Source organism: Actinoplanes sp. NPDC049668, from assembly GCF_044465445.1.
In the GTDB taxonomy this organism is placed as follows: Bacteria; Actinomycetota; Actinomycetes; order Mycobacteriales; family Micromonosporaceae; genus Actinoplanes.
This window is the reverse complement of sequence record NZ_JBITLR010000007.1, coordinates 136,579-193,372: the sequence shown is the minus strand read 5'-3', so window position 1 is coordinate 193,372 and position 56,794 is coordinate 136,579. Positions and strand designations below refer to the sequence as shown.

Annotated in this window: 47 protein-coding genes and 1 riboswitch (2 of these 48 running past the window's edge); of the genes, 24 read left to right on the top strand and 23 right to left on the bottom strand. The window is 72.2% G+C overall.

Annotation, left to right across the window (positions count from 1 at the left end; genetic code table 11):
* The 3 genes from ACIBSW_RS29030 to ppdK all read right to left on the bottom strand — a co-directional run.
* Window positions 1-1,651, bottom strand: partial view of a SulP family inorganic anion transporter gene (locus ACIBSW_RS29030; RefSeq protein WP_354729134.1) — the 5' portion only. Its footprint begins 470 nt before the window's first position; 1,651 of the gene's 2,121 nt are visible here — the first part of the coding sequence; it begins with the start codon at window positions 1,649-1,651; the stop codon falls past the left edge of the window.
* A 105-nt stretch (window positions 1,652-1,756) separates the two neighbouring features.
* Window positions 1,757-2,452 carry an SDR family NAD(P)-dependent oxidoreductase gene (locus tag ACIBSW_RS29025; RefSeq protein ID WP_354729132.1) on the bottom strand — a complete coding sequence of 232 codons (696 nt, stop codon included), beginning with the start codon at window positions 2,450-2,452 and terminating at the stop codon, window positions 1,757-1,759.
* A gap of 32 nt (window positions 2,453-2,484) precedes the next feature.
* Window positions 2,485-5,178, bottom strand: a complete 2,694-nt coding sequence (ppdK, locus tag ACIBSW_RS29020) for a pyruvate, phosphate dikinase (protein ID WP_354729130.1) — start codon at window positions 5,176-5,178, stop codon at window positions 2,485-2,487.
* A gap of 314 nt (window positions 5,179-5,492) precedes the next feature.
* Here ppdK and ACIBSW_RS29015 point away from each other — a divergent pair, with 314 nt between their 5' ends.
* The 3 genes from ACIBSW_RS29015 to ACIBSW_RS29005 all read left to right on the top strand — a co-directional run bounded on the left by ACIBSW_RS29015 (window position 5,493) and on the right by ACIBSW_RS29005 (window position 11,755).
* Window positions 5,493-8,087 (top strand): carboxylate--amine ligase/circularly permuted type 2 ATP-grasp protein, encoded by a 2,595-nt coding sequence (locus tag ACIBSW_RS29015; RefSeq protein ID WP_354729128.1) that lies wholly within the window; start codon window positions 5,493-5,495, stop codon window positions 8,085-8,087.
* 94 nt (window positions 8,088-8,181) lie between these two features.
* Window positions 8,182-9,954, top strand: a complete 1,773-nt coding sequence (locus tag ACIBSW_RS29010) for an N-acetylglutaminylglutamine amidotransferase (protein WP_354729126.1) — start codon at window positions 8,182-8,184, stop codon at window positions 9,952-9,954.
* Between the two features lie 19 nt (window positions 9,955-9,973).
* Complete coding sequence (locus ACIBSW_RS29005; protein ID WP_354729124.1) at window positions 9,974-11,755, top strand: S9 family peptidase; 1,782 nt, start codon at window positions 9,974-9,976, stop codon at window positions 11,753-11,755.
* Here ACIBSW_RS29005 and ACIBSW_RS29000 read toward each other — a convergent pair.
* On the bottom strand, window positions 11,745-12,902 hold the full coding sequence (locus ACIBSW_RS29000; RefSeq protein ID WP_354729123.1) for a hypothetical protein: 1,158 nt from the start codon (window positions 12,900-12,902) through the stop codon (window positions 11,745-11,747). The two genes, ACIBSW_RS29005 and ACIBSW_RS29000, sit on opposite strands and share 11 nt — an antisense overlap.
* 183 nt (window positions 12,903-13,085) lie before the next feature.
* Here ACIBSW_RS29000 and ACIBSW_RS28995 point away from each other — a divergent pair, with 183 nt between their 5' ends.
* Genes ACIBSW_RS28995 through ACIBSW_RS28985 form a run of 3 tightly spaced genes read left to right on the top strand, consistent with a single transcriptional unit; the run spans window position 13,086 to window position 15,702 of the window.
* Window positions 13,086-14,411, top strand: a complete 1,326-nt coding sequence (locus ACIBSW_RS28995) for an MFS transporter (protein WP_354729121.1) — start codon at window positions 13,086-13,088, stop codon at window positions 14,409-14,411.
* 39 nt (window positions 14,412-14,450) lie between these two features.
* On the top strand, window positions 14,451-15,167 hold the full coding sequence (locus tag ACIBSW_RS28990) for a hypothetical protein (RefSeq protein ID WP_354729119.1): 717 nt from the start codon (window positions 14,451-14,453) through the stop codon (window positions 15,165-15,167).
* 28 nt (window positions 15,168-15,195) lie between these two features.
* Entirely contained in the window at window positions 15,196-15,702 is a 507-nt protein-coding gene (locus ACIBSW_RS28985; RefSeq protein WP_354729117.1) for a DUF664 domain-containing protein, read from the top strand.
* A 31-nt stretch (window positions 15,703-15,733) separates the two neighbouring features.
* Here ACIBSW_RS28985 and ACIBSW_RS28980 read toward each other — a convergent pair whose 3' ends face one another.
* The 6 genes from ACIBSW_RS28980 to ACIBSW_RS28955 form a co-directional block, all read right to left on the bottom strand.
* Window positions 15,734-17,167: an ATP-binding protein gene (locus tag ACIBSW_RS28980; protein ID WP_404799491.1), complete on the bottom strand. Its 1,434-nt coding sequence runs from the start codon at window positions 17,165-17,167 to the stop codon at window positions 15,734-15,736.
* Window positions 17,167-18,828, bottom strand: a complete 1,662-nt coding sequence (locus tag ACIBSW_RS28975; protein WP_354730484.1) for an FAD-dependent oxidoreductase — start codon at window positions 18,826-18,828, stop codon at window positions 17,167-17,169. The genes ACIBSW_RS28980 and ACIBSW_RS28975 overlap by 1 nt, the downstream gene beginning before the upstream one ends.
* A gap of 11 nt (window positions 18,829-18,839) precedes the next feature.
* On the bottom strand, window positions 18,840-19,136 hold the full coding sequence (locus ACIBSW_RS28970) for a UBP-type zinc finger domain-containing protein (RefSeq protein ID WP_354730486.1): 297 nt from the start codon (window positions 19,134-19,136) through the stop codon (window positions 18,840-18,842).
* On the bottom strand, window positions 19,133-20,296 hold the full coding sequence (locus ACIBSW_RS28965; protein WP_354730488.1) for an NAD(+)/NADH kinase: 1,164 nt from the start codon (window positions 20,294-20,296) through the stop codon (window positions 19,133-19,135). Before ACIBSW_RS28965 ends, ACIBSW_RS28970 begins: the two co-directional genes overlap by 4 nt.
* A gap of 76 nt (window positions 20,297-20,372) precedes the next feature.
* A complete protein-coding gene (locus ACIBSW_RS28960) occupies window positions 20,373-21,107 on the bottom strand; it encodes a 50S ribosomal protein L11 methyltransferase (protein WP_354730490.1) in 735 nt (244 codons plus the stop codon).
* 80 nt (window positions 21,108-21,187) lie between these two features.
* Window positions 21,188-21,391 carry a cold-shock protein gene (locus tag ACIBSW_RS28955; protein WP_184990906.1) on the bottom strand — a complete coding sequence of 68 codons (204 nt, stop codon included), beginning with the start codon at window positions 21,389-21,391 and terminating at the stop codon, window positions 21,188-21,190.
* A gap of 318 nt (window positions 21,392-21,709) precedes the next feature.
* Between ACIBSW_RS28955 and ACIBSW_RS28950 the strand changes: the two genes are divergently transcribed.
* The 3 genes from ACIBSW_RS28950 (at window position 21,710) to ACIBSW_RS28940 (ending at window position 26,146) form a co-directional block, all read left to right on the top strand.
* Window positions 21,710-23,257 carry a ricin-type beta-trefoil lectin domain protein gene (locus tag ACIBSW_RS28950; protein WP_404799490.1) on the top strand — a complete coding sequence of 516 codons (1,548 nt, stop codon included), beginning with the start codon at window positions 21,710-21,712 and terminating at the stop codon, window positions 23,255-23,257.
* A 224-nt stretch (window positions 23,258-23,481) separates the two neighbouring features.
* Window positions 23,482-24,705: a multidrug effflux MFS transporter gene (locus tag ACIBSW_RS28945; RefSeq protein WP_354718710.1), complete on the top strand. Its 1,224-nt coding sequence runs from the start codon at window positions 23,482-23,484 to the stop codon at window positions 24,703-24,705.
* 109 nt (window positions 24,706-24,814) lie between these two features.
* Complete coding sequence (locus tag ACIBSW_RS28940) at window positions 24,815-26,146, top strand: hypothetical protein (protein WP_354718712.1); 1,332 nt, start codon at window positions 24,815-24,817, stop codon at window positions 26,144-26,146.
* 56 nt (window positions 26,147-26,202) lie between these two features.
* Here ACIBSW_RS28940 and ACIBSW_RS28935 read toward each other — a convergent pair whose 3' ends face one another.
* Both ACIBSW_RS28935 and ACIBSW_RS28930 read right to left on the bottom strand, forming a co-directional pair.
* Window positions 26,203-27,084 carry a siderophore-interacting protein gene (locus tag ACIBSW_RS28935; RefSeq protein WP_354718714.1) on the bottom strand — a complete coding sequence of 294 codons (882 nt, stop codon included), beginning with the start codon at window positions 27,082-27,084 and terminating at the stop codon, window positions 26,203-26,205.
* A gap of 44 nt (window positions 27,085-27,128) precedes the next feature.
* Window positions 27,129-28,127 carry a hypothetical protein gene (locus ACIBSW_RS28930; RefSeq protein ID WP_354718716.1) on the bottom strand — a complete coding sequence of 333 codons (999 nt, stop codon included), beginning with the start codon at window positions 28,125-28,127 and terminating at the stop codon, window positions 27,129-27,131.
* A 178-nt stretch (window positions 28,128-28,305) separates the two neighbouring features.
* On the opposite strand from ACIBSW_RS28930, the gene ACIBSW_RS28925 reads away from it, so the two are divergent.
* Window positions 28,306-29,169, top strand: a complete 864-nt coding sequence (locus ACIBSW_RS28925) for an aminoglycoside phosphotransferase family protein (RefSeq protein ID WP_354718718.1) — start codon at window positions 28,306-28,308, stop codon at window positions 29,167-29,169.
* On the opposite strand, the gene ACIBSW_RS28920 is transcribed toward ACIBSW_RS28925, so the two are convergent.
* Window positions 29,156-32,800, bottom strand: coding sequence for a family 78 glycoside hydrolase catalytic domain (locus ACIBSW_RS28920; protein WP_354718720.1), 3,645 nt, complete (start codon window positions 32,798-32,800; stop codon window positions 29,156-29,158). The two genes, ACIBSW_RS28925 and ACIBSW_RS28920, sit on opposite strands and share 14 nt — an antisense overlap.
* A gap of 130 nt (window positions 32,801-32,930) precedes the next feature.
* Here ACIBSW_RS28920 and ACIBSW_RS28915 point away from each other — a divergent pair, with 130 nt between their 5' ends.
* The 6 genes from ACIBSW_RS28915 to ACIBSW_RS28890 all read left to right on the top strand — a co-directional run bounded on the left by ACIBSW_RS28915 (window position 32,931) and on the right by ACIBSW_RS28890 (window position 38,251).
* The gene (locus ACIBSW_RS28915; protein ID WP_354718722.1) at window positions 32,931-33,509 is read left to right on the top strand and encodes a DUF1684 domain-containing protein; all 579 of its coding nucleotides are present in this window, start codon (window positions 32,931-32,933) and stop codon (window positions 33,507-33,509) included.
* A 69-nt stretch (window positions 33,510-33,578) separates the two neighbouring features.
* Complete coding sequence (locus ACIBSW_RS28910) at window positions 33,579-34,481, top strand: hypothetical protein (RefSeq protein ID WP_354718724.1); 903 nt, start codon at window positions 33,579-33,581, stop codon at window positions 34,479-34,481.
* Entirely contained in the window at window positions 34,450-35,475 is a 1,026-nt protein-coding gene (locus ACIBSW_RS28905; protein WP_354718725.1) for a zinc-dependent alcohol dehydrogenase family protein, read from the top strand. Before ACIBSW_RS28910 ends, ACIBSW_RS28905 begins: the two co-directional genes overlap by 32 nt.
* A 106-nt stretch (window positions 35,476-35,581) precedes the next feature.
* On the top strand, window positions 35,582-36,718 hold the full coding sequence (locus ACIBSW_RS28900; RefSeq protein ID WP_354718727.1) for a sensor histidine kinase: 1,137 nt from the start codon (window positions 35,582-35,584) through the stop codon (window positions 36,716-36,718).
* Between the two features lie 55 nt (window positions 36,719-36,773).
* Entirely contained in the window at window positions 36,774-37,427 is a 654-nt protein-coding gene (locus tag ACIBSW_RS28895; RefSeq protein WP_354718729.1) for a response regulator transcription factor, read from the top strand.
* A 101-nt stretch (window positions 37,428-37,528) separates the two neighbouring features.
* On the top strand, window positions 37,529-38,251 hold the full coding sequence (locus ACIBSW_RS28890; protein ID WP_354718730.1) for a DUF2306 domain-containing protein: 723 nt from the start codon (window positions 37,529-37,531) through the stop codon (window positions 38,249-38,251).
* Here the strand turns inward: ACIBSW_RS28890 and ACIBSW_RS28885 are convergent.
* Complete coding sequence (locus ACIBSW_RS28885) at window positions 38,191-38,745, bottom strand: GNAT family protein (RefSeq protein ID WP_354718732.1); 555 nt, start codon at window positions 38,743-38,745, stop codon at window positions 38,191-38,193. The two genes, ACIBSW_RS28890 and ACIBSW_RS28885, sit on opposite strands and share 61 nt — an antisense overlap.
* A gap of 139 nt (window positions 38,746-38,884) precedes the next feature.
* Between ACIBSW_RS28885 and ACIBSW_RS28880 the strand changes: the two genes are divergently transcribed.
* Complete coding sequence (locus ACIBSW_RS28880; RefSeq protein ID WP_354718733.1) at window positions 38,885-39,163, top strand: YggT family protein; 279 nt, start codon at window positions 38,885-38,887, stop codon at window positions 39,161-39,163.
* Between the two features lie 15 nt (window positions 39,164-39,178).
* On the opposite strand, the gene ACIBSW_RS28875 is transcribed toward ACIBSW_RS28880, so the two are convergent.
* From ACIBSW_RS28875 to ACIBSW_RS28850, 6 genes are read right to left on the bottom strand one after another with little or no spacing between them, the layout of a single operon-like run.
* Window positions 39,179-39,349 (bottom strand): hypothetical protein, encoded by a 171-nt coding sequence (locus tag ACIBSW_RS28875; protein WP_354718734.1) that lies wholly within the window; start codon window positions 39,347-39,349, stop codon window positions 39,179-39,181.
* Window positions 39,330-40,169, bottom strand: coding sequence for a hypothetical protein (locus ACIBSW_RS28870; protein ID WP_354718735.1), 840 nt, complete (start codon window positions 40,167-40,169; stop codon window positions 39,330-39,332). The genes ACIBSW_RS28875 and ACIBSW_RS28870 overlap by 20 nt, the downstream gene beginning before the upstream one ends.
* A gap of 25 nt (window positions 40,170-40,194) precedes the next feature.
* Window positions 40,195-40,701, bottom strand: coding sequence for a DinB family protein (locus ACIBSW_RS28865; protein WP_354718737.1), 507 nt, complete (start codon window positions 40,699-40,701; stop codon window positions 40,195-40,197).
* 8 nt (window positions 40,702-40,709) lie between these two features.
* The gene (locus ACIBSW_RS28860; RefSeq protein ID WP_354718739.1) at window positions 40,710-42,920 is read right to left on the bottom strand and encodes an FtsX-like permease family protein; all 2,211 of its coding nucleotides are present in this window, start codon (window positions 42,918-42,920) and stop codon (window positions 40,710-40,712) included.
* Window positions 42,917-43,603: an ABC transporter ATP-binding protein gene (locus ACIBSW_RS28855; RefSeq protein WP_354718741.1), complete on the bottom strand. Its 687-nt coding sequence runs from the start codon at window positions 43,601-43,603 to the stop codon at window positions 42,917-42,919. The genes ACIBSW_RS28860 and ACIBSW_RS28855 overlap by 4 nt, the downstream gene beginning before the upstream one ends.
* Before the next feature lie 55 nt (window positions 43,604-43,658).
* Window positions 43,659-44,183 carry a PadR family transcriptional regulator gene (locus ACIBSW_RS28850; RefSeq protein ID WP_354718743.1) on the bottom strand — a complete coding sequence of 175 codons (525 nt, stop codon included), beginning with the start codon at window positions 44,181-44,183 and terminating at the stop codon, window positions 43,659-43,661.
* 101 nt (window positions 44,184-44,284) lie between these two features.
* Between ACIBSW_RS28850 and ACIBSW_RS28845 the strand changes: the two genes are divergently transcribed.
* The 5 genes from ACIBSW_RS28845 (at window position 44,285) to ACIBSW_RS28825 (ending at window position 50,872) form a co-directional block, all read left to right on the top strand.
* Window positions 44,285-44,929, top strand: coding sequence for a TetR/AcrR family transcriptional regulator (locus tag ACIBSW_RS28845; protein ID WP_354718745.1), 645 nt, complete (start codon window positions 44,285-44,287; stop codon window positions 44,927-44,929).
* A gap of 3 nt (window positions 44,930-44,932) precedes the next feature.
* Window positions 44,933-46,669, top strand: a complete 1,737-nt coding sequence (locus tag ACIBSW_RS28840; protein ID WP_354718747.1) for an ABC transporter ATP-binding protein — start codon at window positions 44,933-44,935, stop codon at window positions 46,667-46,669.
* Between the two features lie 32 nt (window positions 46,670-46,701).
* Entirely contained in the window at window positions 46,702-48,624 is a 1,923-nt protein-coding gene (locus ACIBSW_RS28835) for an ABC transporter ATP-binding protein (RefSeq protein ID WP_404799507.1), read from the top strand.
* Between the two features lie 335 nt (window positions 48,625-48,959).
* Window positions 48,960-49,772: a hypothetical protein gene (locus ACIBSW_RS28830; protein ID WP_354718749.1), complete on the top strand. Its 813-nt coding sequence runs from the start codon at window positions 48,960-48,962 to the stop codon at window positions 49,770-49,772.
* A gap of 98 nt (window positions 49,773-49,870) precedes the next feature.
* Entirely contained in the window at window positions 49,871-50,872 is a 1,002-nt protein-coding gene (locus tag ACIBSW_RS28825; protein ID WP_354718751.1) for an SGNH/GDSL hydrolase family protein, read from the top strand.
* Window positions 50,873-50,927: 55 nt separating this feature from the next.
* Here ACIBSW_RS28825 and ACIBSW_RS28820 read toward each other — a convergent pair whose 3' ends face one another.
* Window positions 50,928-53,807 carry a Calx-beta domain-containing protein gene (locus ACIBSW_RS28820; RefSeq protein ID WP_354718753.1) on the bottom strand — a complete coding sequence of 960 codons (2,880 nt, stop codon included), beginning with the start codon at window positions 53,805-53,807 and terminating at the stop codon, window positions 50,928-50,930.
* A gap of 16 nt (window positions 53,808-53,823) precedes the next feature.
* A riboswitch (cyclic di-GMP riboswitch) is annotated at window positions 53,824-53,903 on the bottom strand.
* Between the two features lie 291 nt (window positions 53,904-54,194).
* Between ACIBSW_RS28820 and ACIBSW_RS28815 the strand changes: the two genes are divergently transcribed.
* Window positions 54,195-54,752, top strand: a complete 558-nt coding sequence (locus ACIBSW_RS28815) for a TetR/AcrR family transcriptional regulator (RefSeq protein ID WP_354718755.1) — start codon at window positions 54,195-54,197, stop codon at window positions 54,750-54,752.
* A 246-nt stretch (window positions 54,753-54,998) separates the two neighbouring features.
* On the opposite strand, the gene ACIBSW_RS28810 is transcribed toward ACIBSW_RS28815, so the two are convergent.
* Both ACIBSW_RS28810 and ACIBSW_RS28805 read right to left on the bottom strand, forming a co-directional pair.
* The gene (locus tag ACIBSW_RS28810; protein WP_404799489.1) at window positions 54,999-55,826 is read right to left on the bottom strand and encodes a hypothetical protein; all 828 of its coding nucleotides are present in this window, start codon (window positions 55,824-55,826) and stop codon (window positions 54,999-55,001) included.
* Entirely contained in the window at window positions 55,787-56,344 is a 558-nt protein-coding gene (locus tag ACIBSW_RS28805; protein WP_354718758.1) for a hypothetical protein, read from the bottom strand. Before ACIBSW_RS28805 ends, ACIBSW_RS28810 begins: the two co-directional genes overlap by 40 nt.
* 95 nt (window positions 56,345-56,439) lie before the next feature.
* Here ACIBSW_RS28805 and ACIBSW_RS28800 point away from each other — a divergent pair, with 95 nt between their 5' ends.
* Window positions 56,440-56,794, top strand: the 5' portion of a protein-coding gene (locus ACIBSW_RS28800; RefSeq protein WP_354718760.1) for a family 16 glycosylhydrolase. It continues 1,031 nt past the right edge of the window; only the first 355 of its 1,386 coding nucleotides appear in the window; its start codon is at window positions 56,440-56,442; its stop codon lies off the right edge, out of view.

The following is a 56,794-nucleotide window of genomic DNA, read 5'->3' as shown; positions in this document are numbered from 1 at the left end:
CGCAGGTGATGAAGAGCTGTTCGGGCCGTTGGCCGTCGCGGGCCAGGCCCGCCAGGTGCGGCCGGACCAGCGGAGCGACGGTGCGCTCGAACTCGTCGATGCCCGCGGCCATCGCGTCGCGGCGCTGGTCGTTCAGGGAGATCCACTGTGACCAGGAGCCGAGGATGCGTGGCACCCGGCCGGGGTGTGAGCGGGCCGAACCGAGGCGCCCGGACGTCGCCCGGTGGAACCAGCTGTCCTGTACCTCCTGGATGTCGACCCGGCCGCCGGCGCGCTGGTACGCCTCGCGCCATTCCTGGATCGTCTCGAACGCGCCGTGGTCGAGGTAGTCGAGGTGCAGTTCGAGCTCGACCGACTCGCCCGCGGGGATGCTCGCCAGCTCCCGGGCCACCCGGCCGGAGCCGACGAAGGCCAGCGTGCCGGTGATGACCACGAGCCAGCGGCCCGGGCCCGGCGAGGAGCGGTGTATCTCGCAGCGGGCCAGCCGGCAGAGCATGAGCAGCACCGCCGTCGCCATGCCGAGCGCCACGCCGGTCAGCAGGTCGGTGAAGATCACCCCGAGCGCGGTGACCAGGTACGTCGGCAGTTCCCGGTGCCGCACGTACGCCTTGATCTGCGCCAGGCTGACCAGCCGCAGGCCGACGACGACCAGCACGGCGGCGAGCGCGGCGAGCGGGATCTGCTCGAGCAGCCCGCCGAAGGCCAGTACGCACACCGCGATCCAGACGCCGTGCAGCACGGCGGAGGCGCGGGTCCGGGCGCCGGCCGCGACGTTGGTGGAGCTGCGCACGATGACGCCGGTGACCGGCAGCCCGCCGAGCGCACCCGACACGGTGTTGGCGGCGCCCTGTGCGAGCAGTTCGCGGTTGAGGTTGGCCCGCGGGCCGTCGTGCAGCCGGTCGACGGCGACCGCGGAGAGCAGCGACTCGACGCTGCCGACCAGGGCGATGGTCAGCACGGCGACGAGGATCTCGCCGGCTCCGGCGTCGGGCCAGCGGGGGAAGGTGAGCTCGCCGAGGGGGTTCGCCGGCAGCACGACGCGGGCTATGTCGAGGTCCGCCAGCGCGGCCACCGTGGTCGCGACGGCCACCGCGATCAGCGCGGCCGGCAGCAGGGAGACCTTCACCAGGCGGGGCCAGATCAGCAGGATCGCGGTGGTGAGGATCCCGATGAGGATCGAGACGCCGTGGTTGCCGGCGATCTGTGCGGGCAGGTCGCGGATGTTCTGCCAGGCCCCGCTCTGCGGTGCGCCGCCGAGCACCACGTGCACCTGGCTGAGCGCGATGACGATGCCGATGCCGGCGAGCATGCCGTGCACGACGGCCGGCGACAGGGAGAGCGCGGCCCGGCCGAGCCGGGAGACGCCGAGCACGATCTGGACCAGGCCGGCCATGGCGAAGAGCGCGGTCGTCTCGGCCCAGCCGAAGTCGGCGACGACGCCGGCGACGACCACCGTCAGGCCGGCGGCCGGGCCGCTGACCTGTAGTGGGGCGCCGCTGAGCGCGCCCGCGACGATGCCGCCGACGACCGCGGCGATCAGGCCGGCGAGCAGCGGCGCGCCCGAGGCGGCGGCGATGCCGAGGGACAGCGGGATCGCGATGAGGAAGACGACAATGGAGGCGGGTACGTCGTGCCGCAACAGGGTGCGCATCGGCGTGGCGGTCCTTCCCGGCTTAACTCACAAGTGGGATATTTCGGACACTGTAGCCACTACGAATGAACAGTCGGTTACATAACGTGGTCCGGGACCGTGTTCTCAGCGCCTTCCCAGCCGGGCCCGGGCCCGGGCGACGGGTCCCAGCGCCGCGGTCAGCAGCGCCATCCGCCGGGGATACGACACCACGGCCGCCCTGGTACGCACGCAGCGCATCAACACGTCGACCGCCCGGTCCACGGTGATCATCATGGGCCGCACGGGTCCCTTGGCCATCTTGGTGTCCACGAATCCGAACCGGACCGTGCTGACCTGCACCCCGCGCGGCCGCAGGGCGGCGCCCAGCGCGATCAGATAGGACGACAGCCCGGCCTTCGACGCCGCGTACCCCGGCGCTTCGGGCGAGATCAGCGTGTCGGCGAGGCTGGACAGCCCGATGAAGTGCCCGCCGCCCGCCGCCAGCATCCGCGGTAGGACGACCTCGACGGCGCGGGCCGCGCCGATCAGGTTCACCTCGAAGACCCGGGTCTGCGCCGCGAGGTCATCCGGGTCGAGCAGGTCACCGACGCCGGCGGCGTAGACGCAGAGGTCGGCGCCGCCGGCCGCGTCCAGGGCCCCGGCCAGCCGGGCCGGGAACTCGGGCGCGGCGACGTCCGCGGCCACGTGCACGTACCGGTCGTGCTCCACGGTGGCCGGCCGCCGGGACATGCCGGTGACCGCCCAGCCGTCCGCCAGCAACCGCCTGGTCAGGGCCAGGCCGATGCCGTCGGTGTTGCCGATGACGAAACCATGTCGCACGGCACGGGAGCCTACCGCGCAGGGCTTGGTGGTCAGCGGCTGTCGGAATCCCCGCCCGTGATCGCGGCCCGGCCGGCCTCCAGGCGCGCGACCGGCACCCGGAACGGCGAGCAGGAGACGTAGTCGAGGCCGACCTCGTGGAAGAAGTGCACCGACTCCGGGTCGCCGCCGTGCTCGCCGCAGACGCCGAGCTTCAGCTCCGGGCGCACCGCGCGCCCCTCCTCCGCGGCGATCCGGATGAGCCGGCCGACGCCCTCGCGGTCGATCGACTCGAACGGCGAGATGCCGAAGATGCCCAGCTCCAGGTAGCGCCAGAAGAACGCGCCCTCGACGTCGTCGCGGGAGAAGCCCCAGCCCATCTGGGTCAGGTCGTTGGTGCCGAACGAGAAGAAGTCGGCGGCCTCGGCGATCTGCCCGGCGGTCAGCGCGGCCCGCGGCACCTCGATCATCGTGCCGATCAGCACGTTGACGCCGCTGTCCGCGACGACCTCGGCGACGATCTGCTCGCACTCCTGCCGGACCATCTCCAGCTCCTGCACGGCGCCGACCAGCGGCACCATGATCTCCGGGTGCGGGTCGAGGCCCTCGCCGGCCAGCTGCACGGCGGCCTCGGTGATCGCCCGGACCTGCATCGCGAACAGGCCGGGAATGACCAGGCCCAGGCGTACGCCGCGCAGGCCGAGCATCGGGTTCTGCTCGTGCATCCGGCGCACGGCGTCCAGCAGCTCGGCGTCCTCCGCGTGGTCCTCGCCGCGCTCGCGGGCGACCGCGACGTTGACCGCCAGCTCCTCCAGCGACGGCAGGAACTCGTGCAGCGGCGGGTCGATCAGCCGGACCGTCACCGGCAGGCCGTCCATGGCCCGGAACAGGTCGACGAAGTCCGCGCGCTGCAGCGGGAGCAGCGCGGCCAGGGCGTCCGAGCGCTCGCCGGGCGTCGCCGCGAGGATCAGCCGCTCGACCAGCTCGCGCCGGTCGCCGAGGAACATGTGCTCGGTGCGGCACAGGCCGATGCCCTCGGCGCCGAAGCGCCGGGCCCGGGCCGCGTCGTCCGCGGTGTCGGCGTTGGTGCGCACGGCCAGGCCGCGGGTGGCGTCGGCGTGCGACATGATCTTGTGTACGGCGTCGACCAGCGGATCCTCGGTCTCGGCCGGGGAGAGCGTGCCCTCGAAGTACTGCACCACCTCGGACGGGCGTACCGGCACGGAGTCGAGGTAGACGCAGCCGGTGGTGCCGTCGATCGAGATCACGTCGCCCTCGGCGACGGTCCGGCCGGCGACGGTGAAGCGGTCGGCCGCGATCTCGAGCTGGTCGGCGCCGCAGACGCAGGTGCGGCCCATGCCGCGGGCGACGACCGCCGCGTGACTGGTCTTGCCGCCCCGGGCGGTGAGGATGCCCTGCGCGGCGATCATGCCGGCCAGGTCCTCGGGGTTGGTCTCCCGGCGCACCAGGATGACCTGCTCGCCCTCGGCGGCCAGCTCGACGGCCCGCGACGCGCTGAACACCACCTTGCCGACGGCCGCGCCCGGCGAGGCGCCGATGCCCTTGGTCAGCGCGACCGGGTCCGCGGCGAGGTCGAAGCGCGGGAACATCAGCTGGGCGAGCTGGGCGCCGGAGACCCGGCGCAGCGCCTCGTCGAGGCTGATCATGTCCTCGCCGACCAGCTGCGCGGCGATCCGGAACGCGGCGCCGGCGGTGCGCTTGCCGACCCGGGTCTGCAGCATCCAGAGCTTGCCGCGCTCGATGGTGAACTCGATGTCGCAGAGGTCGCGGTAGTGCCCCTCGAGCTTCGCCATGATCGCCAGCAGCTCGTCGTACGAGCTGCGGTCCAGGTTTTTGAGCTCCTCGAGCGGGATGGTGTTGCGGATGCCGGCGACGACGTCCTCGCCCTGGGCGTTCTGCAGGTAGTCGCCGTAGATGCCCTGCGCGCCGCTCGCCGGGTCCCGGGTGAACGCGACGCCCGTGCCGGAGTCCGGGCCGAGGTTGCCGAAGACCATCGCGACCACGTTCACCGCGGTGCCGAGATCCGCCGGAATGCGTTCCTGGCGGCGGTAGAGGACGGCGCGTTCCGCATTCCAGGAGCGGAAGACGGCCTCCATCGCCAGGCGCAACTGCTCCTTCGGATCCTGCGGGAAGTCGTGCCCGGTGTGTTTGGCGAAAATGCGCTTGAAGCGATCCACAAGGGCCCGCAGGTCAGCGGCGTCGAGATGCAGATCATCGGTGGTGCCGCGGGCGGTTTTCGCCTCTTCCAGCGCGTTCGAGAATTCCTCGCCCGGCACGTCGCAGACGGTCTTTCCGAACATCTGAATGAGCCGCCGGTAGGAGTCCCAGGCGAAGCGCTCGTTGCCGCCGGCCTGCGCCGCGAGGCCGGCGACGCTCTCGTCGTTGAGCCCGACGTTGAGCACCGTCTCCATCATGCCGGGCATCGAGAAGGCGGCGCCCGAACGCACCGAGACCAGCAGCGGGTCGCCCGCGTCACCCAGCCGGCGGCCCATCGCGGACTCCAGCGCGGCAAGATGGGAATCGATCTCCTCGGCCAGCCCGTCGGGGTTGTGACCGGTCGCCAGGTAGGCCTGGCAGGCGCGGGTGGTGACGGTGAAGCCGGCCGGTACCGGAAGACCCAGGCGGGTCATCTCGGCGAGGTTCGCACCTTTACCGCCGAGCAACTCCTTGAGGTCCCTGTTGCCTTCCGAAAAATCGTAGACGTACTTCTCGCCGGCATTTCCCACGACTGCCTCCCCACAGGTGATGCGTCAGCGATCGAATACCTGAACGCTCTTTCAAGGGTGTCCGGAGAGTAGGTGCCGCGCCAGTCGGAGCCCTAGACCTCGTGAGTAATTGCACAAGCGCAGGCGTGGTTGGGCTCGAAAAGGCATGACTTCGAGCAACCCCGAGCACGAGCGAGCACCGCGGGCGCCGGGGCACCCGAACGGGGGTGTCGGGGTCGTCATGCTTGGTAGACGCCGGAAATGGGCACGTCACAGGTTCGGTACATGGGCTGGTAAGGCTCCGGACGACGGACGACGACATAGGCGGTCTTGGCATGACGGAGTCACTCAAGGTCTCTGAGGACGACGGAACGGAGCAGGCGCGCGGCGCCGTCGGCACCGACCTCACCCTCGGCGTCGAGGAGGAGCTGCACGTGGTCGACCTGCGGACCCGGGAGCTCGTACCCAGGGCGCCGGAGGTGCTCGAGCAGCTCGACGCGGCGAACTTCTCCGCCGAGCTGCACCGCTCGGTGGTCGAGACCAACACCGAGGTCGCGGCCACGCTCGACGACCTGCGCGACGGGATCGTCACGCTGCGCCGGCGGGCCATCGGGGTCGCCGAGTCGCTCGGGCTCGGCCTGGTCGCCGCGGGCACGGTCCCGGTGGTCGACCTGGACTCGCTGCCGGTCACCCCCACCTCGCGGTTCCGCCGGATGCTGGACGAGTACCAGATGCTCGCCCGCGAACAGCTCATCTGCGGCGCACAGGTGCACGTCGGCATCCCCGACCGGGACGAGGCCGTCTCGATCGCCCAGCGGGTCGCCCCGGCCCTGCCGGTGCTGCTCGGCATCTCGGCGAGCTCGCCGTACTGGATGGGCGAGGACAGCGGCTACGCCAGCGTGCGCTCGCTGGTCTGGCTGCGCTGGCCGACGGCGGGCGACAGCGGCCCCGTCACCTCCGCCGAGGACCACGACGCGCTGGTCGCGGACCTGATCGCGTCCGGCACGATCACCGACCCCAAGATGGTCTACTTCGATGTACGCCCGTCCGCGCACGTGCCGACCGTCGAGCTGCGGGTCACCGACTCCAGCCCCGACGCCGACACTGTGGTGCTGCTGGCCGGCCTGTTCCGCGGCCTCGTGCTGCGGGCCCGCCAGGACTACCGCGCGGGCCTGCCGATGGTGCCCACCCGGCCGCCGCTGCACCGGGCCGCCATGTGGCGGGCCGCCCGCTCCGGGCTCGAGGGCGACCTGCTGGACCTGCCCCGCTCGCCGGTGCCGGTACCCGCCGCGGTCGCCGTCGAGCGCCTCGTCGGCGACCTGCGCCCCCAGCTCGAGGAGCTCGGCGACTGGGATCAGGTCTTCGACCTCTCCGTGCAGATGCTCAGCCGGGGCAGCTCTGCGGCCCGGCAGCGCCGGGCCATGGGCCGCCGCGGGCGCATCTCCGACGTGGTCGACCTCCTGGTCGCCGACACCCGGGGCGGCGCCACCGGCATCGGCCCGGACGGCCGGACGGTACCGGCCGGACTCACCCCGTACGCCGCGAGCGGCGACGAGGCGTTCCCGGGCGGCGACGTCCTGCCGGCGTACCAGGGGATCGTCAACGTCCTCAGCGCGCTCGGCCCCGCCGGGCTGCGCCGCCGCGAGGACGCGCGCGACGACGAGCAGCGCGCCCGCGGAATCACGTTCAGCATGGCCGGCGAGGCGGCGACCCGGCTGTTCCCCTTCGACCTGGTGCCCCGCATCGTGCCGGCGACCGACTGGCGGAAGCTGCAGGCCGGGCTGATCCAGCGGGTCCGCGCGCTGGACGCGTTCGTCAACGACGTCTACGGCGAGCGGGCCGTGGTCCACGACGGCGTGGTGCCCGGCTGGGTCATCGACAACTCACCCGAGCTGCGGCCCAGTGGCGCCCTGGTCAACCGGCCCGGCGTGCGCGCGCAGGTCGCCGGTGTCGACCTGGTCCGCGACGCCGACGGCGGCTGGTACGTCCTGGAGGACAACCTGCGGGTGCCGTCCGGCATCGGCTACGCGATGCAGAACCGCCGGCTCACCGAGAGCGTGCTGCCGGAACTGCCCCACCCCGGCGGGCTCAACGACATCGAGGAGGCGCCGCGGCTGCTGCTGCGTGCGCTGATCGAGGCCGCCGGGCCGGCCGCGGGCGACGAGCCGGCCGTGGTCGTGCTCAGCCAGGGTCCCGAAGACTCGGCCTGGTTCGAGCACCGGCTGCTCGCCGAGGAGATGGGCGTCCCGCTGGTGCGCAGCACCGACCTGCTGGTCGAGGACGGCCGCGTCCGGCGCGTCCGGAACGGCCGCCGGTACGCCGTCGACGTGATCTACCTGCGGATGGGCGAGGACAGCCTGGTGCACTCGCCCGGCGCCGACGGGATGCCGCTGGGGCCGAGCCTGGTCGCGGCCCTGCACGCCGACACGATCGTGCTGGCCAACGCGCTCGGCAACGGCATCGGCGACGACAAGGCCGTCTATGCGTACGTGCCCCGGCTGATCGGGTACTACCTGGGCGAGAAGCCGCTGCTGGCGGACGTGCCCACGTACCTGTGCGGCATCCCGGAGCAGAAGGCCGAGGTGCTCGGCCGGCTGGAGGAGCTGGTCTGCAAGCCGGTCGACGGATACGGCGGCGACCGGATCGTCATCGGCCCGCACGCGTCCGCCGAGGACCTGGCCGCGGTACGCCGGCAGATCAACACGGCGCCGCACCGCTGGGTGGCGCAGGAGGTCGTCGCCCTCTCCACCCACCCGGTCTTCGACGGCCACCAGCTGGCGCCCCGCCACGTCGACCTGCGCGCGTTCGTCTTCACCGGCGACACCTCGGTGGTGGCGCCCGCCGCCCTGACCAGAGTCGCGCCGGTCGACAGCATGATCGTCAACTCGTCCCGCGGCGGCGGCTCGAAGGACACCTGGCTGCTCGGCTGAATCCTTTACAGCCATGACACGAGATCGCAACGGGCGGCGCACACCCTGAGGAACCCGGGTGTGCGCCTCCTGACCCCCCAAGGAGGTTCTGGCCATGTGTGGAATCGGCGGCGAACTGCGGTATGACGACCGGGCGGCGGACTGCGACGCCGTCCGGCGCATGCTGCCCTGCCTGGAGTCCCGGGGACCCGACGGCGAGGGCCTCTGGCAGCGCGGCCCGATCGCCTTCGGCCACCGTCGACTCAAGATCATCGACTTGTCGGAGTCCGGCGCCCAGCCGATGACCGACGAACTTCTCGGCCTGACCCTGGTCTTCAACGGCTGCATCTACAACTACCGCCAGCTGCGCGAGGAGCTGCGCGGCCACGGCTACCAGTTCACCTCCACGTCCGACACCGAGGTGATCCTCAAGGCGTACCACCGCTGGGGCGCCGACTGCGTGCGCCGCCTGCTGGGCATGTTCGCGTTCGCCGTCGCCGAGCACGCCACCGGCACGGTGATGCTGGCCCGCGACCGGCTCGGCATCAAGCCGATGTACCTGGCCGAGACGCCCGGGCGGCTGCGCTTCGCGTCCACCCTGCCCGCGCTGCTCGCGGCCGGCGACGTCGACACCTCGATCGACAAGGTGGCGCTGCAGCACTACATGACGTTCCACTCGGTCGTACCGGCACCGCGCACGCTGGTCGCCGGCGTCCGCAAGCTGCCGCCGGCCACGGTCCGGATCATCAAGGCCGACGGCACCTCCACCTCGCACGTGTACTGGGAGGCCTCGCACACCCGCACCGGCACCAGGTCGCGGGCCGAGTGGGCCGAGGCCGTGCACGACGCGCTGCGCACCGCCGTCGAGCGGCGGATGGTCGCCGACGTGCCGGTCGGGGTGCTGCTCTCCGGCGGGCTGGACTCCAGCTACATCGTGGCCCTGCTCGCCGAGCAGGGCCAGCGCGACCTGAGCACCTTCAGCATCGGCTTCGAGTCGGCGGCCGGGGAGAGCGGCGACGAGTTCGCCTACTCGGACCTCATCGCCAAGCAGTTCGACACGAACCACCACCAGATCCGGATCGGCAGGGACCGCTTCCTGCCGGCGGTGGCGCGCACGGTCGCGGCGATGAGCGAGCCGATGGTCAGCCACGACTGCATCGCCTTCAACCTGCTCAGCGAGGATGTGTCGCGGCAGGTCACGGTCGTCCAGTCCGGACAGGGCGCGGACGAGATCCTGGCCGGCTACAGCTGGTACCCGCCGCTGCGGGACGTGCCGCGGGATCGCGCCGTCGACGCGTACGCGAAGGAGTTCTTCGACCGTCCGCACGCCGAACTGTCCCGCCAGCTGGCGCCGGAATGGCTGCTCGACGCCGACGTCAGCCGCGAGTTCGTCACGGCGAGCTTCGCCCGGCCGGGCGCGACCACCGCGGTCGACGCGGCGTTGCGGCTGGACTCGCAGGTCATGCTCGTCGACGATCCCGTCAAGCGGGTCGACAACATGACGATGGCGTGGGGGCTCGAGGCGCGCGTGCCGTTCCTCGATCACGAGTTGGTGGAGCTGGCGGCGGCCTGCCCGCCCGAGCTCAAACTGGCGCAGGGCGGCAAGGGCGTCCTCAAGGACGCGGCCCGGGGGGTCGTGCCCGACGAGGTGATCGACCGCACCAAGGGATACTTCCCGGTTCCCGGGATTCGGCACCTCGAAGGACCGATGCTGGAAATGGTGCGGGACGCGCTGCACGCACCGGCGGCGCGGGCGCGCGGACTGTTCCGGCCGGAGTACGTTGACGCGCTACTGGCCGACCCGAACACTGCTCGTACGACGCTCGGGGCGAACCAGTTGTGGCAGCTCGCGCTGCTGGAGATGTGGCTGCAGGACAAGGGGATCTAACAGACGAGGGAGGACCCGGATGACCGGTCAGCTCAACCGTGTCGACGTCACCGTGCTGCCCGCGGGGTGGACCGACAGAAGGTCGGGTCCCCTCCCCTCGGAGGTGTCGGGCTGCTGGTCGGTGACGCTCTCGCCGGACGGCCGGCACGCGGCGTACGTCTGCGACCGCAGCGGCTCGCCCAAGGTCTGGGTGCAGCCGGTCGGCAGCGAGCTGACCTTCCTGGTCGACACGGGCGAGCACCCCGTCGTCTCGGTGCACTGGTCCACCGGCGGCGGCTGGCTCGCCTGCGTGCTGTCCCCCGGCGGCGCGCCCCGCACCGAGGTGTGGCTGGTCCGCCCGGACGGCTCCGCGCTGCACCAGGTGGCGGGCTTCGGCGCGGACAGCGCGGAGAACGCGCGCTGGCTGCCGGGCCGCCCGCTGCTGGCGGTGACGGAGAACCTGACGACCGCACTGCTGGTGGACGCCGAACACGGCACCCGGGAGACCATCGCCACCGGCGAGCTGATCTCGCTGCTCGACATCACCGCGGACCGCGGCCGGGCACTGCTGCGCCACGGACCGCGCGGCGGCCGGTACGTGGCCGTCCGCGATCTCGCCACCGGTACCGACGAGCACGTGACGAGCGGCGAGCAGGCCTGCTTCGGCCCGGACGGCTCCGTGTACGCCCGCAGCGACGCCGACGAACTGCCGGTGCTGATCCGGGTGACCGGCGGCGCGACCGAGGTGCTGGCCGCCTCGGAGACCGCCGAGGTGGAGTCGTTCGCGCTCACCGCCGACGGCGCGTCGATCGCCGTGCTGTGGAACGTCCGCGGCGGCGAGTCCGAGCTGAGCGTGCTGACGGCGGACGGCTGGGAGCAGATCGACCTTCCCGGCAGCGTCGCGGGTGGGATCTCCTGGTGCCACGACGGCAGCACCCTGGCCTTCACCGCCGAAGGCCCCGGGCAACCGCACGGCGTGTGGACGTACGACGGCGACCTGCACCCGGTCTCGGCGGAGGAGGCGGCGCCGCGCGCGGTCCACCCGACGCTGCACCGCTTCGGTTCGCACGACGGCCTCGAGATCAGCGGCTGGCTGTTCGAGCCGGCCGGCCCGGGCCCGCACCCGGCGGTGGTGTGGCTGCACGGCGGCCCGGAGGCGCAGGAGCGCCCGGGGCACGGCGCGCTGTTCCAGTCCCTGGTGGACCGCGGCATCGCGGTCTTCGCGGCCAATGTCCGGGGCTCGTCGGGTTTCGGCCGCTCCTTCGTCAACGCGGACAACGGCGCCCTGCGCTACGCGGCGATCGCCGACGTGGCCTCCTGCGTCTCCTACCTGGTCTCCGCCGGCGTCGCCGACCCGGCCCGCGTCGGCTGCATGGGCCGCTCGTACGGCGGCTACCTGACGCTGGCGGCCCTGACCACGTACCCGTCGCTGTTCGCCGTCGGCATCGACGTCTGCGGCATGTCGAACTTCGCCACGTTCTACGAGCACACCGAGCCCTGGATCGCCGCGGCTGCGGTCTCCAAGTACGGAGACCCGGTGGCCGACGCCGGCCTGCTGCGCGACCTCTCCCCGATCACCCGCATCGACCGGCTCCGGGCGCCGCTGATGATCGTGCACGGCGAGAACGACAGCAACGTCCCGGTGATCGAGGCGGAGCAGGTGGTGGCGGCGCTGACCGAGCTCGGCGTGCCGCACCGGTACCTGCTCTTTCCGGACGAGGGCCATGAGCTGCAGCACAGGTCGTCCCGGGCGCGGTACCTGCGCGAGACGGTCGCGTGGCTGACCGCACACCTCGCCCCCGCACCCGCGCTCACCCCTTAGGGAGCCGGACCGCCACTGGAGTCAGGTGGGTCCTGATGTCGCCGTGCCCCAACTGGTGGTAGCGGTTGGCGCCCCAGCAGTAGGTCCGGGCATCGCTGCCCAGCCCGCACGTGAAGCCGCTACCGGCGCTGATCCGGGTGAAGTTCACCCCCGGCGCCGGTGCGGTCACCGCAACCGGGGTCGATCGGTTCGTGGTCTCGCCGTCGCCCAGCTGACCGCTGCTGCCGTCGCCCCAGCAGTAGGCCCGGGCGTCGCCGCCCAGCCCGCAGGTGTGGTGGACACCGGGGCTGATCTGGGTGAACGTCACCGGGGATTTCACCGCGACCGGGGTCGACCGGTCCGTGCTCGCGCCGTCGCCCAGCTGACCGAAACCGCCGGAGCCCCAGCAGTAGGCCCGGGAGTCGCTGCCCAGCCCGCACGCGTTGCTGAAACCGGCGGCGATCCGGGTGAAGGTCACCCCGGGGGCAGGCGCGGTCACCGCCACCGGGGTCGACCGGATCCTGGTGTCGCCGTTGCCCAGCTCACCGCTGAGGCCGGAGCCCCAGCAGTACGCCCGGGCGTCGCCGCCCAGCCCGCACGTGTGGCTGATGCCGGCACTGACCTGGGTGAAGCTCACCGGGGATCTCACCGCGACCGGGGTCGACCGGCTCGTGCTCGCGCCGTCGCCCAGCTCGCCGAGGCTGCCCGCGCCCCAGCAGTAGGCCCGGGCGTCGCCGCCCAGCCCGCAGGTGTGGCTGTAACCGGCGGTGAGCTGGGTGAAGCTCACCCCAGCTGCCGGGGACTTCACCGCAACCGGGGTCGATCGGTTCGTGTTGTCGCCGTTGCCCAGCTCGCCGCTGTAGTTGGAACCCCAGCAGTAGGCCCTGGCATCGCTGCCCAGCCCGCACGTCTGGCGGTATCCGGCGGTGAGCTGGGTGAAGCTGACCCCGGCCGGTGCGGTCACCGCGACCGGACTCGAGTGCCGCACGACGTCGCCGTTGCCGAGCTGACCACTGCTGCCGTCGCCCCAGCAGTAGGCCCGGCCGTCCCGGCCGCGCGCACAGCTGTGTGAGTCACCGGCGTCGACCTGGGTCGTAACGCCGCCCGCCGGCCGCGCCGCGGCAGGCACGCCGGTCACCGCCGCCAGCGTCGCCAGGGTCCCGATCATCGCAAAGGTCCTTTTCAGCACAGAACCGACACCATCACAGCACCGCGGACCGCCGATCGCCATCCCACGAGATTCGACATATCCGGTGACCGGACGCACGTGCCCGTTGTGACCCCGGTCGTTGTCGATGCACCCGTCGCGGGAGTTGGCTAGAACTGACGCGAGCGGACGGAGACCACTTTCATGCAAGGCGGTGCCCGGGCCTGGGCGGTGTGGGCCGTGGGGCTGTCGGCCTACGTGGTCGCGGTGCTGCATCGCACGTCGCTCGGGGTCGCCGGGCTGGACGCGCAGGCGCGGTTCGACATCGGCGCCGGGGCGCTGGCCTCGTTCGCCGTCCTGCAACTGCTGGTCTACGCCGGCCTCCAGGTGCCCGTCGGGCTGCTGCTCGACCGGTTCGGCTCGCTGCGGCTGGTCGTGACCGGCGGCCTGGTCATGGCGGCGGGGCAGGCGCTCATGGCGTTCGCGGACGGGGTCACCGGCGCGGTCCTCGCAAGGGTTCTGGTGGGCGCCGGCGACGCCATGACGTTCATCAGCGTGCTGCGGCTGGTGCCGCGGTGGTTCCCGGCCCGGCGGGTGCCGGTCGTCACCCAGCTCACCGGCCTCGTCGGGCAGCTGGGGCAGGTGCTCAGCGCCGTACCGCTGGCCGCGCTGCTGGCCGGCGCGGGCTGGACCGCCGCGTTCGTCTCGGCCTCGGCCGCCGGGGTCTTCGTCGCGATCGTCGCGCTGGTGGCGCTGCACGACGCCCCGGACCGGCGGGTCAACTCGGGCGAGGCGATCTCCCTTCGCCAGCTCGGCGACGACCTGGCCGGCGCCTGGCGGCATCCGGGCACCCGGCTCGGGCTGTGGACGCACTTCACCACCCAGTTCCCGGGCACGGTCTTCGCGCTGATCTGGGGCTATCCGTTCCTGGTCGCCGGCGAGGGTCTGGAGCGGGGCGAGGCGAGCGCGCTGCTCACCCTGTTCGTGCTGACCGGCATGGCCGCCGGGCCAATGGTCGGCGTGCTGGTGCAGCGGCATCCGCTGCGCCGCTCGTGGCTGGTGCTCGGGGTGATCGGCGCGAATGCCGTCGGCTGGGGTCTGATCATCGGGTGGCCGGGGCGGGCGCCGCTGCCGGTGCTGGCGCTGCTCGTGCTGGCGCTGGGCCTGGGCGGCCCGGGTTCGATGATCGGGTTCGAGTTCGCCCGCACCTTCAATCCGCCGAGCCGGCTCGGCACGGCCACCGGCATCGTGAACGTCGGCGGCTTCGTCGCGTCGCTGGTGTCGATCCTGCTCGTCGGGCTGATCCTGGACGCCCGCACGGGCGGCCGCGCGGATTACGACATCGTGGACTTCAAGTTCGCCATGTCGGTGCAGTACGTGATCGGTGCCATCGGCCTGATCGGCATATTGCGCACCCGCAGGCTGGCCAGAGCGCGGCTGGCCGCCGACCACGGGGTGATCGTCCGGCCCATGCGTGAGGTGCTCGCCGAGCGCGGCTGGTTTAGCGGGGAGCGGATCGGTAAAGGTTGAGTCTTTGCCCGGATTTCTGAAGTGGCAAGGCAGGAGGACATGAGCGAGCAGGCAACGGACCGTTTCTGGTCCGGACTCGAGATTTCCAAGGTCATCGCGGGCACGCTCGCGGCGCTCACCGCGGCGGTCGTCGGCTCCTTTCTCGGAGTCGCCGGCACGCTGGCGGGTGCGGCCGTCGCCAGTGTCGTCGGCTCGTTAGGGACGGAGATCTACCACCGATCGCTCAACAGGGGCGCGAAGCGCATCGGCGCGATCGCGCCGACGTTCGTGAAGGTGCCGGCGGCCGTCGGCACGCCGCCGGTCGCCGCCGCCAAGAAGGAGGAGAGCCCGTCGCACACCGTGCCGCGGCGTATGAACATCCGCTGGCGGCACGTTGCCGTAGCATCGGCGGCGTTGTTCGTGCTGGCCATGGGCTCGCTGACGATCTTCGAGCTGATGACGGGCCGGTCCGTCGCGTCGACCGTCGGCACCACGTCGTCGTCGACCACCTCGGTCGGCAGCCTCTTCGACGGCGGCTCGAAGAAGCCGGCGGTGACGCCGACGCCGGAGAATTCGCAGGCGCCGGCGGTCGACAAGACGCCGGCCGGGCCGGCCGGCGAGGCGCCGGCCACCGAGCCGGCACCGGAGCCCACCGCGGAACCGACCGCGGAACCGACCGCGGAACCGACTACCGGGAACCCGCAGCAGACCCAGCCGGCCGAGGAGCAGCCGAACCAGGACGGGCAGGGACAACAGGGGCCCGCGCCGGCGGAATGATCCGATCCGAGCGAAGGAGCACGCCACCGTGAACGTCAACGAACTGCTCGCCGAGGCCTTCGGCCGCCTGCCCGCTCTGGTGCGGACCGCGGTCGAGGGCCTGAACCCGGAGCAGCTGCGCACCCCGCCGGCCGACGGCGCCAACACGGTCGCCTGGCTGGTGTGGCACCTCACCCGGATACAGGACGGGCACCTCGCCGAGCTGACCGGCGTCGAGCAGGTGTACACCGCCGGCGACTGGGCCGGCCACTTCGGCCTCAAGCCGGACCCGGACGACAACGGCTACGGGCACACGGCCGAGCAGGTGCTGGCCGTGCGCCCGGAGAGCTCGAAGACGCTGGTGGACTACTACCAGGCGGTGCACGAGCGGACCCTGGACTACCTCGCCGGCCGGTCCGCCGACGACCTGGACCGGGTCGTGGACCGGTCCTGGGATCCGCCGGTCACCCTGGGCGTACGCCTGGTCAGCGTCCTGAACGACGACATCCAGCACGCGGGCCAGGCGGCGTACGTCCGGGGGCTGCTCGGCGGCTGAGCCGGTGTCACCGCGACCGTCGGCCTCCCGCTCAGCGGGAGGCCGGCTCCGTGATCGGCAGGCTCACCAGGAACCGGGTGTCGCCCGGCTGGGACCGCAGGACGATGTCGCCGCCGTGGCCGTTGACCACGATCCGGTACGAGATGTCGAGGCCGAGCCCCGTGCCCTCGCCGACCGGCTTCGTGGTGAAGAACGGCTCGAAGACCCGCTTGCGCAGCTCCTCGGGCACGCCGGGGCCGGTGTCGCCGATCGAGACGACGACGTGGTCGTCGTCCCGGTAGGTCCGGACGGTCAGCGTGCCGGCGCCGTGCATGGCCTGCACCGCGTTGTCGATGATGTTGGTCCAGACCTGGTTGAGCTCGGCCGGATGCGCCGGCACCTGCGGCAGGTCCCGGTCGTACTCCTTGACCACCTCCACGCCCGTACCGATCTTGTGGCCGAGCATCACCAGCGTGCTGTCCAGCCCGGTGTGCACGTCGATCCACTGGTGCGCGGCGCGGTCCAGGTGCGAGTACTGCTTCGCCGAGGTGACCAGCGAGGAGACCCGGCCGGTCGCCTCCTCGATGTCGCTCATCAGCTGCTCGGTCTCCAGCGCGTACCCGATCCAGTGGATGGCCTGGTCGAGCAGGGCCGGCTCGACCACCTTGGCCTTGATCAGCTCCAGGCAGTCGATGTCGAGCCCGCCCTGCGCGAAGACCGGGGCGAGGTCCCAGCCGCCGGTGACGTCGTTGCGCTCCATCCAGTCGCCGAGCTCGTCCTCGCGGTCGGCGGCCTGCAGCGCGGTCAGCGCGGGCGCCTTCGCGGCCCGCTCGATGACGTCCTCCTGCAGCTCGACCAGCGCGTCGAGCCGTTCCGGCGCGACCTTGCCGGCGGCGAGCATGCCCAGCTTGTGCCGCATGCCGGCGACCCGCTGGCGCAGCGCACCGGTGGCCCGCGACGCGGCGGCCGCGGGGTTGTTGAGCTCGTGCATGAGGCCCGCGGAAAGCGCGCCGAGCGCCACCAGCCGCTGCCGCTCGCCGATCGCCGCCTGGGTGTTGCGCATGCCGAGGGTCAGGCCCTCGAGCAGGTGCAGCGCCATCGGGAACCACTCGCGCATCAGTGCGCCGAAGTCCCCGGCGCTGAGCACGAAGAACTCGCAGTCGTCGAGCGCGCGCATGGACGCCTGGTAGCGGCGCTGCACGCCCTCGTCGCGCAGGTACGCCTGGGTCGCGCCCATGTAGACGCCGCGCTGCTCCGTACGGGTGGTCTGCACGTCGTCCTGGCCGACCCGGCGGGTGAGCGAGATGGTGCCGCTGAGCAGGACGAAGAACTCCTCGGCCGGCTCGCCCTCCTGGATCACCAGCTGCCCGGCCGCGACGCGGCGCGTGCCGCCGTGCGCGGCGAGCCAGGCCAGCTGGTCGTCGGTCAGCTTCTCGAACAGGAACAGGGTGCGTAGCTCGTCGACGGTGAGCCTGGGTTCGGTCATCACTGCCCCTCCAGGTAGCGGTGGACCAGCGTGACGGCCATCGCGCCCTCGCCGACCGCCGAGGCCACCCGCTTGACCGAGTTGGCCCGGACGTCGCCGGCGGCGAAGATGCCGGGAACGCTGCACTCCAGGTAGAACGGATCCCGGTCCCGATCCCATCCCGTCGGCCGTGCCCCGTTCGGCGAGAGCAGGTCGGGGCCCGTGTACACGAAGCCGCGCTCGTCGCGGGCCACCGCGTCGCCGAGCCAGTCGGTGCGCGGCTCGGCGCCGATGAAGACGAACAGGTAGCCGCACTCGACGCTGGTCACCGTGTTGTTCTTGCTGTCGCAGATGGTGATCGCCTGCAGGTGGCCGCCGCCCTGCGCGCCGACCACCTCGCACCGGGTCCGCACGTGCACGTTCTCGACGCTGTTGAGCTGCTGGATCAGGTAGTACGACATGGACGCCTCGAGGGAGTCGCCGCGCACCAGCAGGGTCACGCTGCGGGCGTACCGGGAGAAGAAGAGCGCGGCCTGGCCGGCGGAGTTCGCGCCGCCGATGATGTAGACGTCGCTGCCCGCGCAGGACGGGCCCTCGGTCGCGGCCGAGCCGTAGTAGACGCCCGCGCCGGTCAGCTCGGCGACGCCGTCGGCGACCAGCGGGCGGTAGGCGACGCCGGTGGCCAGCACGATCGAGTGCGCGGAGACCTCCGCGCCGTCCGCGAAGCGCAGCGTACGGGCGGAGCCGTCGGTGTGCAGCCCGACCACCTCGCGGGTGTTGAGCACCTCGGCGTCGAACTTGCCGGCCTGTCGCCGCGCCCGGTCGGTCAGCTGCGCGCCGGAGATGCCGTCCGGGAAGCCCAGGTAGTTCTCGATCCGGGAGCTCTGCCCGGCCTGCCCGCCGACGGCCTGCCGCTCGACCAGCAGCGTCCGGAGCCCCTCGGAGGCGCCGTAGACGGCCGCGCCCAGCCCGGCCGGCCCGCCGCCCACGATGATCAGGTCGTAGAAGTCGCGCTCGGGCGCCGTCGACAGCCCGGCCGCCTCGGCGACCTCCGACGTGCTCGGCTGCGCCATCGCCCGGCCGTCCGCGGTGACCACCAGCGGGATCGACTCCGGGCCCACCCCGGCGGCGTCCAGCAGGCGGCGCCCCTCGGGGTCGTCGGCGGCGAGCCACCGGTACGGGACCAGGTTGCGCGCCAGGAAGTCCCGGATCCGGTACGACGGCTCGCTCCACCGGTGCCCGACGACGCGGATGTCCGCGACCTCCCGGTCGCCGGTGCGCTGCCAGGCCGCCAGCAGCTCGTCGATGACCGGGTAGAGCTTCTCCTCCGGCGGATCCCAGGGCTTGAGCAGGTAGTGGTCTACGTCCACGACGTTGATGGCCTGTATCGCCGCGTCGGTGTCCGCGTACGCGGTGAGCAGGGCGCGGCGGGCGTTCGGGAACAGGTCCATCGCCTGCTCCAGGAACTCGATGCCGTTCATCTGCGGCATCCGGTAGTCGGCCAGCAGGACGGCGACCCGGCCGCCGCGCAGCTTGAGCTCGCGCAGCGCCTCGAGCGCCTCCGCGGCCGACGAGGCCCGGATGATCCGGTACGCCTCGCCGTACTTCCGCCGTAGGTCGCGGGCGATGGCCCGGGAGACCGACGGGTCGTCGTCGACGGTCAGGATGGCGGGTAGGCCCATGACTGGAGTCCTTACGGATGCGTGAACGAGCGGGCGTCGTCCGCGACCTCGAAGGCCACGTTGTCCAGGTAGCACCACCACCAGTCCTCGCCCGGCTCGTAGGACTGCACGAGCGGGTGGCCGGCGGCGTGGAAGTGCGCGGTGGCGTGCCGGCCGGGCGACGAGTCGCAGCAGCCGACGTGGCCGCACGTCATGCAGACGCGCAGGTGCACCCAGCGGCCACCGTCGGCGAGGCATTCGACGCAGCCGTCGCCGGACGGGCGCACGTCGCCGGCCCGGTCGAGGTGTGCGCAGGCGGTACCGGTCATGTGCGGGGCCCTCCCTTGGCGAGCAGGTCGTTGAACTCGGGATGCCGCTCCACGTAGCGGGCGACGTACGGGCAGGTCGCGATCACCGGGGTCGCCCGGCCGCGGGCGTCGGCGAGCGCCGCGGCGGCCAGGCGGGCGGCCAGGCCCTGCCCCTGGAAGGCCTGGTCGATCTCGGTGTGCGTGAGCTCGACCGCGCCGCCCTTGCGCCGGTAGGTCAGGATGCCGGCCAGCTCGCCGCCGAGCAGGACCTCGTAGCGCGACCGCTCGAAGCTGTCGACGACCGTGGCGTCCGCCGGCTCCGCGCCGCCGACCTGTGCGCTGCCCTCGACCCGCAGCTTGCGGCGGGCGCGCTCGTAGAACGAGGTCCGTCCGAGGCGGATGACCTGCGCGGCCGCGGGCACGGGGACGATGGCCAGCTTGTCGCCGGGCTCGGCGTAGCCGTGGATGTTGCCGTCGACCTCGACCGCGAGCCGGCCGCTGGTCGGGCGCACGTCGAGCTCGAGCTGCTCGTCGGCCGAGAGCATCAGGGAGCGGTTGAACGATGAGTGCGCGGCGGCCGCGCTGACCAGCAGGCCCTCGACCTTGGGCGACACGATCGGCCCACCCGCCGAGAAGCTGTACGCGGTCGAGCCGGTCGGCGTCGCGACGATCACCGCGTCGGCCGCGTACCGGACGAAGTTGCTGCCCTCGACGTTGATGCCGACGTGCGCGAGGCCGTGGCCGGGGACCCGGACCAGGGCGATGTCGTTGAACGCCGAGACCTCCTCGCCGCCGGGCAGCACGGCACGCACCGCCGTGCGCGCCTCGGTGGTGAACCGGTGCTCGTCTATCGACGACAGCGCGTCGGGCAGGTCGGGCAGGTCGACCTCGGCGAGGAACCCGAGCCGGCCGACGTTGACGCCGAGCACGGGCGTCTTGCGGCCCTCGACCAGGCGCATGGTGCGCAGCATGGTGCCGTCGCCGCCGAGGCTGACCAGCAGCCCGGCGCGCTCGACCAGTTCCTCGGTGGAGACCCCGACGGCGCCGCAGGCGATCCGGTCGATCTCGTCGTGCGGTCCGAGCACGATCACATCGTGCGCGGCCGCCCAGCGGACGATGGCGTCGATGGCCGAGCCGCAGTCCCGCCTCGGATGCAGGACCAGCCCGACCACTTTGATCATGCCCAAGAAAGACACCCCCGGTCGCACGCGTCAGCGCTCAGCCTCGCACGTCCGGCCGGGATCCGGCGAGCGATACTCAGCCCGTGAGGGCGACCGCCACCGGCGTCAGCACGCTGGTCTGGTCGCGCTGGCCGTCCTCCTGCGCACCCAGGACCGCGGCCTGGTAGGTCGCCAGGGTGCGCAGCAGCCCGGGCGGGGCGTACCCGCGGCCGGGGTCGCCGAGCAGCACTGTCGCGCCGCGGCCCATGGCGCGGCCGATGAACGGCAGCATCTTGGCCGCGACCTCGGCGTTGTACAGGCAGTCGCCGGCGAGGATCACCTCGGCGTCGCCGCCGTCGCCGTCGGTGAGGTCGTCCGCGATGGTCGCGATCCGCTCGCCGTTGGCGTTGGCGTTCGCCTGGATCGCGGCGATGGCGTACCCGTCGACGTCGTTGGCGGTCACCTCGGCGGCGCCGGCCTGCGCGGCGGCGATGGCGACCAGCCCGGAGCCGGAGGCGAGGTCGAGGACGCGGCGGCCCTCGACGAGCTCCGGGTGGTCCAAGACGTAGCGGGCGAGCGCCTGTCCGCCCGGCCAGGCCGTCGCCCAGTACGGCGCCGGCAGCGGCCCGCCCGCCTCGGTCTCGAGCCGGGCCCAGAGCAGCACGGCGTCCTCGGCGAGGAACAGGTGCACCTCCGGAACCATCGGCACCGGGGTCATCTTCAGGGCGTCCTGCTGCGGCGCCCGCGCGGGGAACGAGGCGTTACGCAGCAGGCGACGCTGCAGGGGGCTGTAGGTCGCGACCGCGTACGGGGCTCCGGAGTACGTCTTCACACCACTCTTTTCTGTCAAGGGAGACGACCGAGGGCCGCGCTTCCCGCTCAACGCGGGAGGCACGGCCCTCGTGACGTACGTCAGATGGGACGGATGTTCGCAGCCTGCAGGCCCTTCTGGCCCTGCTCGACGTCGAACTCAACCCGCTGGTTCTCTTCGAGAGTGCGGTATCCGTCGGAGGCGATGGCGGAGAAGTGCGCGAACACGTCCGGAGCACCACCGTCCTGGGTGATGAAGCCGAAGCCCTTGTCCGCGTTGAACCACTTCACTGTGCCGACAGCCATGACAAGCCCTTTCGCAACCACAAGGAGTTCACACCTCGCGAACTCCATCGCCGCCCGTAAAGATCAGGAAACCGGACTCATACGACAAAAGCCTGACGGGTTTCGGATACCCACCAGGCTCTGGCAAATATGAGAAATCGGAACGACAACCCCTCCAAGCTAGCACGTACCGCGACTGCACGGCGGCGCGTTGCGACCTGACATCGGTGGACAATAATCTTTGAAGTTTCTTGACAGAATTAATAAATATCGACAGACTCCGATCAAGAGAGCGCTCTCCTTCCCCCTGAAGTTCCACCGGTCAGCGGAAGGATCCCCATGTCACACCCCGTCAAGCTGCTCGGTGTCGCCGCCGTCGCGGTGACCACCGTCGGCCTCTTCCCGTTAACAGGTTTCGCCGCGGAGACGCCGGCACCCACCGCACCCGCCGCGGCCGCCCGGTTCGACATGGCGCCCGGCATGGTCGCCGCGATGCGCCGCGACCTGAAGCTCACCGACGACCAGATCGCGGCCCGCCTCGCCACCGAGGCGGCGGCGCCGGTCGTCGAGCGGCGCCTGCGCGCCAAGCTCGGCAAGGCCTTCGCCGGCGCCTGGATCCCGGCCGGCGCCGAGCGGCTCACCGTCGCGGTCACCGACCCCGGGACCGCCGCCGCGGTACGCGCGGAGGGCGCCAACGTCAAGATCGTCGCGCGTGGCGCCGCCGACCTCGCCGCCGCCCGCGCGCGGCTGGACCGCAACGCCGCCGGCGCCAAGGGCACCGCGGTGCGCGGCTGGTACGTGGACGTCGCCGCCAACCGGCTCGTCGTCATGGCCCGGCCCGGCGGCGCCGCCGCCGCGCACCGGTTCGCCGAGGACAGCGGCGCCGGCTCGGTCACCGTCGTCGACGCGCCCGAGGCGCCCCGGCCGATGTACGACATCCGCGGCGGCGACCAGTACGTCATCAACGGCAACACGCTCTGCTCGGTCGGCTTCGCCGTCGCGGGCGGCTTCGTCAGCGCCGGACACTGCGGCGGCGTGAACAGCCCGACCCTGGGCTACAACAACGTCTCGCAGGGCACGTTCGCCGGCTCGTCGTTCCCGGGCAACGACTACTCGTGGATCCGGACGAACGCCAACTGGACGCCCCAGCCGTGGGTGAACAACTACTCGGGCGGCAACGTGACCGTCGCCGGCTCGCAGGACGCCGCCATCGGCAGCTCGGTCTGCCGCTCCGGCCGGACCACCGGCTGGCGCTGCGGCACGATCCTGGGCCGCAACGAGACCATCGTGTACTCCCAAGGCGCCGTCTCCGGCCTGAGCCGCAGCAACGCCTGCGCCGAGCCGGGCGACTCCGGCGGCTCCTGGATCTCCGGCAACCAGGCTCAGGGGGTCACCTCCGGCGGCAGCGGCAACTGCTCGTCCGGCGGCACGATGTGGTTCCAGCCCGTCAACGAGATCCTCGGCGTCTACGGCCTGTCCCTGACCACCAGCGGCGGCGGTGGCGGCGCGACCTCACTGATCAGCAACTGGAACAACAAGTGCATCGACGTGCCGAACTCCAACTTCTCCGACGGCGTGCTGCTGCAGATGTGGGGCTGCAACGGCACCGGCGCGCAGAAGTGGGCGTCCGTGAACGGCACGCTGCTGACGTCGAACAACAAGTGCATGGACGTGCCGTGGGGCTCGACCACCAACGGCACGATCATTCAGATCGTCGGCTGTAACGGGAACCCGGCGCAGCAGTTCGTGCTCTCGGCCGCGGGCGACCTGGTCAACCCGCAGGCGAACAAGTGCCTCGACATCCGGGACTGGAACGGCAACGACGGCGCGCGGATCCAGATCTGGGACTGCGGCGGCACGCTGAACCAGAAGTGGCGGCGCGGCTGACCGAGACCTCATGACGGCCCGCCGATCGCACCGTCCGCGATCGGCGGGCCGCCCTGTGACAGGCGACACCACATTGCGTTCCTGGGAATCACGCGCGCGGCCCTGAACTTGTCGTACCCGTGTCGGACGCTCAACTCGACCGACCCGGACGACGGATGGGACCCACCATGACCCAGGCGCCCGAACGCCCAGAAACACGAGCGGCGCAGACGCCCGGGGAGCGCATGTCCTCCCGCGAGCGGCTGCGGCTCGTGCTGGTGCTCGGTTTCCTCATCGCCCTCGGCCCGCTCACCATCGACATGTACCTGCCGTCCCTGCCGACGATCACGGACGACCTGCACACCACCGCCGCCGCGGTCCAGCTCACCCTCACCGGCACCCTGGCCGGCCTCGCACTCGGCCAGTTGCTGATCGGCCCGGTCTCCGACGCCGTCGGGCGTCGCGCGCCGCTGCTCGCCGGGGTCGCCGTGCACATCGCGGCGTCGATCCTCTGCGTCATCGCGCCGAACCTCGCCGTCCTCGGCACGCTGCGGGTGCTGCAGGGCCTCGGCGCCGCCGCGGCCGCGGTCGTCGCGATGGCCGTCGTCCGGGACCTGTTCACCGGCCTCGCCGCGGCGAAGCTGCTGTCCCGCCTCATGCTCGTCATGGGCGCCGCGCCGATCCTCGCGCCGACGCTCGGCGGCATCACGCTGAACTGGACGTCCTGGCGCGGCGTCTTCGTCGTGCTGGCGCTCTTCGGCATCGCCATCCTCACGGTGACCGCGCTGGGCCTGCCGGAGACGCTGCCGCCCGCGCGGCGGCGCAACGGCGGCGTGGCCGGCACGGTCCGCGACTACGGCCGCCTGCTCGCCGACCGGACCTACGTCGGCCTGATCCTGGTGGCCGGGCTCGCGATGGCCGCCCTGTTCGCCTACGTCTCGGGCTCGTCGTTCGTCTTCCAGGAGCAATACAGCCTCACCGAGCAGCAGTTCGGCTTCGTGTTCGGCGCCGGCGCGGTCGGCCTGATCACGGCGACCCAGCTCAACGTGCGGCTGCTGCGCCGCTGGTCGCCGTCGCAGATCCTGATCTCCGCGCTCGCCGGCGGCGCCGCCGCGGGCCTGGTGCTGCTGCTGGTCGCCGCCACCGGCTTCGGCGGCCTGCCCGCGGTCCTCGTGCCGCTCTGGCTGGTCCTCGCGTCGGCCGGCCTGGCGCTGCCGAACGCGCCGGCGCTCGCGCTCTCCCGGCACGGCGAGGCGGCCGGCACCGCGGCGGCCCTGCTCGGCGCGGTCCAGTTCGGCGTCGGCGCGCTGGCGGCCCCGCTGGTCGGCGTCCTCGGCACCGGCGCGGTCGGCATGGCCCTGGTGATCGCCGGCGGCATGCTCGGCGCGAACGCGGTGCTGCTGCTGATCGTCCGCCCCTGGCGCCTGCCGGTCGAGCACGCCGAGCCCGCGCTGGCCGCGGCGCACTGACGCCCTACGGAGTCGACCCAAAGATCACCCAAAGGCCGGCCGTTAGCGTGCCGACCTAGCTTGCGGTGCCGTGTCTTGCGGCGCCCACCCGATCTGAAGGAGAAACTCCATGAGGCCACGTACGTTCGCCGCCGCCGCGGGCGTGCTCTCGGCGGGGGTCGCGATGGCGTGCCTGGCGACGAACGCGTTCGCCGCCGAGAACAACAGCACCGCCCGGGTCAACGTCTCCCATAACGGCACGCAGCCCGGCGGCGCCGCCGCGGGAGCGGTGAGCGCCGACGGCCGCTTCGTCGCGTTCACCTCGCGGGCGGGGAACCTCGTCGCGGGCGACACCAACCGCGCCGAGGACGTGTTCGTGCGCGACCTGGTCGCCCGCACGACGACCCGGGTCAGCGTCTCCGGCGCCGGCGCGCAGGTCGGCGGCAACAGCTACGCGCCGTCGATCAGCGACGACGGGCGCTACGTCAGCTTCGCGTCGGACGCCGCCGACCTGGTCGCCGGCGACTCCAACGGCCGGCGCGACGTGTTCGTGCGCGACCTGACCGGCGCGACCACCACCCGGGTCAGCCTGGCGCCGTCCGGCGCGCAGGGCACCCGTGACAGCGCGAAGCTGTCCAAGATCAGCGCCGACGGCCGCTACGTGACATTCCAGTCGACCCTGCCCCTCGCCGACGGCGACGAGGCCGGCGGTGCCGAGCGGGAGAACCTGTTCGTCCGCGACCTGACCGCCGGCACCACCGTCCGGGTGAACGTGACCCGCGACGGCCTCCGTGCGGACGTGCCCGACGCCGACTCCTACGAGGACATCGACGGCGGACTCTCGGCCGTGGTCGGCGGCCGTTACGTGACGTTCGAGGCGCTGACGTCGCAGGGCTCCAGCCTGACGGCCGACGTTCACCTGCGCGACCTGGCCACCGGCACCACCACCCCGGTCAGCGTGCACCGGGTCGGCCCGAAGGGCACCCTGCACAGCGTGCACGCCTCGATGAGCGCGGACGGCCGCTACGTGGCGTTCTCCTCGTGGGCCTCGGACCTGGTCGAGGGCGACACCAACCGCCGGGAGGACGTGTTCATCCGCGACCTGTCCGCCGGCACCACCACGCTGGTGAGCGTGTCCGGCGCGGGCGCGCAGGGCGACCTCGCCAGCATCCGGCCGGCGATCAGCCCGGACGGCCGCTACGTCGCCTACCTGTCGTATGCCCGCAACCTGGTCTCGGGCGACACCAACAACGAGCCGGACGTGTTCGTGCGCGACCTGGTCGCCGGCAGCACCACCCGGGTCAGCGTCTCCGACATCGGCGAGCAGGCCGACGGCCTCAGCGCCAACCCGTCGATCAGTTCCTTCGGCCGCCGCGTCACCTTCGAGTCGACGGCCGCCAACCTGGTACCGGGCGACGCCAACGTGTCCCGCGACGTGTTCGTGCACACCCTGGCGGACTGACCGCCGGCTACGAAGGGAAGGGGTGCGGCGGGCGATGCCTTCCGCACCCCGCGCCCCTAGTTGGGCTGGGCGCGGCCCTTCTTCCAGTAGCCCATGAAGGCGACCGCGCGGCGGTCGACGCCGCGCTCGCCGACCAGGTGGCGGCGCAGGGACACCACCGGTCCCGCCTCGCCGGCCAGCCACGCGTAGAAGCCGCCCGCCGTCTCCTCGGGCACGTCCCACACGTCGCCGTCCTCCTGCTCGACGACGTCACCCGGTGCCCCGGCCGGCGCGGCGCGGTCCAGCTGCTCGCGGACCACCGGCTCGAGCCGCTCGCCCCGGCTCCGGACCAGCCAGGTGATCTCCGCCGGGCCGGCGATGGTCAGCCGGTCGTCCGGGAACGGCACCTCGAGGAAGGCGCGCGCCGGGCGGTCCAGGCTCTCCAGGATCGAGGCCGCCGCCGGCAGGGCCGCCTCGTCCGCCGCGAGCAGCAGCCGGTTCGCGCCCGCGGGCGGCCGCCAGGCGACGTCCGTGATCGGGTGGCCCTTCGCGGCGCTGATCATGACGATCCGGTCGCCCACCTTGGCCTGGCTCGCCCAGCGGGAGGCGGGGCTGGCGGTGCCGTGCAGCACGAAGTCCACGTCGATCTCCCACGCCTGCGGCCGGAAGGCCCGCACCGTGTAGACCCGCAGCGGCGCCCACGACGCCGGCGCCCCACTGCGCCAGGCCTCCGTCCAGTCCGTTTCCCGGGCGAACGCCTCGCAGTCGCTGCCCGGCGGCAGGAACAGCAGGCTCATCCGCTGGTCGAGGCCGTGGTAGTCGAAGTCGACCAGCGACTCCCCCGCCAGCGTCACCCGCATGAACGTGGTGCTCAGGCGCACGCAGTTCCTGACCTCCAGCGCGAACGGCACATAGGGCTCGGTTATCGGGCGGGCGGCGGCCTGGGCTGTCGTCGTCATAACCGTCCGTTCGCTGCGGGGACCAAACGCAGCTAAGGCTACCCTTACCTAAGCGGCGGCGCGAGGCGGGTCTTACCCGCGAACAGCGCCCGGGCCCGGGCGACCAGGGCCGGCGAGCCGCACTCCTGCGCCAGCTCGAGGCCGTCGCGCAGCACCCGGCGCGCCTGCGGGCGGCGGCGGGCGGCGTTGAGCAGCGCGCCGAGGTCGACCAGGGCCATCGCCAGTTCGAAGCGCCGCGGCGTGCCGCGCAGCACCCGGATCGACTCCTCGGCCGGGCAGATGCCCTCGGCGCCCCGCACCTGCCCCTGTATGCGCAGCGCGCGGCCCAGGGCGGAGGCGAGCCCGTGCCGGCGGGTCAGCGCCACCTCCTCGGCGACCAGCCGCTCCGCCGCCTCGCCGGCGCCGAGGCCGGCCAGCACCGCCGCGGCGGCCGAGCGCCACGGCAACACCGCCGGATGATCCGAGCGGCGCACCGCGAGGCGCTCGCCGCACCGGTACAGGTCGGCCAGGCCCTCGCCGGGGCGCGCCGCCTCGGCGTGCAGGCGACCGCGGGCGTAGCGCAGCAGCAGGAACTCCGGCTCGTCCGGCAGCACGCCGCCGAAGCCGGACGGGGCGAGCAGGCCGTCGGCGCAGTCGAGGTCGCCGAGGTCGAGCAGCACGGCGATGCGCCGCGACATCAGCAGCGCCGCGGCGGCGCCCGTCGGGTCGCCGCCGGAGACGGCGAACAGCTCCGCGGCGGCCTCCGCGTCCCGGGCGGCCTCGGCCAGCCGGCCCAGGCGCCGGGAGACGGAGCTGCGCTGCGAGTACGCGGTGACGAGCCCGGCCGCCGAGCCGAGCCGCCCGGCCAGGTCGACGGCGAGCGTGCAGCCCGAGTGCGCGGCCGCCAGGTCGTCGGCGTCGGCGAGGCGGCGCAGGGCATGGAGGTACCGCGGCAGGTCGTCGGCGTCGGCCGGCGGGGCCAGCGGCACCGGGCGGCCTTCCGGGAGGGGGGTGATGTCCCGGACGGGGTCCGCCAACCCCGGCCGTTCGTCACTGACGGTCATGCAGCCTGTGTACCCTTCCGGGCGCTCGAGACACCATCGACCGGCGCTCGATTCCTTCGTGGACCCTTAGGTTTTCGTACGGGGGCGGGTTGCACAATGCGTCATGCGTAGTCCGACCCAACGCAACCTCGACATCTGCACTATCGACGGCCTTATCGCACCACAACTGGGTGCGAACGTGGCCGATGCCACCGAATTGTCCGGCGGCGGGTTCGCCGCGGTGTGGCGCGCGACCCTGACCGACGGCCGCGAGGTGGTGGTGAAGGTCGGGCCGCCGCCGTCGGCCCGGCTGCTGCGGTACGAGCGCGGTCTCATCGAGGCCGAGGCGGCCTACTTCCGGCTGGTCCGGTCCGGCGCGCCGGGCGTACCGGTGCCGGAGGTGCTGCACGTCGGCGCGGACTGGATCGTGACGAGCCTGCTGCCGGGCACCGCGCTGACCGGCGTGCCGGACAGCGCCGGCGTGCGCGAGCAGCTCGGCGCCGCGATCGCCGGCCTGCACCGGATCACCGGCCCGCACTTCGGGTACGCCGGCGAGCGGGCCCGCGGCGCCGACTGGCCGGCGGCGTTCGGCGCGATGCTCGACGCCCTGCTGGCCGACGCCGCCGACTGGGCGGTGCCGCTGCCGCCGGGCATCGGCGCCCTAACGGCCCGGCACGCCGGCAACCTGGCGACGGTCACCCGGCCCGCGCTGCTGCACTTCGACCTCTGGGACGGCAACGTGCTGGCCGCCGGCGGCCGGCTCACCGGGCTGGTCGACGGCGAGCGCTACCTCTGGGGCGACCCCCTGCTGGACCTGGTCTCCCCGGCGCTGCGGCGCCGCATCGAGGACGAGCCGGAGCATCCGTTCCTGCGCGGCTACTCCGCCGCGACCGGTCTCGTCCTCGACGACGCCGCACGCACCCGGCTCGCGCTCTACCGGGTGCACCTCTACGTGCTGATGCTGGCCGAGGGCCCGAGCCGAGGCATCCCGGTCGGCGGAGAACGGCACGTCCGCCTGACCGGGCTGCTCGAGGGGGAGCTGAGGGACCTCAGCCGGCGGTGAACGTGTAGCTGCCCGAGGCGAGGGCGTAGGAGGCGACGCCGTTCGCGTACCCCTGCGGCACCGCCTCAGCCGGCGGGGTCACCGCCGCGGCCGAGGAGGCCGGCACCCGTACCGTCGCCGTGGCGTTCGGCGGGACCACGACCCGCAGGGTCAGCGCCGAGCCGGACCGGGTCCACTCCGAGCGCGTCTGGCCGTACGCGGTGATCAGTGACGCGGTCGCGGCCGTGAGCGTGCCGCCGGGTTTCGGGGCGATGAGCACCTGCTTGTAGCCCGGCGAGGCCGGGCCGACGCCGCCGACCGTGCGGTAGAGCCAGTCGCCGACCGAGCCGAGGCCGTAGTGGTTGAACGAGTTCATGCCGACGTCCTGCAGCGTGCCGTCCGTCCTGATCCCGTCCCAGCGCTCCCAGATCGTGGTGGCGCCGCGCGAGTTCATGTAGCCCCAGCCGGGGTAGTCCGGCTGCTGCAGGATCTGGTACGCGGTGGCCGCGTGCCCGTGCTCGGCGAGCACCGGCAGCAGGTTCTCCACGCCCATGAACCCGACGGAGAGATGGCCGTTCCGCGAGGCGACCTTGGCGGCGAGCCGGTCCGCGACCGCCTGGGTGCGGTTCGCCGGCACCAGGCCGAACGCGAGCGCGAGCACGTACCCGGTCTGGCTGTTGCCGGACACGGTTCCGTCGGCGGCGACGAACCTGCCGGTGAAGGCGGCCGCGATCTGGTCCGCGAGGGTGCCGTAGGCGGAGGCCTCGGCGGTGCGCCCGGTCGCCGCGGCCATCCGCGAGAGCAGCCGGGCGGACCAGCCGAAGAACGCCGTGCTGCTCACGTCGTTTGCCGTGTTGTCGTCGACGTTGAGCCAGTCGCCGAACGTCTCGTGGTTGCGGATCAGGTCCGCGCCCGCGGTCGACCGGAGGTAGTCGACGTAGCGGGCCATGGCGGCGAAGTTGCGGTCCGCGACGGACAGGTCGCCGAAGCGCTGCCAGATCGTGTACGGCACGACGACGCCGGCGTCGGCCCAGCCGGCCTTGCCCGCGCCGTCGATGACGGCCGGCGCGACGTCGGTGAACGCGCCGTCGGCGCGCTGCGCGTCCACCAGGTCGTCGGCGAACTTGGCGAGCAGCCCGTGGGTGTCGAAGTTGAACGTCGACGTCGCGCCGAACGCGGCGATGTCGCCGGTCCAGCCGAGCCGCTCGTCGCGCTGCGGGCAGTCGGTCGGTATCGACAGCATGTTCGAGCGCGCGCCCCAGACGATGTTGTGCTGCAGCTGGTTGACCAGCGCGTCGCTGCTGCTGAAGGTGCCGGTCTCGGCGCCGTCGGTCCAGGCCGCGAGCCCGGTGAGGCTGTCCGCGGTCGGCGTGCCCGGGAAGCCGGTCAGCTCGACGTAGCGGTAGCCGTGCACGGTGAAGTGCGGCTCGAAGACCTCCGCCGCGCCGGTGCCGGCCAGCGTGAACGTGTCGGTGGCCTGCGCGGCGCGCAGGTTGGCGGTGTAGAGCGTGCCGTCGGCGTTCAGGATCTCGCCGTGCCGCAGCGTGATCCGGGTGCCGGCCGGCCCGGTCGCCCGCAGCCGGTTCCAGCCCGCGAAGTTCTGCCCCAGGTCGGCGATCCACACGCCCGGCCGCGGCTGCGTGATCGACCTCGGCCGCAGCTCCTGCCGCACGGTGACACCGGGGTCGACCTGCGCGACCAGCCGCGGCTTGGCGGCGGTCCGCACCGTCACGGCCGTGCCGGCCGCGGACGAGATCCGGGCGTCCTGGTCCTCGCCGTGGTACAGGTCGTCGGCGACGATCACGCTGGGCGCCGCGGACCACGATCCATCGGTACGGACGTCCGCGCGCGTGCCGTCGGTGTACTCGATGGACAGCTGCGCGGAGTACCACGGCGAGGTGCCGTACCGCTGGCTGCCGGCGAAGCCGATGTTGCCCGAGTACCAGCCGTTGCCGAGCAGCGCGCCGAGCGTGTTGTCGCCCTGCCGCAGCGCCGCCGTCACGTCGTAGCCGCGGTACTGCAGGCGCTTGGCGTAGTCGGTCCAGCCCGGCGCCAGCCGCTCGGCGCCGACCTTGACGCCGTTGAGGTAGGTGTCGTGCAGGCCGAGCGCGGTCGCGAAGAGCCGGGCCCGGGCGACCGGCTTGCTCACGGCGAAACCCTTGCTCAGGTACGGCGTGGGGTTCGGCACCGCGACCTGGCTGCCCCACGGCCCCGAGCCGTACGCGGCGGTCGCCCGGGCGGCGGGCCAGGCGCCGTCGTCGAAGCCCGGCTGCTGCCAGCCCGCGGGCGCGCTCTGCGCCGACTTCCACGCCGCGCCGGTGGACACCGTGGTGTTCCCGACGGTCAGCTTGGCGATGACGCTCGCCGGGCCGGCGCTGGTGTTCGTGGCGGCGACGGCGATCGTGTTGGCGCCGGCCCGCACCTGCGCGGAGACGTCTACGGTGGTGGCCCGCTTCCAGGCGTCGGCGACCCGCCGCGAGGAGCTGACCCGTGCGCCGTTGAGCCAGACGTCGGCGGTGTCGTCGCCCGTGACGACCAGCGTCGCCTTGCCGGTGGCGGCCAGGTCGAAGGTGCGGCGGAAGAACCGCTCGGCGGCCGGTGCGGTGCTCGCCGGGTCGCCCTCGGGGTACCAGATCCACTCGGCGCCGGTCAGGCTCGCGCCGCCGGGCGCGCCGATGAAGGCGGCCTGCCACTCGGTCGCCGGGTCGAAGTACCCGGTGTCGAAGCGGGCCGACGGGCTCCACGGGCTCGGCCGGCCCTGGGCGTCCCAGACCCGCACCCGCCAGTGGTAGGTCCGGTTGCCGGCCAGCGCGGGCCCGCCGTACGCGACGTCGACGCTGCTCGACGACGCGACCTGGCCGCTGTCCCAGACGTCCGCGCCGCCGGCCGTGCTGCCGACGGTCACCTGGTAGCGGCCCTGCACCTGGCCGTTGGCGGTGGCGACCAGCCGCCAGCCGAAGCGGGGCCGGCGCGCGTCGACGCCGACCGGGTCGGTGCGGCGCTCGGTGGTCAGCCCGGCGGGCGTCACCGGCGAGGCCGCGGCGTTGTCGGCGGCGACGACGGACTGGCCCCACGGCCCGGTGCCGTACGCGCCGAGGTCCGCCGCGGCGACCCAGGACTCGGGCACGGAGTTCGCGGCCTGCCAGGAGCCGTCGGTGACGAGGTCGACGGTGCCGGCCGCGGCGGCGACGCGTACCCGGCCGAGTACGCCGGCGGGGCCGGCGCTGGTGTTGCGCGCCGCGATCTGCAGGGTGTTGGTGCCGGACCGCAGCGCCGCGGCCAGGTCGACGTACCGGGCCTGCTTCCAGGAGTCCGCGGCGCGGGGCGAGCCGGCCAGGTAGGTGCCGTTGAGCCAGACGTCGACGGTGTCGTCGCCGGAGACGACGAGCTGGGCGTCGGCGTACGGGCCGGCGGGCGCGGTGAACGTGCGGCGCAGGTAGCGGGTGGCGGCCGGCGCGCTCTGCGCGGGAGCGCCCTCGGGGTACCAGATCCAGTGCGCGCCGTCGACGGTGACCGGGGTCGTCACCAGGGCCGCGGCCGGAGCCGTCACCGGGGCCGCGCTCGCCGGGGCGCTCACGGTGGCCAGCGCGGTGACGACCGCGGTGGCCAGAGCGACCAGTTTTCGGGCAGGAGGGGGTACGGACGGGGACATGCGGTTCTCCTCGGTGGGGGGAGGTGAACGGGCGGGGATTCCAGATATTTAAACGTTTCAATATCTGGGTCTTATGACTGTAGGACGAACAGCAAGATCTACTCAAGGCCTGCGGGATACGGTGGCCGTTGTGCAGGCACTCGAACTCGCCGGCTACCGCGCCGCGGTGGCCGACATCTACCTGAACGCGACCGGCCTCACCGACTTCCGCGACCGGCGCGACCGCCTCTTCTCCAGCCACCCGCAGTCGCCGATCCCCCGCACCGACGACTTCACGGGCATCCGCTACTTCCCGCCCACCGACGATTTCGTCGCCGACGTGGACCTGCGCGAGGCGCCGGGCGAGCTCGAGATCGACACGGCCGGCCCGGACGGCGTGTGCCGTTACGACCGCGTCGGCATCCTGGACACGCCGTGGGGCGAGCTGTCGCTGTGGTGGCTGGCCGCGTACGGCGGCGGGCTGTTCCTGCCGGTGCGCGACGCGACCTGCGGCGACCTGACCTACGGCGGCGGCCGGTACCTGACCGACACGGTGAAGGGCACCCACGGTCGCGGCGTGCAGCGGCTGTCGCCGACCCGGGTCCGGCTGGACCTCAACTACCTCTACAACCCGAGCTGCGCGTACGACGACCGGTGGCTGTGCCCGCTCGCGCCGCCGGAGAACCGCCTGGACGTACCCGTCCGCGCGGGCGAGCTCCGGTACCGCTGAGGCGTTGCAACGTTCCAGAGCGTCCGATTCGTTCAAGACACCGGGACCCCGGCTTCCTAGCCTGTGCCGATGAGTGAATCTTTCTCCGCCGCGGTGCGATTCCTGCGGTCCGAGGCGCGCCTGCTGGAGCAGCGCCTCTTCGCGACGCTGTTCCTCGGCGAGCCGGCGGCCGGCGTGGTCGCCGTCCTGCGCGGCTACCAGAACGACGACGGCGGCTTCGGGCACGGGCTCGAGCCGGACAAGCGCTGCCCGGCCAGCCTGCCGATCGACGTCGAGATCGCGCTGCAGGCGTACGCGTCGGCCGGCGCCGACGACCCGGAGCTGCTGCGCCGGGCCTGCGACTTCCTGGGCCGCGAGTCCGTCGGCGGCGCCGTCTCGCTGGCCTCCGCCGTCATCGAGGCGTATCCACGCGCCGAGCACTGGTCGGACTGGACCTACGCGCCGGGGCTGAACCCGACCGCCGGGCTGGCCGGGCTGCTGCACCGGATCGGCTTCGCGCACCCGTGGCGCGACGAGGCCACCCGATACTGCTGGCGCGCCCTCGAATCGGGCGACCTGCCGGACGAGGTGCACGCGCTCTCCGAGGTGCTGGCCTTCCTGGAGCAGGTCGACGACGCCGACCGCGCCGAGCGGCACGCGGCCGCGGTGGTCGAGCGGCTGACCGCCTCGACGATGTTCCACCTGGATCCCGCCGCCGAGGGCTACGGGCTGACGCCGCTGACCGTCGCGCCGTTCGCGGACTCGCGCTGGCGCTCGCTGTTCACCCACGAGCAGATCGACGGGCACCTCGACCACCTGGCCGCCGCGCAGCAGCCGGACGGCGGCTGGCCGATCACCTGGGAACCGCCGAGCGCCGCCTCCCGCCTCGAGTGGCGCGGCATCGTCACCCTCGGGGCGCTGCGGACCCTCACCTCGTACGGGCGCCTGGCACCATCGACGGATGCGCGCGGTGATCTACGAACGGTTCGGTGAACTGCCCGGCGTCCGCGAGGTGCCCGACCCGGAACCGCCGGAGGGTGGCGTCGTGGTCGCCGTCCGGGCGACCGGGCTGTGCCGCAGCGACTGGCACGGCTGGCGCGGACACGACCCCGACATCCGCCTGCCGCACGTGCCGGGCCACGAGTTCGCCGGGGTGATCGCCGCGGTCGGACCCGGCGTCGAGGGCTGGCGGCCGGGCGACCGGGTGACCGCGCCGTTCATCTGCGCCTGCGGCACGTGCCCGGCCTGCCGCGCCGGCGACCAGCAGGTGTGCCACCGGCAGCGGCAGCCGGGCTTCACCGACTGGGGCTCGTTCGCCGACCTCGTCGTGGTGCCGCACGCCATGACCAACCTGGTCCGCCTGCCCGACGGGGTGGGCTTCGCGGCGGCGGCCGTCCTGGGCTGCCGGTTCGCCACGTCGTTCCGGGCGGTGGTGCACCAGGGCCGGGTCCGGGCCGGCGAGTGGGTCGCGGTGCACGGCTGCGGCGGGGTCGGCCTGTCCGCGGTGATGATCGCGGCCGCGGCGGGCGCCCGGGTGATCGCGGTCGACGTGTCCGCCGCGGCGCTCGACCTGGCCGGGGCGTGCGGCGCCGAGGTGACGCTCGACGCCGCGCGGGTCGCCGAGATCGCCGCGCTCACCGGCGGCGGCGCGCACGTCTCCCTCGACGCGCTGGGCAGCCAGGCCACGCTGACCGCGTCGATCGAGGCGCTGCGGCGGCGCGGCCGGCACGTCCAGGTCGGGCTGCTGCCAGCCGCGTCCGGGCGCCCGAGCTTGCCGATGGATCTGGTGGTGGCGCACGAGCTGGAGATCCTGGGCAGCCACGGCATGCCGGCGCACGCGTACGCCGGGCTGCTGCCGCTGGTGGAGTCCGGCCGGCTGCGGCCCGCGGAGCTGATCACCGGGGAGATCGGCCTGGCGGCCGCGCCGGCGGCACTGGCCGCGATGGACGTTCCGGCGACGCCTGGCGTCCGGGTCGTCGTGCCCTAGGGGTGTCTCGCGGATCATGGCTCCGCCGCGGGCCGTCAGGATCCGCGAGACACCCCTAGTACTTTGGGCCGATCTGGCGGGACCGGCGCCCTCGTACCATCAACGGGTGCACGAAGTTCTGCGGTCTGTGTGGGACGAACCCGCTCCCCCGCACCCGCCGGCGCGGGTCTGGCGGGACTGGGCGCTCGTCGGCGTGCTGGTGCCCCTCGCGGTGATCGAGGGCGTGTTCCGGCCCGGCCTGCCGTGGCGGGCGGTGTCGGTGGTGATCATCGTGGCCGTGCTGCCGACCCTGCTGTGGCGGCGGACCCGGCCGCTGCCGATGCTCGCGATCGCGTTCGGCGTCACCACGCTCGCGCCGCTGGCGATGCGCGGCACCGAGCTCGAGAACATCACCGGCGCCTTCGTCGTGATCCTGGTCTACGCCCTGGTCCGGTGGGGGTCCGGGCGCGCGATCGTGCTCGGCCTGGCCATCGTGTTCGGCAAGATCGTCGGCGCCGCGGTCGTCGAGCAGATCGGCCCGGGTGACCTGTTCGCCGGGTTGGTGGTGATGTCGGCGGCGATCACGCCGGGCCTCGCCCTGCGCTACCGGGCCGGCGCCCGGCTCCGCGAGCTCGAACGGGTCAAGCTGCTCGAACGCGAGCGGCTGGCCCGGGACCTGCACGACACCGTCGCGCACCACGTGTCGGCGATGGCGATCCGCGCGCAGGCCGGCCTCGCCACCGCCGCGTCGCATCCGGACGCCGCGACCGACGCGCTGCGGGTGATCGAGGCCGAGGCGTCCCGGGCCCTCGCCGAGATGCGCGGCATGGTCCGGATCCTGCGCCGCGACGAGCCGGCCGAGCTCGAGCCCAGCCCGCGCATCGCCGATCTCGAGAGGCTCGCCGGCCGGCACCGCGGCGGCCCGGCCGTCGACGTCGGCATCGCCGGCGACCTCGACGACGTCTCCCCGGCGGTCGGCTCCGCGATCTTCCGGCTCGCGCAGGAGTCGGTCACCAACGCCCGGCGGCACGCCCGGCACGCGACCCGGATCCAGGTCCGCGTCTCGGCGGACCCCGATTCGGTACGCCTGCAGGTCAGCGACGACGGCGAGCCCGGCACCGGCACCCCGGGCGCCGCCGGGTACGGGCTGATCGGCATGAGCGAGCGCGCCGGCCTGCTCGGCGGCACCTGCGAGGCCGGCCCCGCACCCGGCCGCGGCTGGACGGTCACCGCGGTGCTACCGCGCGCCGGGGGCACGGCATGACCGACCGCACCGAGCGCAGCGAGGGCCAGGAGGGCAGGCCAAAGGTGGGCACAGCGTGAGCGTGCGGGTGGTGGTCGCCGACGATCAGGAGATCGTCCGCACCGGACTCACGATGATCCTCAACTCGCAGCCGGACATCCAGGTCGTCGGCGAGGCCGCCAACGGGCACCGCGCCGTCGAGCTGGCCCGGCGCCTGCGCCCCGACGTCTGCCTCTTCGACATCCGGATGCCCGGCCTGGACGGCATCGAGGCCACCCGCGCGCTGGCCGGGCCCGAGGTGCCGGACCCGATCGCCGTCGTGGTCATCACGACCTTCGACCTGGACGAGTACGTCTACGCCGCGCTGCGCGCCGGCGCCCGCGGCTTCCTGCTCAAGGACGCCGGCACCGCCATGCTGGCCCAGGCCGTGCACGCCGCCGCCGTCGGTGACGCCCTCATCGCGCCGAGCGTCACCGCGCGGCTGCTGCGGACCTTCGCCGCGGGCGGCCCGGCCGGCACGGCGCAGCCCGCCGATTCGCTGACCGACCGCGAGGAGCAGGTGCTCGCCGCGGTGGCGAGCGGGCGGACCAACGGCGAGATCGCCGCGGAGCTCTTCATCACGCTCAGCACGGTGAAGACGCACATCACCAGCCTGATGACGAAGATCCCGGCGCGCAACCGCGTCGAGATCGCCATGTGGGCCTACGAGACGAACCGCGTCCGGCGCTGAGCCACGCCGAAAGTACGGTCCGCGCGCCGTACCGCGGTACGAGCCGGTCGCGGCCTGATTTCCGATGAGCCGGCACCTACCCGATCGGCACGATCGAGGCCATGAGGATCTCCCCGACCTGGACCGCCCGGCTCGCGACCGCGGGCCTGCTCCTGCTCAGCGCGGTGCCGGTGGTGGCCGGCGCGTTCCGCGTGACGACCCTGGCCGCCGGCGCGGAGACCACGCCGGAGAACGCGCGCTTCGTCGAGGTGCCCGCGCCCGTGGTGGTGCACATCATCGGCGCGACCCTGTTCTGCGTCCTCGGCGCCTTCCAGTTCCACCCCGGCCTCCGGCGCCGCCGGCCCCGCTGGCACCGCGCGTCGGGCCGGATCCTGGTCCCGTGCGGAGTCGCGGCGGCGCTCTCGGGTATCTGGATGACGCTCTTCTACCAGCTGCCCGAGCACGACGGGACGCGCTTCGGCGTCCTGGGCGTCATGCGGCTCGTCCTCGGCGCGTTCATGGCCGTGGCGATCCTCGTCAGCTTCCGGGCGATCCTGCGCCGCGACATCGCCCGGCACCGGACCTGGATGATCCGCGGCTACGCGATCGGCATGGGCGCGGGCACCCAGGTGCTGACCGTCGGGCCGTCGATGGCACTGGCCACCCCGCCCGGTCCGCTGGGCCACGCGATGCTGATGGGCGCCGGCTGGCTGATCAACATCGCGGTGGCCGAGTGGATCATCCGGCGCCCGGAGGCCCGGCGCCGGGCCCGCGCGTCAGCGGCTCAGCGCCGGGCCAGCGGGGTCCAGTCCGGTGCGATCAGCGACCAGACCTCGGTGTCGTAGCGGACGCCCTTGTAGAGGTACTCGCCGCGCAGCACGCCGTCGACCCGCATGCCGAGCCGCCGGGCCACGTTGGAGCTCGCCGTGTTGTCCGGGCGGCAGTGCCACTGCACCCGGTAGATGCCGCGGTCCACGATCGCCCAGTCGATCAGGCGGGCCACCGCCTTGGTGATCAGGCCGCGGCCGGTGCCGGCCGGCTCCAGCCAGCAGCCGATCTCGCAGTTGCCGTCCTTGACGTTGAAGTCGACGAACATGGTGCCGCCGACCAGCGTGCCGTCGAGCCAGATGCCGTACAGCCGGCCGGCGTCGCGGGCCATCATGTCGGCGTAGCGCTGCAGCGTCGCCGACGCGGTGGTCAGGTCGGTGCTCACGCCCGCCCACGGGATCCACGGGTCGACGCTCGCTCGCGCGCGGTCCATGTGTGCGAGAAACTCGGGAACCTGCCAGGGCTCCAGCGGCCGCAGCTCGGCGCCGTCACCAAGATCAATCGCGAACATGCCGGGCAGCCTACCCAGGATCGCCCGCCGGGGAGGCACCCTCGGCCCCGCAGTCAGGCGAACTTGCAGCCATCACTCAGCCAATTCACAACGGCAGGCCGCATAGTGGGAAGCACCCCGTTCGACTCTGGAGGTCTTGATGGGTCTGGTCCTGGCCGTCGTGAGCCTGGTGCTGCTGCTGGTGCAGGTGCTGCTGATCGCCCGCGCGGTGCTCGACTGGAGCGTGGCGCTCGCCGGACCCCCCTCGTACGGCTCGGTCCGGTCCCGGCTGACGGCCGGCGCGCACGCGGTCACCGAACCGCTGCTCGCACCGGTCCGCCGGGTCCTGCCCCCGCTGCGCCTCGGCGGCGTCGCCATCGACCTGGCCTTCATCGTGGTGTTCCTGGCGATCGTGATCATCCGCTCGATCATCACCTGACCGCGGCGGCGGGCCTCAGGCCGGTTCGGGGACGTTGCCCGGGTCGTCGGGGCCCGGCATCGGCTCCACGGGCGCCGGCGGCAGCGTCTCCGGGGTGTCCGGGGACAGCTCGCCCGGGTCGTCGGGCACCGGCTCGTCGGGGTCGATCGGCGGGTAATAGTCCGGGTCAGGACCTGGCAGCACCATGACTCTCAGTCTGCCCCGTCGCCGGACCGGGTAACCGTGGTTTCCGGCGTGGCGGAAGCGCGATCAGCGCCAGCGCCGCCGCCGCGGCCGCGAGCACGGCGATCGACATCTTGGGGAAGACCGTCAGCAGGAACTCGGCGAGCTGGACGCCCGGCGGCCGGCCGCCGCCGTGCAGGACGAGCAGCGCGGCCGTGATCGCGTACCCGAAGGTCACCGCGATGACCAGGACCGTGAGCGTTCCGGCGAGCGCGCGCACCGCCTCGCTCTGCCGGCGGAACCGTGCGGCCGCGCGGGCGGCGAGCAGCCCACCCAGTACCGTGCCGAGCACGAAGCCGGCCGCGGCCTGCGCGACGGCGGCCGGCGGCACCGTCTTGGCGGCGACGACGGTCGCGCGCACCCCGGCGGGCGTGTCCGCGACCTGGAGCGCGACCGCGAGGCCGTCCCGGGTGAGTTCGCCGTCCGGGAGCGGTCGCCAGCCGGCGGCCTCGAGCCGCGCCCGGGCCGCGGCCTCGACCTCGGCGGCGCGAGCCGGGCTCAGGTCATAGGTCACCGCGACCGTGTCCGTGTGGTCCGGCGGCGAGTCGAAGGAGACGACGCCCTCGCCGCCGGGATCCGGGCACCAGTAGTCGCAGACCACTACCGGGCCACGCGGGCCCGCCGGTGGGCGTCCGATGGCCGTGGTGGCCGCGGCGATCGCGGTGGGTTCCCCGGGCGGGCCGGGGAAGTCGCCGGCCCGCACCGCGGCGGCCGAGCCGAGACAGCCGACGATCAGTGCCGCCGCCACGCCGGCCACCCGGGTCCAGGTCACCCCAGTTCGCATGGCTCAGGGTCGCACACTGAGTCCGTCAGGCGCCGACCGTGCCGTCGATGCCCTCGCGGAGGAGGTCGGCGTGGCCGTTGTGCCGGGCGTACTCGTGGATCAGGTGCAGCATCACCAGGCGCAGCGACACGTTCTCACCCCACCGCGCCTGGTAGCCCGTCACGTCCAGCGACTCCGCCTCCCGCTCGATGCGGCGCGCGTGCTCGACCTCCTCCTGCCACGCGGCGAACGCCTCCGCGCGCGTCGACCCCGAGGCGTCGTACGCCGCCTGGTAGTCGCCGTCGGCCGACCAGCGCAGCGGGATGTCCTGGCCGTCGATCACCCGGCGGAACCAGGTCCGCTCCACCTCGGCCATGTGCCGCACCAGGCCGAGCAGCGTCAGCGTCGACGGCGGCATCGAGCGCTGCCGCAGCTCCTCGTCGGACAGCCCCGCGCACTTCATCGCCAGCGTCGCCCGGTGATAGTCGAGGAACGCGCGCACCGTCTCACGCTCCCCGCCGAGCAGCGGCGGCCCCACCCGATCGTCGTCCACGCTCATCCTTATTCGTTGCGGGCCGCCTCCGGTCCGGTGATCCGGCGCAGCAGCGGCATGGTGGAGGCGACGACGCCGAGCGACGCCGCGATCCCGGTGATCACGATGGCATAGAACGAGATCGCCGGTGGCGCCAGCGCCAGCTCCATCTGTGCGGTCAGGAACAGGTGCGCCGCCAGCAGCCCGGATCCCACCGCGACGACGGCCGCGACCAGCAGCGGCGTGCCGGCCTCCAGCGCGACCACCCGGCGCAGCATGCCGAGCGGGACGCCGGTGAGGCGCAGCATGCTGAACGGTCGCTTGCGGTCGCTCAGCCCGCCGGCGATGCTCACCGCCAGGCTGCAGCCGGCGATCGCCAGGCTGGTCAGGATCACCACGTTGGCCAGCCGCTGCCAGCCGTTGAAGACCCGGGCGGACTCGGCCTGCCACTCGACCTCGGAGTACGGCGAGTACAGCATCGGGTGTGCGTTCTCCAGCGTGGTCCGGGCCTGTTCGAGCGCGGCCGTCGAGCCGTCGGTGACCGTGAGGATCGACTGCACCGGGTACCCGGCCAGCGCGGCGGGGTCCACCTCGGCGGTGGGCCAGGTCCCGCTCCAGCCGGGCGGGCCGGCGAGGTCGGGCCAGGTCCAGGCGGCCTTCGCGCCGTCCGCGCACCGGCCGGCGCCGGCCCGGGCGACGTCCGCGCACGAGACCAGCGTGGACGGCCAGCCCCAGTTCCCGATCTCCGCGCGCGGAACCGGCAGGTTCTCGGGCGCTATCCGGGTGAGCACGACCGCGCGCACCCCGGCCTGCCCGGTCAGCCCGGCCGGCACCGGGTCGCCGGTCGGTGCCAGGTCGTCGTCCCGGAAGAGGGTGATGAGGGTGGCGGTGTCCGCGGCCTCATTGGGCACGTACCGGTCGGCGACCATGGTGCCCATCACGCCGACGGCCACGCTGGTGACGAAGAGCGCGAGTACGAGCCCGCTGACCGAGCGGAAGCCGGCCCACGGGTTGTCGGCCAGCCGCCGCGCGGCGATCAGCGAGGCGGGTCGGCTCGCCCGGCGGGCCACCAGCCGGGCACCGACCATCGTCAGCCACGGGCCGGCCACGATCAGGCCGATCATGATGACGAAGATGCCCGGCAGGAACGCGAGCAGCTGCCCGTCGGTGGTGCCGGGGCGCCGGCCGATGAAGTAGGCGAGCTCGGCGAGGCCGAGGGCGAGCGGGATCAGGCGCCAGGCCCGGGGCGGCCTCGGGGTCGCCCGCCGCGCGACGCCGAGCGGCGAGATCCGCACCCGGCGCAGCGCGAACCGGGCCACCAGCGCGGCCGCCACCGGCACGCCGACGGCGACGCCGAGGGTCGTGGCCGGGCCGAGTGCCAGGTCGGACGGGAACATGGGCGCGCCGGTGAACGGGATCGCCGCCATCGTGTCGCGCAGCAGCAGGAACAGCACGAAGCCGAGGGCGGTGCCGGCGACGGCCGAGACGGTCGACTCGACGGCGGACACCACGGACACCTGCCGGGGCGTCGCGCCGACCAGCCGCATCGCCGCGAAGCGCTGCTCCCGGCGGGTGGCGGCGAGCCGGGTCGCCGCGCCGATGAGGATGAGCAGCGGGAAGATCATCGCCAGCGACACCACGGCGAGGATGAGCTGGAGTCCCGACGCCGGTATCCCGCTCCAGCAGCCGTTCGGGCAGGAGGTCGGCGCGAGGGTCGAGATGGTGCCGACCCGGGTGACGCCGGGCCGCTTGGACAGCTCCTCCGGCGCGTAGCCGACCACCGCGACCAGCGAGTCGGGCGCGGGTAGCGCCTCGGGGCCGATGGTGCCGGCGAGGCGGCCCGGGAAGCGGTCGCCGAGCTGGCCGCCCGGGGTGGTGGCGATCAGCCTGGCCAGCTCCGGCGAGGCGAAATACTCGCCCGCGGCGGGAAGTCGCGGCAGGCCCGGCGGCACCGGCGAGGCGGGGCCGGTCGCGGCCAGGTCGACCCGGCCGACGGTACGCCGGTCGAAGCCGTCGACGCGCAGCTGCCACCACAGCGGATCGGGGTCGCCGGGCGCCGCCGCGGTGTTGCCCGAGTTCGCCCAGCCGTACCGGTCGTTCTGTGTGGTGACGCCGCGGGCGCCGGCCAGCGCGGTCAGCAGCAGGCCGACGCCGAGCGCGACGGCGAGGGAGATCACGACCAGCCGTACCGCCGCCTCCCGGCCGCCGGCGAGGGTGAGCCGGAGCCCGAAGCGGATCATGAGACGGCCTCGGCGGTCAGCGCGTGCGCCTTGCCGTCGCGGACGATGACCTCGCGGTCGGCGTACGCGGCGACCCGCGGCTCGTGGGTGACGAGCACGACCGTGGTGCCCTGTTCCCGGGCGGAGCCGACCAGCAGGTCCATGACCTGCTCGCCGGTGAGCGTGTCGAGCGCGCCGGTCGGCTCGTCGGCGAACAGGACGCGCGGCCGGGCGACCAGCCCCCGGGCGAGCGCGACCCGCTGGGCCTGGCCGCCGGAGAGCTCGCCGGAGCGGCGCCCCTCCAGGCCGTCCAGCCCGAGCCGGGCGAACCAGGGCCGCGCCTCCGTCAGCGCCTTCGCCCGGCGTACCCCGTTGAGGAGCAGCGGAAGCGCGACGTTCTCCTCCGCGGTGAGCTCGGGCACGAGCTGGCCGAACTGGAAGACGAACCCGAACCGGTCGCGCCGCAGCCCGCTGCGCTCGGTCTCGCCGAGGTTGTCGATCCGCCGGCCGTCGAAGTGCACCTCGCCGCTGTCGGGCACCAGGATGCCGGCCAGGCAGTGCAGCAGGGTCGACTTGCCGGAGCCGCTCGGCCCCATGATGGCGAGGATCTCGCCGGCGCCGACGGCCAGGTCGGCGCCGCGCAGCGCGGGGGTCGGCCCGAACGACAGCACCACGTCCCGGGCCTCGACGACGATCTGGTTCATGACCGAACCTCCTTTGTCATGCCCTCCTGGCCCTCGCTGCGCTCGGTGCAGTCGGTCATGACCGAACCTCCTTGGCCAGGGCGTCGAGCCGGGCCGAGGTCAGCTCGATCCAGCGCAGGTCCGCTTCGAGATGGAACAGGCCGTGGTCGGCCAGCAGCGCCTCGACCAGGCCGCCGGTGCGCTTGATCTCGGTGAGCTCCCGCATCCGCCGCAGGTGCGCCGCGCGCTGAGTGTCGAGGAAGGCATCGGCGGGCCGGCCGAGCATCAGCGAGAGCGTGACCTTGGCGAAGAGCACGGTCTGCAGGTGCGGCTCGGCGGGCACCGGCTCGGCGAGCCAGGTGTCCACCTCGGTGGCGCCCAGGTCGGTGATGATGTAGCGCTTGCGGTCGGGGCCCTCGCCGGGCTCGACGTCGCCGATGACGACCTTGCCGTCGCGGGCCAGCCGGCTCAGGGTGGCGTAGACCTGCCCGAAGGAGAGCGGCTTGCCCCGGCCGAAGTAGGCGTCGTAGTCGCGCTTGAGGTCGTAGCCGTGGCTGGGTTCGCGTTCGAGCAGCCCGAGGAGGGTGAGAGGCACCGTCATGCGAGCGACTATACGCTGAGAGTATACGTCGGAGGAATACCCCCGAAATGCATGACATATATCAGTGGCTGAGTGAGTGCTCGCTCATTAGAGTCGCCCGTGTGAACTCCCCAGATCAGGCCGAGCGGCGGCGCCGGGTGCCGGCCATGGCGCCCGACGACCGGCGGGCCGCGCTCATCGCCGCGACCATCCCGCTGCTGCACGAGCACGGTCTCGAGCTCAGCACCCGGCAGATCGCCCAGGCCGCCGGGGTCGCCGAGGGCACCATCTTCGGCGTCTTCAGCGACAAGAACTCGCTGATCCTCGCGGCGCTCGGGCAGGCGCTCGACCCGCAGCCGACCCTGGACGCGATGGCCGCGATCGACGCGAGCGCCGGGCTGCGCGACCGGCTCACCGCGGCCGCCGACCTGATCAACGAGCGGTTCACCGGCAGCGCGAAGCTCATGTCCGCCGCGCGCGTGCTCATGCTCTCCTCCGAGCTCCACCCGGAGGCCGTCGAGCGGATGACCCGGTCCCGCCACGCGCTGCTCGAGGCGCTCACCGCGGTCATCGAGCCCGACGCCGGGCAACTGCGCCGCTCCCCCGGCGCGGTCGCCCGGCTGCTCCTGCTCTTCTGCGGTGCCAACACCTTCGGGCCGTTCGGCGACCCGCGGCGCTTCGACGGCGGCGAGATCGTCTCGCTGCTGCTCGACGGGCTGCTGGTCGTCCCGGCCCGCCAATGCGACAACACTCATGGGGGTGCCTGAACCGTGCTTGTCCGACTGCTGCGCGCGCACCTGCGGCCGTACCAGAAGTCGATCTTTCTGATCGTGCTCTTCCAGTTCTTCGCCACGCTGGCCATGCTCTACCTGCCCGCCATGAACGCCGACATCATCGACAACGGCGTCGTCCCCGGCGACACCGGCTACGTCATGCGGGTCGGCGTCGAGATGCTCGGCGTCACGCTCCTGCAGATCGCCGCGCAGATCGCGGCCGTCTACTTCGGCGCGCAGGTCGCCATGGCCGTCGGCCGCGACATCCGGGCCGGCATCTTCACGACGGTGCTCTCCTACTCGGCCCGCGAGGTCGAGCGGTTCGGCGCGCCCTCGCTGATCACCCGGACCACCAACGACGTCCAGCAGGTACAGATGCTGGTGCTGATGACGTTCCTGCTGATGGTCGCCGCGCCGATCATGTGCGTCGGCGGCATCCTGCTCGCCCTGCGCCAGGACGTGCCGCTGTCGTCGCTGCTGCTGGTGATCGTGCCGGCGCTCGTCACGGTGGTCGCGCTGATCATCGCCCGGATGCGGCCGCTGTTCCGGACCATGCAGGTGCGGATCGACCGGGTCAACCAGGTGATGCGCGAGCAGATCACCGGCATCCGGGTGATCCGCGCCTTCGTCCGCGACGACCGCGAGCGGGAACGCTACGGCGTCGCCAACGACGAGCTCACCGACGTCTCGCTGCGCGTCGGCAAGCTGATGGCGCTGATGTTCCCGACCGTGATGCTGCTGGTGAACATCTCCAGCGTCGCCGTGCTGTGGTTCGGCGGGCACCGCATCGCCGACGGCAGCATGCAGATCGGCGCGCTGACCGCGTTCATCAGCTACCTCATGCAGATCCTGATGGCGATCATGATGGCGACGTTCATGTTCGTCATGATCCCGCGCGCCGAGGTCTGCGCCGAGCGGATCGAGGAGGTGCTCGACACCCCGTCGAGCGTCGAGATCGACCCGGATCCGGTGCGCGAGCTGAGCCGGCACGGCTTCCTGGAGCTGCGCGACGTCGAGTTCCGCTACCCGGGCGCCGAGGCGCCCGTGCTCAGCCGGATCAACCTGTCCGCCCGGCCGCGCGAGGTCACCGCCGTCATCGGCAGCACCGGCAGCGGCAAGACCACGCTGCTCAATCTCGTACCCCGGCTGTTCGACGCGACCGACGGCAGCGTGCTGGTCGACGGCGTCGACGTCCGTGCGCTCGACCCGGCGCTGCTGTCGAAGACGGTCGGCCTGGTGCCGCAGCGGCCCTACCTGTTCAGCGGCACGGTCGCCTCGAACCTGCGCTACGGCAACCCGGACGCCACCGACGAGGAGCTGTGGACCGCGCTCGAGGTCGCACAGGCGCGCGACTTCGTCGAACAGATGGACGGCGGCCTCGACGCGCCGATCGCCCAGGGCGGCACCAACGTCTCCGGCGGCCAGCGGCAACGCCTGGCGATCGCCCGGCTGCTGGTGCACCGCCCGGAGATCTACCTCTTCGACGACTCGTTCTCGGCGCTCGACTACGCCACCGACGCGGCGCTGCGGGCCGCGCTGACCGAGCACATCGCCGACGCGACGGTGATCATCGTCGCGCAGCGGGTCAGCACCATCCGCGACGCCGACCGGATCGTCGTGCTCGACGACGGCGTGGTCGTCGGCACCGGGACACACACCGAACTGATGGACACGAACCCCACGTACCGGGAGATCGTCTTGTCACAGCTCACCGAGCAGGAGGCCGCCGCGTGACCGCCCCCGCGCGTGGACCGGGCGGCCCGCCGATGGCGGGGCCCGGCCGGATGATGGCGGCCGGCATGCCGGCCGAGAAACTGCAGGACTTCAAGGGATCCCTCAAGCGACTACTGGGCATGCTGCGCCCGCACCGGATGCTGGTCGGGCTGGTGCTGCTGCTCGGCGCCGCCAGCGTCGCCCTGTCGGTCGCCGGGCCGCGCCTGCTCGGTCACGCCACCGACATCATCTTCAACGGCATTCTCGGCCAGAAGCTGGACCCGGACCTGAGCAAGGCCGACATCGTCGCCCAGCTCCGCGCGCAGGGCCAGACCAACCAGGCCGACATGCTCGCCTCGTCCGACGTGGTACCGGGCCAGGGCATCGACTTCGACCGGCTCGGGCACCTGCTGCTCTGGGTGCTGGTGATCTACCTGGCCGCCTGGCTGTTCGGCGTCCTCCAGGGCCGGCTGACCGCGGTGGTCGTGCAGGCCGCCGTGTTCCGGCTGCGCCAGCAGGTCGAGGCGAAGCTGGCCCGGCTGCCGCTGTCCTACTTCGACCAGCAGCCGCGCGGCGAAGTGCTCAGCAAGGCGACGAACGACACCGACAACATCGCGCAGACGCTGCAACAGACCTTCGCCCAGCTCGTCACCGCCCTGCTGACCATCGTCGGCGTACTGGCGATGATGTTCTGGATCTCGCCGCTGCTGGCGATCATCGCGCTGATCACCGTGCCGCTGTCGGTGGTCGTCACCACCGCGATCGGCAAGCGGTCGCAGCCGCAGTTCGTCGCGCAGTGGGCCACGACCGGCAAGCTGAACGGCCACATCGAGGAGATGTTCACCGGCCACTCGCTGGTCAAGGTCTTCGGCCGGGAACGCGAGGCGTCCGAGACCTTCGAAACCCACAACGCCAAGCTGTACGCGTCGAGCTTCCGCGCCCAGTTCATCTCCGGGCTGATCCAGCCGGCGATGATGTTCATCAGCAACGTCAACTACGTGCTGGTCGCCGTGGTCGGCGGCCTGCGGGTGGCGTCGGGCGCGCTGTCGCTCGGCGACGTGCAGGCGTTCATCCAGTACTCGCGGCAGTTCTCTCAGCCGCTGACCCAGGTGGCGAGCATGGCCAACCTGGTGCAGTCCGGGGTCGCGTCGGCCGAGCGGGTGTTCGCCCTGCTGGACGCCCCGGAGCAGTCCGCGGACCCTGCCACGTCGCCGCTGACCGCACCGGCGCGGGGCCGGGTCGCGTTCGAGAACGTCTCCTTCCGGTACACGCCGGACAAGCCGCTGATCGACAACCTGTCGCTGTCGGTCGAGCCGGGCCAGACCGTCGCCATCGTCGGCCCCACCGGCGCCGGCAAGACGACGCTGGTCAACCTGCTGATGCGCTTCTACGACGTGACGGGTGGCAGGATCACCCTGGACGGCGTGGACATCGCGGAGATGCCCCGCGAGGAGCTGCGCGAGTACATGGGCATGGTGCTGCAGGACACCTGGCTGTTCGGCGGCACGATCTACGACAACATCGCGTACGGCGCCGACGAACCCACCCGCGAGTCGGTGGCGGCGGCCGCGGAGGCGGCCCACGTGGACCGCTTCGTCCGCTCGCTACCCGACGGCATGGACACCCTCATCGACGACGAGGGCTCGAACGTCTCGGCCGGCGAGAAGCAGCTGATCACCATCGCCCGGGCGTTCCTCGCCGAACCGAGCATCCTGATCCTGGACGAGGCGACCAGCTCGGTCGACACCCGCACCGAGGTGCTGATCCAGCGCGCGATGAACACGCTGCGGGTGGGCCGCACGTCGTTCGTGATCGCACACCGCCTGTCGACGATCCGCGACGCGGACGTGATCCTGGTGATGGAGTCGGGCGCCATCGTCGAACAGGGCAGCCACGACGAACTGATCGCGGCAGACGGCGCCTATGCCCGCCTGTACTCGGCCCAGTTCGCCCAGGCCGCCGTCGAGGTCGACTGACCCACCGGGACGCCTACCTTTCCTCACTCGGCGAGGTAGGCGTCCCGGCCAGTTGCGGTAGCCGCTACTCCCATAGCTGGACCAGCTGGCGAGCGATAAGCCGGCCTGCCGGCTACGCGGTATGCGGCTGTGCGCCTTGGCGAACCGCGACGGCAGTGCGGCGACGTCCACCCGCCCATCACGCCGAGAACCAGGCCGGAGCTCGCACAGGCCGCGGTGGAAGTCGACTGAATCCCAGGTGCTTTTGGGTAGCGACTACGGGCTTCTCTCAGCTCCGGGGCCCGGGGGCCGAAGGTTCGCTGCAACTCCCCGTTGCAGCGATCCGAGAGGCCACCATGCGCAGGATTCACTGGCTTGCCGTCGCTGTGTCGGCGGTGGTCGTGATGCAGGGGATGCTCATGGGCCCGGCCGCCGCCGCGGACGAGGACACCGACTTCAGCACCGCCGGCACGGCGGCGCCGTTTCGGCCGTCGCTCGGCCGTAAGTCCGGGCTGGTGACGAACTCGTATGCCTACCGCAATCCGAGGGATCGGGCCGCGCGGCGCTCGGCCGGGTGGGAGGTGACCGCGGGCTCGCTCTTCGCCGTGAACGGCATCGGCGACACCGGCAAGGTCGACGACGGTTCGCCGGGCCGGCGCTCGGACAGGTTCACCGGTTCGGCGGTGTTCCGGATGAACACCCGGCGGGCCGACTTCGGCGACGTCGAGGTGGCGTTCGACCTGAACGTCGCGGGGCAGAGTTCGACCTCGTACACGCCGGCGATCAGCTACGACGGCGTGCACGTCTGGCTGCGGCACCGGACGCAGTACAACCTCTACGCGGTCAGCGTCGCCCGCCGCGACGGCAAGGTCCTGATCAAGAAGAAGTGTCCGGGCGGCCCCAGCAACGGCGGGACGTACTACGTGCTGGGCGCCGAGGTGCCCGGCCACCCGATCCTGCGAAACACCTGGCGGCTGGTGTCGGCGACGGTGCGGAACAACCCCGACGGCTCGGTCGCCATCGCGGGGTTCGTCGACGGTGAGGCGATCGTCAGCGCGGTGGACGCGGGGGTCGGCTGCGCACCGATCCGGGAGTCGGCGTCCGTCGGCATCCGGGGCGACAACACGCGCTTCCGCTTCGCCGACTTCACGGTCACCCAGCTGCGGTGACCTGGATCTTCCCCTTTTGCAACCTGCCGGGTCTCGTCCGGTCCCGCCCGAACCCGATCTTCGACATGTCAGCAAAGCCTAAGCTAAAGGGGCTCATCTTGAGGTTTCGTTCTGCGGGGACGGGCGTCCGCCGCCTCGGCATCGGTGTGCTCGCCGGAGCGCTCGCCGTCGCGACCGTCGGCTTCCCCCAGTCGGCGAACGCCGAGCCCGCCACCGCGGGCACCGAGGTGACACCCTTCGTGGCGATGCGGGTCATGCCGCTCGGCGACTCGATCACCGCCGGCGCCGGCACCCCGAGCCGCGACTCCTACCGCAAGGGGCTCGCGCACCGGCTGCTCCTCGGCGGCATGCAGATCAACTTCGTGGGCTCGGAGACGAACGGCAGCGGCCCCGACTCGCAGCACGAGGGCCACGGCGGCTACAACATCGACGAGCTCGCCGCCCAGGCGGACGGGTGGCTCGCGCAGGCGCGGCCGGACGTCGTCCTGCTGCACGCCGGCACCAACAGCATCAAAGAGGGTGTCGGTGCCCGCGCCACCGCCGCCAAGCTCTCCGCGCTGATCGACCAGATCCGGACGGCTCGGCCGGAGGCGTACATCTTCGTCGCGCAGATCATCGCCTCCCGGGTGCCGAAGGAGCGGGCCGCCGGCCGCGCCTACAACAAGCTCATCCCGAAGCTGGTCGAGGACAAGAACGACCCGAAGATCACCGTGGTCAACCAGTCCTCGGTCGGCGGCATCGACCTGCACGACCTGCGCCACCCGAACACGTTCGGCTACTCCAAGATGGCCTACACCTGGTACACGGCGATGGCCCGGGTCTTCGACCTCTCCGGCGGCGACGGAAGCAACCCGCACCGGGCCCGCTCGGCCTACCGGTGCCTGGCCGTCAAGGCCGTCGTCGACGGCGAGGAGCGCCACCAGACCGAGTGCCGCACCTGGAAGCTGCGCACCACGATCACGGCCCGCGGCTCGCGCAAGACCTGGCAGACGCTGCGCACGGTGAAGGAGCGCTATCGCGTGCGGGTGGACGGCAGTGTGCAGACGCGGACCCGCCTGGTCAGGAAGTGGACCGGGCCGGGCAACCTGCTCGACATCTAGGAAAAAGGCGGCAGGGGTGGCCCGACGGGCCACCCCTGCCTTATTCGGATCAGAGTTACTTCGCCTTGACGCTCTTGGTAGCCGTCACCGCGCTCGTGAGGATGCCACGAGAGGCGTTACCCACGACCTGGGCCCGGAAGCTGTAAGTCTTGCCGGACTTGGCCGTAAAGGACTTGGTGAAGGTGCCGGACGCGTTCAGGATGCCCGTGCCCGCCGTCACCCACTTCGTGCCGTCCAACCGGAAGATCTTGGCGGACAGGCCGCGGACCTTCGGGTTACCGGTGACAACGACCTGGACCGAGGCCTTCTTGGGAGAAGTCGCGGACAGGCCGGGGTTCTCCTTGACAAGGACCCTGACCGGGGTGGACTCCGAGTCGCCCTCGCTGACCTTGAAGTACATGCCGTCCAGGTTCAGCGCCTGGGTGAACGAGAAGCTGCCACCCGCACCAGCCGTGGTGCTCTTGAGCTCCGCGAAGTCGGACTCCTCGGAGCTGACGGTCCGGCCCCACAGCGTAACCTCCGCGTCCTCGGCCGACGCCGTGCCGCTGAGGGTGACCGAGCCGGCACCAAGCCGCGTGCCGGTCGAGGACTTCAGCGTAAGTTCGCCCGGCTCCTCGCCGCCGCCGCCGTGGGCCGCGATGGTGATGATGCCCTCGGTGACCGTGCCGACGTTGCCGAGGCCCTGACCGGTCACGATGATGGTCTCGGCCGGCTCCGCGGTGTCGTTCTCCTTGATCTCCACCTTCGCCACGTCGATGACCGTGCCAGGCGTGGTGCCCGCGTCGATCGTGAGCGGCGTCACGCCCGGGTTGACGAAGTCGTTCGCGTCGGCCGCCTTGCTACCGTTCGACGAACCGCCGGCGAAGCCGACGTTCAGGTACGTGTTGGTTGCCGAGATGCCACGCACCGTGCCGGTGACCTGGACGGTCTCGCCCTCCTCGACAGTGACGCTGTTGATCTCCAGATCAGGCGCCTTGTCGTCGTTCACGAGAGTGAGCTTCATCGTCTTAGAGGTCGGTGCGGTGATGAAGTCGTTCGAATGCGTAACCGGGTCGGCTGCCGCCTGGAAGTAGGCAGTCTCGTCCCCCTCGTAGATGTCATCACCGAAGACCAGCAGCACGCCGTAGCCGGTGGTCGTCTCCGGCTGAACCGTGATCTTGTTGGTCACCAGCGAGTAGTCACCAGAGCCCACCAAGGCACCCACGGTGCCAGACGCGGTGCCGGAATTCGCGCCGGTGACATCGGTGATGTTGAACACCAGGGTCTGATCGCTTCCCCCCGACAACGTCAGCGGAAGCAGGACCGCGGCCGTCTCATCGCCTTCGTCCCTCGTCATGTCGGCGAAGGTAAAGGTTGGCTTGGCGTCGTCATCCGTGATCGCGATCGTGGTGATCCCGGAGCCGATCGTCGCCGAGCCGTCCACATTCAACAGCATGATGTTGAACAACTCAGTATCGGTGTCCGGCGAAGCGATGCTCCCGCCCTCGTCGATCGTGTCACCGACGATGTCCACCGTGAACGTCTGAGTGGTCGTGCCCGCCGGGAATACGAGCCTGCCACTCTTCGTGATGTAGTCCTTGACCGGCTGGGCATCGCCCACCGCGGTGCCAAGCGAGGCAGTCTCCCAGTCCACCGTGACAACTCGCCCGGCGGCTGCGCTCAGGGTCGCGGTGAAGGTCTTGCTTGTGATGCCGGAGTTGCCTTCGGTCACGGCCGTCGGGGTGATGGCCACGGTTGGCGGCGACTCGCCGCCCGTGATCGTTAGGATCTGCTTCACCGGCGAGCCGAGTGTGGCGTTGGTCGGATTGACCAACTCGATCGCGATATCCTCAGGCAGCTCGTTAATGGCGTCGACTGGGGCCGAGATAGTGATGGCGTCGGCCACGGTCCCGGTTTTCGCGGGAATCGTGATCGTCCGCGAGGCCGGGTACGTGAAGTCGGTGCCGGGCGTCGCGGCGCCGTGACCGGCCACCGCTGGCGCCGCCACGGCGTTCCACTCCACCGTGATCGCCTTCTCCGAAGGCGGCGTAATCGTGATGGGGAGGTTCAGCGGAGTGCCCTCAACCACGGTGCCACCACCACCCAGAGTCAGCACCGGCGTCGCCTGGACGTCGCTGATGCTCACCGTCGTGCTGGCCGTCGTGGGGAAGACATTAGTGGCCACGGTGTTGACCGTGAATGTCTCCAGGTCGTTCGCGTCCTTGACACCGTCATTGGTGATCGGGATGGGGTGAGTAGCGGTGAGCTGGCCGGCCGGAATGGTGAACTGTTCGTTGACCTGCGCGGTGTAGTCACCCAGCGGAGCAACGCCCGCGATCGCCGTTCCGTTGACGGTGTTGAGAGTCACCACGGTGGGCATACCGGACAAGGCGCTGAGCTTCGCCGTAATGGTGGCCGTCGCCCCGGCGCCCTCGACGACGGGATTGGGTGCAGCGCTCAGCGTGTACGACGGCAACGGGTCGTTGTCGAGAATGGTGCCGACTGCCGTGAGCGTGTCCAACGCGTCGGCGGGGTTCGTCGCGGTCAGCTTGAATGTCTCGTTGAGCTCGGCGAGGGCATCGTCCGTGGTCGGGACGGAAACCGTCTGGTCAGGGGCGCCGGTGGCGGCGAACGTAACGGACGCGGGGCTCGGTGAGCCGAAGTCCGTAAGGGCAGCCGGATTGGTCGTCCCCGGCGCAACGGTGATGTTGTACGTCGCCGCTCCGGTACCTGTGTAGTGCAGGGTAAAGACGACCGGCGATCCCTCGACAGCCTGCGCGTCAGCGATCGTGAGCTCCGGAGGGGCGGCGGACGCCGGCGACGCGATCAAGACGGCCGGCGCAAAGGCGATGACGCCAGCGACCGCGGCTGAGAGAGCCGTTCGTAGCGGCTTGAGGCCACGCAGCGAGAACGGATCCGAGCCGCTCCTGGCTGCATGGGCTGGTTGATAGCGCATGTGTGTTTCTGTCTCCTTCGGCGGCTGGGCCGCCTCCCATCCGGGAGGTCCCTGGCTTTGCGTCCCCGCCTTTCGGCGGGTTTGCCTTTTCGGTGCCGCACGCGACGGCTGGTCGTGCACCGGACTTTTCGGCCGGTCGGCGCGGGCACCCATCGCGGGGACAAAGCTCGCATTGGGGAGCTGCGCCGTCCGTACTGTAACCAGCGAATTGCCGGACTGTTGGTGAATTGGACTTTTAGGCCGCTTAGCCCCGACCACGCGGTCTTGTGGTGATTTACTCTTAACACGATCACGGGGCGACAAGCGCCCAAACTGCGGAAATCGGTTCACGCGCGTAGGCGCCCATCAATCTTGACAGTGAGAAGTATCCGCTGGTAACTTCAGCGCATGGCCGGTTATCACCACGGGAATCTGCGCGACGCGATCCTCGCCGGCGCCGTCTCGGTGATTGCCCGCGACGGCGTCGGCGCGCTCAGCCTGCGTGCTCTCGCCGCCGAGATCGGCGTCAGTCATACCGCTTTCCGGCGCCATTTCGGCAGCCGCGAGGGTGTGCTCAATACGCTCGCCGTGCAAGGCAATCTCATGCTCGCCGAGCAGTTACGCAGCTCCGCGACGACAGGCGGATTTATTGAGGTCGGCGTCACTTATGTCCGATTCGCCCTCGCGAATCCCGGTCACTTCGCCGTGATGTTTCGCTCCGACCTGCTCGATAACGAGGACCCGGAGCTGATTTCCGCGCGTTCGGAGTCTTTTGCACCCCTGCGCGACGGCGTGCGCGCACTCGGCGCCGCCGACCCCATCGCGGCCGAGGTCGCCGCCTGGGGCGTCGTGCACGGCATCGCCACGCTCGCCCTCAACGGTTCCCTGGCGGGCGCCCTGAATCAGACCGTCGACGTCGAGGCTCTGGCCCGGCGGGCGCTGTCCCAGTTCAACCCCTTGAGGTAAGGACCCCCCGAGATGCTAGACAACGTCCACCAGATCATCGCCGGCGTCGTGCTGCTGTCGGTCGTCGGCATCGCCTACGGCGGCACGTTCCTGCTGAAGGTGGCCCGCGGCAGCGTGCCCGCCAACGAGCTCCAGCAGCGCTTCTTCCGGGCCGGCCACGCACACGCCGGCGTGCTGGTCATCCTCGGCCTGCTCGTCCTGCAGCTCACCCAGCTCAACGACGTCGCCCAGCTCTGGCAGGCGCTCTCACTGGGCGTGCTGGCCGCCGCGATCCTCATGCCCGGCGGCTTCTTCCTCTCCGTGGCCGGCCGCGACCCCCAGCGCCCCAACCGGTTCATCGCACTGCTCTGGACCGGCGCCGCCCTGCTCGTCACCGGCCTGGCCGCGGCGGGCATCGGCCTCGTCGCCGCCGGCACCAACTGAGGCACCGCCGGCACCGGCTGACGCCCGCCGGCGGATGAGCGGCAGCCAGGCGAGCAGCACGGCGAGCGCCAGCGCCGCGAGGAACGGCAGCCGCCACCACCGCGTGAGCCCCGGCGACGGCGGCGGCTGCGCGGCCGAGACCCACGGCCGCGCGGTCTTCGACCACGCCACGAAGGCGTCACCGATCGGCAGCACCCCGGCGGCATAGCGCTTGGACCACGGCGTCGACACGGGTACCCCTACCAACTCCCCGTAGTTCGCGAGCGCCCCGGCCAGCTGCAGGTCCCCCGCGACCGACGCCGCGCCGAGGGTCACCGCGGTCGCCGACAGGCTCACCCCGAGCGGCAGCGGCCCCGAGTCCACGTCGGCCGGGCCGTCGGTGCCCACCGGGTACTCCCGGACCGCCGGGCCCAGGCGCAGCGGCTGCACCACGAACAGGGACCGGAAGCGCAGGTACTGCGACCGCGCGAACGCCGGGTCGATGTCGACCAGGAAGCGCTGGATGATGCTCTGCGAGGTGCCCCGGGCCACCGAGGTCGGCGCGCCGGTCGCCGGGTCGACGGTGTGCGGCAGCAGGCCCGTCGCCGGGTCGAGCCGCTGCCGGACGCCGGTCAGCCAGCGGTCGACCGTGCCGGCGTACCGGGGCGGCAACAGCTTGTCGTGCAGGCGCAGCGAGGCGATCGCGACCGTCGAGTCGACCGGCCAGGCCTGGCGGGGTAGGCCGCGAGGTACGGCGTCGGTGACGCGTCGAAGGCGGCCGCCAGGGCCGCCGACGCGGCCTCGAAGTCGCGCCGCAGCGCCGGATCCGGCCGCAGCGAGAGCACGCCGCCGCGCAGCCAGTTGGTCCAGCCCTGGTAGAAGACCCCGTACGGCGGTGTCAGCGAGGCACTGAAAGACGAACGGCCGGCGGGCGTCTCGAGGCGGGACAGGGCCCAGCGCGCCTCGGTCACCTGCCCGCGCTCGACCTGGGCGAGGCCGTACAGCGCGTACAGGAAGAGGTAGCCCTCGGGGAACATCTCCTGCGCCTGCTCGGCGGCGCCGTCGTCCAGCTCGGCGCGCAGGAACGCGAGCTGGCCGCGTACCCCGGTGCGGTCCGCGGGCGTGACCAGGCGACCGGCCGCCAGGAGGGCGACCAGGGTGACCACGACGGCGAGGATTCTGCGGGGCACGGCGTCAGCCTAGGAACCCCAGCCCACCGACATTGTTGACGGCGGGGATTCCCGCTACGCTCTGCCATCCGACCAGCTACAACGGACGGAGACACGTGACGTTGCGCGGGCCGAATGTGCCGCGGTGGGGGTCGCTGACGCTGATCGTCGCGGTTGCGGCGATGGTGATGGCGACGACCCTCGTGCCCGTCGTCGCCGGCGATGACGACGACGGGCTGACGCTGCGGCCGGTCGCCGACACCACCGTCAGTCAGGTGCCGCAGGACGGCGACAACGCCGCCAAGACGACGCTGTCGAGCTGCCCGACGATGTGTGACGGCAACCCGAACGGCCGCCGGGACGCGACGCTTCAGTTCTCCGTCGACCGGCTGCCGGCCGACGCGGTCAACGTGCGGGCGAGGCTGCGGGTCTACGCGTGGCAGAACCTCGCCGCCCGCGTGCTGGCCCGGA

What these genes read in the sequence shown, in the direction of transcription:
- ACIBSW_RS29015 (WP_354729128.1), top strand. Translation starts at nt 5,493, where the DNA reads ATGACGGAGTCACTCAAGGTCTCTGAGGACGACGGAACGGAGCAGGCG.
- ACIBSW_RS29010 (WP_354729126.1), top strand. Translation starts at nt 8,182, where the DNA reads ATGTGTGGAATCGGCGGCGAACTGCGGTATGACGACCGGGCGGCGGAC.
- ACIBSW_RS29005 (WP_354729124.1), top strand. Translation starts at nt 9,974, where the DNA reads ATGACCGGTCAGCTCAACCGTGTCGACGTCACCGTGCTGCCCGCGGGG.
- ACIBSW_RS29000 (WP_354729123.1), bottom strand. Translation starts at nt 12,902, where the DNA reads ATGATCGGGACCCTGGCGACGCTGGCGGCGGTGACCGGCGTGCCTGCC.
- ACIBSW_RS28995 (WP_354729121.1), top strand. Translation starts at nt 13,086, where the DNA reads ATGCAAGGCGGTGCCCGGGCCTGGGCGGTGTGGGCCGTGGGGCTGTCG.
- ACIBSW_RS28990 (WP_354729119.1), top strand. Translation starts at nt 14,451, where the DNA reads ATGAGCGAGCAGGCAACGGACCGTTTCTGGTCCGGACTCGAGATTTCC.
- ACIBSW_RS28980 (WP_404799491.1), bottom strand. Translation starts at nt 17,167, where the DNA reads ATGACCGAACCCAGGCTCACCGTCGACGAGCTACGCACCCTGTTCCTG.
- ACIBSW_RS28975 (WP_354730484.1), bottom strand. Translation starts at nt 18,828, where the DNA reads ATGGGCCTACCCGCCATCCTGACCGTCGACGACGACCCGTCGGTCTCC.
- ACIBSW_RS28970 (WP_354730486.1), bottom strand. Translation starts at nt 19,136, where the DNA reads ATGACCGGTACCGCCTGCGCACACCTCGACCGGGCCGGCGACGTGCGC.
- ACIBSW_RS28965 (WP_354730488.1), bottom strand. Translation starts at nt 20,296, where the DNA reads ATGATCAAAGTGGTCGGGCTGGTCCTGCATCCGAGGCGGGACTGCGGC.
- ACIBSW_RS28955 (WP_184990906.1), bottom strand. Translation starts at nt 21,391, where the DNA reads ATGGCTGTCGGCACAGTGAAGTGGTTCAACGCGGACAAGGGCTTCGGC.
- ACIBSW_RS28950 (WP_404799490.1), top strand. Translation starts at nt 21,710, where the DNA reads ATGTCACACCCCGTCAAGCTGCTCGGTGTCGCCGCCGTCGCGGTGACC.
- ACIBSW_RS28945 (WP_354718710.1), top strand. Translation starts at nt 23,482, where the DNA reads ATGTCCTCCCGCGAGCGGCTGCGGCTCGTGCTGGTGCTCGGTTTCCTC.
- ACIBSW_RS28940 (WP_354718712.1), top strand. Translation starts at nt 24,815, where the DNA reads ATGAGGCCACGTACGTTCGCCGCCGCCGCGGGCGTGCTCTCGGCGGGG.
- ACIBSW_RS28935 (WP_354718714.1), bottom strand. Translation starts at nt 27,084, where the DNA reads ATGACGACGACAGCCCAGGCCGCCGCCCGCCCGATAACCGAGCCCTAT.
- ACIBSW_RS28930 (WP_354718716.1), bottom strand. Translation starts at nt 28,127, where the DNA reads ATGACCGTCAGTGACGAACGGCCGGGGTTGGCGGACCCCGTCCGGGAC.
- ACIBSW_RS28920 (WP_354718720.1), bottom strand. Translation starts at nt 32,800, where the DNA reads ATGTCCCCGTCCGTACCCCCTCCTGCCCGAAAACTGGTCGCTCTGGCC.
- ACIBSW_RS28910 (WP_354718724.1), top strand. Translation starts at nt 33,579, where the DNA reads ATGAGTGAATCTTTCTCCGCCGCGGTGCGATTCCTGCGGTCCGAGGCG.
- ACIBSW_RS28905 (WP_354718725.1), top strand. Translation starts at nt 34,450, where the DNA reads ATGCGCGCGGTGATCTACGAACGGTTCGGTGAACTGCCCGGCGTCCGC.
- ACIBSW_RS28890 (WP_354718730.1), top strand. Translation starts at nt 37,529, where the DNA reads ATGAGGATCTCCCCGACCTGGACCGCCCGGCTCGCGACCGCGGGCCTG.
- ACIBSW_RS28885 (WP_354718732.1), bottom strand. Translation starts at nt 38,745, where the DNA reads ATGTTCGCGATTGATCTTGGTGACGGCGCCGAGCTGCGGCCGCTGGAG.
- ACIBSW_RS28880 (WP_354718733.1), top strand. Translation starts at nt 38,885, where the DNA reads ATGGGTCTGGTCCTGGCCGTCGTGAGCCTGGTGCTGCTGCTGGTGCAG.
- ACIBSW_RS28875 (WP_354718734.1), bottom strand. Translation starts at nt 39,349, where the DNA reads ATGGTGCTGCCAGGTCCTGACCCGGACTATTACCCGCCGATCGACCCC.
- ACIBSW_RS28870 (WP_354718735.1), bottom strand. Translation starts at nt 40,169, where the DNA reads ATGCGAACTGGGGTGACCTGGACCCGGGTGGCCGGCGTGGCGGCGGCA.
- ACIBSW_RS28860 (WP_354718739.1), bottom strand. Translation starts at nt 42,920, where the DNA reads ATGATCCGCTTCGGGCTCCGGCTCACCCTCGCCGGCGGCCGGGAGGCG.
- ACIBSW_RS28855 (WP_354718741.1), bottom strand. Translation starts at nt 43,603, where the DNA reads ATGAACCAGATCGTCGTCGAGGCCCGGGACGTGGTGCTGTCGTTCGGG.
- ACIBSW_RS28850 (WP_354718743.1), bottom strand. Translation starts at nt 44,183, where the DNA reads ATGACGGTGCCTCTCACCCTCCTCGGGCTGCTCGAACGCGAACCCAGC.
- ACIBSW_RS28835 (WP_404799507.1), top strand. Translation starts at nt 46,702, where the DNA reads ATGGCGGGGCCCGGCCGGATGATGGCGGCCGGCATGCCGGCCGAGAAA.
- ACIBSW_RS28830 (WP_354718749.1), top strand. Translation starts at nt 48,960, where the DNA reads ATGCGCAGGATTCACTGGCTTGCCGTCGCTGTGTCGGCGGTGGTCGTG.
- ACIBSW_RS28820 (WP_354718753.1), bottom strand. Translation starts at nt 53,807, where the DNA reads ATGCGCTATCAACCAGCCCATGCAGCCAGGAGCGGCTCGGATCCGTTC.
- ACIBSW_RS28815 (WP_354718755.1), top strand. Translation starts at nt 54,195, where the DNA reads ATGGCCGGTTATCACCACGGGAATCTGCGCGACGCGATCCTCGCCGGC.